Here is a 56,138-nt window from a genome sequence, read left to right as displayed (position 1 = left end):
AGGCGCGGTCGCCGGCCTGGTCAATCTGCGCACCGCCATGCCGTTCGATTACAAGGGCTTCAAGGGCACGGTGGGCGTGTCGGAATCCTATTCCACGCTGCGCAAGGGTAAGCCGTCGCCGACCGGCACCATCCTGCTGTCGAACCGCTGGAACACCGACTTCGGCGAGTTCGGCGCGCTGGTCGACTTCGCCCACGCGAAGAGCCCGAGCCGCTCGGACGGCGTCAGCGTCGATCCGTATTTCCCGCATGTGAATTCCACCAACCCGGCCCAGTACGACCCGGCCAAGACGCAATGGATTCCGCTGGGCGTCGGTTATCGCTCGCAAGAATTCGACCGCACCCGCCGCGGCGACTACGCCGCCCTGCAGTGGCGCCCGAACAAGGACCTGACCGCCGCGCTGACCTACTTCAAGACCAAGTACAAGGAAGACCTGGACGAGCACGTGGTGGCCTCGTCCGAGGACAAGTGGTATCAGCAGGTCGCCAGCGCCAACTCGGTGTTCGACAGCAAGGGCGCGTTCCAGAGCGGCACCATCTCGAACCCGACCTATGGCGGTTCGCCGTTCAACAGCTCGCAGCGGATCAACACGCGCGAATCGGGCACCCGCGACATCTCGCTGAACGTTCAGTGGCGCGTCTCGCCGGACTGGACCTGGACCAATGACTTCCAGCATGTGCGCTCGACCACCGAGGGCTTCGACGCCGACGTCTCGACCGGCTTCATCCTGCCGAACCAGACCATGGACATGACCGGCAAAGTGCCGCAGATTGGCCTGGGCTCGGCGGCCTACATGGCCGATCCGAAAAACTACTACTGGGCCTATACCCAGGAAGCGCTGGACCGCGCCAAGGCCACCCAGAAAGCCTGGAAATCCGACGTCAAGTATTCGTTCGACGATCCGGTGCTGCGCGACATCCGCTTCGGCGTCCGCATGGCCGACCGCGAAGGCGTCAACCACAAGGCGCAGAAGTTCTACAACTGGCAGGCGATCACCTTCCCGTGGATGGAAGGCTGGCAGATCAACGGCGTCGCCCGCCTGAGCGACCCGCGCTTCGCCGGCGGCGCGTCGCTGCAGCAGATCGACAACTTCTTCGGTGGCAAGTACAGCCTGCCGCCGATGCTGTTCGCCGACGAGGCCACCGTGCGCGGCTTCCCCGACCAATGGAGCAAGATCCACGCTTACCACGACGTCCTGTGCGCCGAAAAAGGCTCGACCTGCGATCCGTGGAAGGCCGCCACCTTCAACGACCCGGCCGCCAACAACACGCAGACCGAGAAGACCCGCTCCGCCTACACGCAGCTGCGCTTCGGCTGGGATGACCTGAAGTACCCGATCGACGGCAACATCGGTGTGCGCTACGTGCGCACCAAAGGCGCCGGCAGCGGTTACGTCGCGTTCGTGCCGCCGTCCTTGCCGACCGTCGGCTCCGGCGTCGTCGCCACGGGCCAGGACAAGCTGATCAACATCGGCCAGTTCGCGCAATCGCAGTCGTTTGAGAATTCCTACAACAACTGGTTGCCGAGCCTGAACCTGCGCCTGAAGGCCAGCCAGGAACTGCAGTTCCGCTTCGCCGTGGCCAAGGCCATGTCGCGGCCGGACTTCAATCAGCTGCAGGTGCAGACCACGCTCAACGCGCAGCACATGCAGACCGTCACCCGCGACGCGGCCGGCAACACCACCGCCGTGCGCTTCGACGGCACCAGCCTGACCGGCACCAGCGACGGCAATCCTTTGCTCAAGCCGACCACGTCGACCAACGTCGACCTGACCGCCGAGTGGTACTTCGCCAAGGCTGGTTCGCTGACATTCTCGCTGTTCAACAAGGACCTCAAGGACATCATCGTCACCAAGAACTATGGCTACACGGCGCAGGACGTGACCGGCAAGCCGCAGACCTTCGTGGTGACCGGCCCGGTCAACGGCGCCAAGGGTTTCGCCCGCGGTTTCGAGATCGCCCACCAGCAGTACTACGATTTCGTGCCGGACTGGCTGCGCGGCATCGGCACCCAGGCCAGCTGGACTTACGTGGAAAGCGAACGCACGCTGAAGGACCCGGTGTTCAACGCCTGGTGCTCGGGTAACGATGCGTCGTCGAACTTCAACCTGAACATCAACGGCTGCGACACCGACGCCCGCGCGTTCGGCAAGACGCCGTTGCAGGGCCTGTCGCGTCACACGATCAATCTGGCGGTGATGTATGAACAGAACGGCCTGTCGATGCGTCTGGCGTACAACTGGCGCTCGCGTTACCTGCTGGGTGTGAATCAATGGGGCAGCCGCGGAAACAACGGTCTGAACACCAATCCTGCCTCCGGCGCGGACCGCTTCCTGATTCCGACGACGAACAACGACCAGGCCTATGGTCTGCCGCTGTACCAGGCGCCGTATGGCCAGGTGGACGCGTCGATCTTCTATGACTTCACGGACAAGTTCCGTGTCGGCCTGGAGGGGACCAACCTGACCAACTCGTACACGCGTCAGATCATGGAACAGCACTCGGGTAACTTCACCCGTCAGGTGTTCATGAGCGGACCGCGCTACACGCTGTTGGCGCAGTACTCGTTCTGAGCTTAATCGTGACTGCGGATGTGCAGGTCGAACTTCCAGGTCACGAGTCGTAAGATCGCGATGAACGCGGCGCTGATCCACAGCGCCGCGTCATCGGAAATGGTATCGATGTATTGCAGGCCGATGAACAGCCAGGTGCCGAAGAAGGCGCAGATGGCGTAAGGTTTGCCGTCGCGCAGCACCATCGGCACTTCGTTGCAGACGATGTCGCGCAGCACGCCGCCGAAGATGCCGGTGATCACCCCCATCATCGAGGCGATGAAGATCGGCATGTGCGCCGCCTGTGCCTGCGCCACGCCGGCCACGGCGAACAGCCCGAGGCCGATGGCGTCGGCCACCACAATCACCCGTTCGGAAATAATCTGTCGCACCGTTTTCATCAGCGGCGTGGCGACCAGCGTCAGCACGAAGATCAGGATCACGTATTCCTGGTGCATGACCCAGAACAGCGGCCGCTTGTCGAGCAGGATGTCGCGCAAGGTGCCGCCGCCGAACGCGGCGATGAAGGCGACCGTGAACACGCCGACGATGTCCATGCGCTTGCGCCGCGCCTCGACGAACCCCGATAACGCCCCGACCAGGATTGCCATGATTTCGATGATGGTAATCAGGGAGACGTGAACCGGGACGTGCTTCATCTACGCGTATGGACAGGGTGGCAATGTGCGTAGGTTAACATGGCCGTCCGGTATCCGGTAGAGTTGTTGCATCATATTAAGGTTGCGCCTGTGTTAAACAACAACGACAACAACGACAACCACGCGCCGACCGGCCTGGGATTAGTAGCGCTGCGGTTGCAGGGCGGCGCGCAGCAGCACGATTAACGCGCCTTCGCCGCCTTCATGGTTGCGCGCCTGGCAGAAGGCGACCACGCCTTTTTGCACCAGCCAGCTGTGCACCATCGATTTCAGCACCGGCTCCTGGCCGCGCGAGCCGAAGCCGCGGCCGTGGATCACGCACACGCAGCGGTGATTGCGCTGCTGCGCCTTGGTCAGGAAGGCGCCCAGCGCATCGCGCGCCTGGTCGCGGTTCATGCCGTGCAGGTCCAGTTCGTCCTGTACCGGCCAGTGGCCCTTGCGCATCTTTTTCATCACATCCGGCCCTACGCCCGGCGCCGAGTAATTCAGCGCCGGATCGTCTTCCAGATAATGGTCGACTTCAAACAGGTCCGACAGCGACTCGCGCAGCACCGCCGCGTCATCCTCGGCCTGGGTCAGCTTGCGGGCCGGCGCGGCGGCCGGGGCCACCGACTTCGGCACCGCCGGCGGCACGTAGCGGTTCTGCTCCGGCAGGCGCTTGACGCTGCCCAGCGCACTCTGGAACAGATTGGCTTCCACCGCCTGCTTTTTGACCTGTTTGGCGCGCTCCGCCTCGGCGGCGGCGCGTGCCTCAGCCTGCTCCCTGAGCTGCTTGCTCAACGATTTCAGGTCGGCGAAGTCTTTCATCGCCTTTACTCCTGCGCTTCCAGGTAGCGCTGGGCGTCCAGCGCGGCCATGCAGCCGGTGCCGGCGCTGGTGATGGCCTGGCGATAGATGTGGTCCTGCACGTCGCCGGCGGCAAACACGCCCGGCACGCTGGTGGCGGTGGCCATGCCCTCGGTGCCGGTTTTGGTCTTGATGTAGCCGTTGTGCATGTCCAGCTGGCCTTCGAAGATGCTGGTGTTCGGCTTGTGGCCGATCGCCACGAACAGGCCATGCACGGCCACGTCGGTGACGGCGCCGGTTTCGGTCGACTGCAGCTTGACGCCGGTCACGCCGCCGTCGTCGCCCACCACTTCGTGCAGCGTGTGATTGTATTTGATCTCGATCTTGCCTTCGGCAATCTTGGCGTTCAGACGGTCGATCAGGATCGCTTCGGCGCGGAACTTGTCGCGGCGGTGGATCAGCGTCACTTTGGTGGCGATGTTGGACAGGTACAGCGCTTCCTCGACGGCGGTGTTGCCGCCGCCGACCACGGCCACCTGCTGGCCGCGATAGAAGAAGCCGTCGCAGGTGGCGCAAGCCGACACGCCCTTGCCCATGAACGCTTGTTCCGAAGGCAGGCCCAGGTACTGCGCCGAGGCGCCGGTGGCGATGATCAGCGTGTCGCAGGTGTATTCGTGGCTGTCGCCGATCAGGCGGATCGGTTTTTCCTGCAACTTGACGGTATGGATGTGGTCAAACACGATGTCGGTGTTGAAGCGTTCGGCGTGTTGCAGGAAGCGCTGCATCAGGTCCGGACCTTGCACGCCCATCGGGTCGGCCGGCCAGTTTTCCACGTCGGTGGTGGTCATCAGCTGGCCGCCTTGCTCGACGCCGGTCACCAGCATCGGCTTGAGGTTGGCGCGGGCGGCGTAGATGGCGGCGCTGTAGCCGGCTGGGCCGGAGCCGAGAATCAATACGCGGGCGTGTTTGGCAGTGGTCATGGTGGGCTTCTTCAAATAATGTTGGATTAATCCGAATGTGGGGGCGCGGGCAAGGGCGGCAAGGGGATGCCGCTATTGCAATTGCGCAAGCAATACAAGATTATAGAGCAAGCAGGGAATCCGGACGAATCGTGGGGGCGGTTGTTGCCCTTATGCCTTAGAATACCGGCATGGGAATATTTCCTGACCGCCAACATTGCACCGCCAAGATTATTTATGAGTAGTAAAAAAGTACAGGAACGTACGCCGCGAGCCGCCGCCAGCAGCGCCGCTTCGTCCGGCTACACCCGCACGCCGACCGAGCGTCAGCCCCTGCCGAACCGGCTGGTGCGGCTGCTGTCCGAGGCGCGCTGGCTGGCGCTGGCCGTCTTGGGCCTGTATTTCGTGCTGATCCTGGCCAGTTATCACAAAATGGACCCCGGCTGGTCGCATGGCACGCTGGTGCCGGCGGTGCACAACCTCGGCGGCCGCGCGGGCGCCTGGCTGTCCGACCTGCTGTTGTATATTTTCGGCGTCTCCGCCTGGTGGTGGGCGTTCTGTCTGCTGCGCGTGGTGTGGAAGGGGTATCGCGGCCTCACGCACAAATACGTGCTGGCCAGGGAGCCGGAGCCGGAACACGCGCAGGAGCCGCTGATTCGCGGTATCGGTTTCGTGCTGTTGTTCATCGGCAGCGTCGGCCTGGAATTCCTGCGCCTGCGCACGCTGACCAGCCATGCCGAGCTGCCGCGCACGTCCGGTGGCGTGTTGGGCGAGCTGATCGGCCATTCGGCCCATGTGGCGTTCGGCTTCACCGGCGCCACCTTGCTGTTGCTGCTGCTGTTCGGCCTGGGCTTCAGCCTGTTCTTCCAGGTGTCGTGGATGGCGGTGGCCGAGCGCATCGGCGGCGCCGTCGATGGCATGATCGACTGGTTCATCCAGCGCTACCAGTACCGCGAAGACCGTCGCCAGGGCGAGGTGGCGGCCGTCAAGCGCGAGGAAGTGGTGGTGCACGAGCGCGCCAAGCATGTCGAGAAACACCCGGTGGCGGCGCCGACCATCAAGGTCGAGCCGCAGATCACCACGGTGGTCAAGTCCGAGCGCGTCGAGAAGGAACGCCAGGCCAGCCTGTTCACCGATCTGCCGCGCGCGGCGGGCGACGAGGCGCTGCCGGCGCTGTCGCTGCTGGACGATGCGCCCGAAGTGCAGGAAACGCTGTCGATCGAGACGCTGGAATTCACCAGCCGCCTGATCGAGAAGAAGCTGTCGGACTTTGGCGTCGAGGCCAAGGTGGTGGCGGCTTATCCTGGTCCAGTGGTCACGCGTTATGAAATCGAGCCGGCCACCGGCGTCAAGGGCAGCCAGATCGTCAATCTGGCGCGCGACCTGGCGCGCTCACTGTCGCTGACTTCGATCCGCGTGGTGGAGACCATTCCGGGCAAGAATTTCATGGCGCTGGAACTGCCGAATCCGAAGCGCCAGATCGTGCGCCTGACCGAGATTCTCGGCTCCAAGGTCTACAACGACAGCGCCTCGCCGCTGACGGTGGCGCTGGGCAAGGACATCGCCGGCAAGCCGGTGGTGGCCGACCTGGCCAAGATGCCGCACTTGCTGGTGGCCGGTACCACCGGTTCCGGCAAGTCGGTGGGGATCAACGCCACCATCCTGTCGCTGCTGTACAAGGCCGATCCGCGCGATGTGCGCATGATCCTGATCGATCCGAAGATGCTGGAGATGTCGGTGTACGAGGGCATTCCGCACCTGCTGGCGCCGGTGGTGACCGACATGCGCCAGGCTGGCCACGCGCTGAACTGGGCGGTCAACGAGATGGAGCGCCGCTACAAGCTGATGTCCAAGCTGGGCGTGCGTAACCTGGCCGGCTACAACACCAAGATCGCCGAGGCCAAGAAGCGGGAAGAGCACATTCCGAATCCGTTCAGCCTGACGCCGGACTCGCCGGAACCGCTGGAGAAACTGCCGACCATCGTCATCATCATCGACGAGCTGGCCGACTTGATGATGGTGGTCGGCAAGAAGGTCGAGGAGCTGATCGCCCGTATCGCGCAGAAAGCCCGCGCCGCCGGCCTGCACTTGATTCTGGCGACCCAGCGCCCATCTGTGGATGTGATTACCGGTCTGATCAAGGCGAACATTCCGACCCGGATCGCGTTCCAGGTATCGTCCAAGATCGACTCGCGGACCATTCTGGACCAGATGGGTGCGGAGGCGCTGCTGGGCATGGGCGATATGTTGTACATGCCGCCGGGCACTGGCCTGCCGGTGCGTGTGCACGGCGCGTTTGTGTCGGACGACGAGGTGCACCGTGTGGTCAAACACCTGAAGACCACCGGCGAGCCGGACTATATCGAGGGCATCCTTGAAGGCGGCACGCTGGAAGGCGAGGGCGGCGGCGCCGATGGCGCGCCGGCGGGCGAGGGCGGCGGCGAGGCCGATCCGATGTACGATCAGGCGGTGCAGGTGGTGCTGAAGAATCGCCGCGCGTCGATCTCGCTGGTGCAGCGTCATTTGCGCATCGGCTACAACCGCGCGGCGCGCCTGCTGGAACAAATGGAAAACAGTGGCGTGGTCTCCGCCATGCAATCGAACGGCAACCGCGACATTCTCGTGCCGGCTGCCAGTGCAGAATAAAGGAAAACATATGATGTCGATGCCGTCCTTCCCGCGCATGCGGGAATCCATGCTGCGTAAAGATGTGCTGCGGCACATTGCGGCGCTGACCACCGGCCTGCTGCTGGCCGGGGGCGCCCATGCCAGCGCGCTGGAGCAGTTCAAATCCTTCGTCTCGTCGACCAAGGCGGCCAAAGGCGAGTTCGTGCAGACGCAGGTGAAAAACACCAACGGCGATACGCCAAAGGCCGCCAAGAGTTCCAGCGGCACCTTTGTGTTCGCCCGTCCCGGCAAGTTCATCTGGACTTACGTCAAGCCCTATGATCAGGTGCTGCAGGCCGATGGCGACCAGCTGTTCATCTACGACAAGGACCTGAACCAGGTCACGGTGAAGAAGCTGGGCGACGCGCTGGGTTCGTCGCCGGCCGCCATCCTGTTCGGCAGCAACGATCTGGAAAAGAATTTCACCTTGTCCGAAGGCGGCGCCCGCGACGGTCTGGAATGGCTGAAAGCCGTGCCGAAGACCAAGGACACCAGTTTCGAGCAGATCACCATCGGCCTGAAGGATGGCTTGCCGGCGGCCATGGAGCTGAAGGATTCCTTCGGCCAGACCTCGGTGCTGAAGTTCAGCAAGATCGAAAAAAATCCGGCGCTGAGTGCCACGAGTTTTAAATTCGTCATGCCGAAGGGCGCGGACGTATTCAATAATTAAGCGTTAGCGACACCGTTCCAACGCCGCAGCTGCGACGCTGCGGCGTTTTTCCATTTCAGACCATGGCAGATTTATTTTCCACCGAACCCCGGCAGCCTCTGGCCGAAGCCCTGCGGCCCAAGACGCTCGATGAAGTCATCGGCCAGCGCCACCTGCTGGGGCCGGGCAAGCCGTTGCGCCTGGCGTTCGAGTCGGGCCAGCCGCATTCGATGATCCTGTGGGGGCCGCCGGGCGTGGGCAAGACCACGCTGGCGCGCCTGACCGCCAAGGCCTACGACTGCGCGTTCATCGCGCTGTCGGCGGTGTTTTCCGGCGTCAAGGACATCCGCGCCGCGATGGAGCAGGCGCAGCACAATCTGGATCAGGGCAAGCACACCATCCTGTTTGTCGACGAGATTCACCGTTTCAACAAATCGCAGCAGGACGCCTTGCTGCCGTATGCCGAATCCGGCCTGGTGACGCTGATTGGCGCCACCACCGAGAATCCGTCGTTCGAGGTCAATTCGGCGCTGCTGTCACGCTCGCAGGTCTATGTGCTGAAGTCGTTCGACGACAGCGAGCTGCGGCAGATGGTGGACCGCGCCCGCGAAAAAGTGCTGACGCAGCTGGAATTCGCCGACGCCGCCATCGACACGCTGATTGGCTACGCCGACGGCGACGGCCGCCGCCTGCTGAATTTGCTGGAGGTGACCGGCACCGCCGCCAACGCCGCCAAGACCAACCAGATCACCGCCGAGTTCATCCAGAACGCGCTGACGCTGAACGCGCGCCGCTTCGACAAGGGTGGCGACAATTTCTACGACCAGATCTCGGCGCTGCACAAATCGGTGCGCGGCTCGAATCCGGACGCCGCGCTGTACTGGCTGTGCCGCATGCTGGACGGCGGCGCCGACGCGCGCTATCTGTCGCGCCGCATCGTGCGCATGGCGTGGGAGGACATCGGCCTGGCCGACCCGCGCGCCATGCAGATCGCCAACGACGCCGCCGCCACCTTCGAGCGCCTCGGCTCGCCGGAAGGCGAACTGGCGCTGGGGCAGGCGGTGATTTATCTGGCGATCGCCGCCAAGAGCAATGCCGGCTACAACGCCTTCAACGAAGCGATGGCGTTCGTGCGCAAGGACAAGTCGCGCGAAGTGCCGGTGCACTTGCGCAACGCGCCGACCAAGCTGATGAAGGAGTTGGGTTACGGTCACGAATACCGCTACGCCCACGACGAGCCGCACGCCTACGCCGCCGGCGAAACCTACTTCCCCGACGATATGCGCGAGCCGGGCTGGTATCAGCCGGTCCCGCGCGGCCTGGAAACCAAGATCGCCGACAAGCTGGCCTTCCTGCGCAAGCTGGACGAGGATGCCGGCAAACGCTGAGCCGGCATCAGAGGGGGCTCTCAATTGCCCATGATAGCCGGCAGCCGGGCCGATAGCTGGGTCTTGTTGTCCACGTCCAGCTTGGCGTACACGCTGTGCAGCTGGTTGCGCACGGTCGCCGGCGAATTGCCCAGCTGGCGGGCGATTTCCTTGTAGCTCATGCCGTTGGCCGCCAGCCGCGCGACATTCCACTCGGCGCCGGTCAGGCGCACCCGAGGGCGGGGGGCGATCTGCAGGTGCAGCGTCTCCCCCAGCAGCACCGCCGTGACCACGATGTGGGTGCCGGTGTACTGCCGCTGCTCGGCGACCAGCTGCCGTAGCAATTCCGGCGGCAGGAACGGCGGTAGCCACTTGGGCCATTCGCGCTGCAGCAGGGCGATGGCGTCGGGCGGCGCGAAGTGCATGCACCCAGGCAGGCTGGACAGCGCAGAGACGCGCTGCGCCGGCCGCGACGCCTTGTCGGCGAACAGGCGCAGGCTGATCTGGTTGGCCTGGAGCAGATGTGGCAGCAGCAACTGGCTCAGCGCCTGGTCATTCGCCGAGTAATCCCGGCTGGCTGGCGCGCGCCACAGGGACACCACCTCAACGCTGTTGGGATCGCTTTCGCGCACCGGCGGAATGTGAATCAGCGTGTGGGCGATGTCGTAGCGCTCGCAATAGTCGAGGAAATCCGGCTGCGCGCTGAAGGTGTCGCGGCTGTTGTAGGCCGCCGAGGCGCCACGCCGCCGCATGGCGGCGGCCAGCACGTGGTCCGGCGTGGTCAGCTCGCTCCAGCTCATCAACTGCTCCGGCGGCTGATGGTGCAGGTGCATGCTGTGCACCACGATCTGATTGCCGTCCTTGATCTCCGTCTTCAGCAGAACCGCCGAGTCGAAATGCACGACGGCCTTCATCAGCCGCAGCGCGTGCTCGCCGAATTCGGCCGGCGTGCATTCCTGGGCGGCGCCGTACAGGTTCAGGATCAGATGGTTGTAATTTTCCAAGATGTAACTAGTTGCTATTTTGGTAGCTATGCTACGGAGTGGCATCACATTTGTCCAGAGGCAAGCGCGCAAAATCGCGCCGTTGATGGCATGATGTCGTTGTGCCCAAAAAATGCATACAGGAGAAGCAATGAACAAGCAGTTGGTGGTGGACGGTATCGATATCCATATCGAAGGCGAGGGCGCGGAAACCATCGTGATGATCCATGGCTGGCCGGACACCTACCGGTTGTGGGATGCCCAGGTGGCGGAATTGCGCCACCGCTATCGCTGCGTGCGATTCACCTTGCCGGGGTTTGACATCAGCAAGCCGCGCCGCGCGTATTCGCTGGACGCGACCATGCGCGTGCTGCTACACATCGTCAACAGCGTCAGCGCGAAGCAAAAGGTGATTCTGATGCTGCATGACTGGGGCTGCGTGTTCGGCTATGAGTTTTACATGCGGAATAAAGCGCTGGTGTCGGCCATCATCGGCGTTGATATCGGCGACGCCCAGTCGCGCGCCACCAACCGCTCGCGCTCGTTGACGCAGAAGATGATGGTCAGCGGCTACCAGAGCATGCTGGCGCTGGGCTGGGCCATGGGCGGTACGCCCGGTGATCTGTTGACCAGGACCATGGCGCGCCTGCTGGGCACGCCATCGCCGCGCGAATACATCAGCGCGAAGATGAACTTTCCCTACTATATATTGACTGGCGGCGCGGCCGGTTCCTACAGCTCGCTGGTGCCGTTCGCGCCGGCCGTGCCGATGCTGTTCATCTACGGCATGCGCAAGCCATTCATGTTCCATTCGCCGCAGTGGACCGAAACGCTGGCCGCCAAGCCGGGCTGCAAGGTGGTGGCGATGGAGACCGATCACTGGCCGATGGTGCGCCAGCCGGAGCGCTTCAACGACATCGTCATCGGCTGGCTGGAGCGGCCGGCCGAGACGGGAGCGGCGGCCGAAGAGGACGCCGCTTAGCTGCCTGGCTTAGCGCAGGCGGATCGGCTTCTGGTACGGGGCGAACGGCGGCGGCGGCAATTGAACATCGGCGTAGGCCTGGCGGAAGCACTCGGCTTTTTTGCCCTCGACGTCGGTGGTGGTGCGGGTGACTTTGCCGCTGGCGTCCAGCGTCAGGATGATGACGACCGGATACTTGTTGATGTCGTGGCAGTTGCCGCGATCATCGAGCTTTTTGGCATTGTTGTAGTTCAGCGAGACTTCCTCGTACTTGCTCGCCTTGTCGTTCGGGAACTGGGCGTTGAACTTGTTCATCTCGCTGGCGAAGTTCGGGTTGGCCGCCGGTGGCGGTTCGTTGTTCCAGGCGCCGCCGCCGGTTGAGGCGCAGCCCGCTGCGATCATTGCCACCGCGCTGGCCGCTGCAATTTTCAGGATGTTGGTCTTCATTTGTTCTCCTTTGAACTTTGTACTATTGGATACATAGTACAAAGTTCAAACACGGTGTGGCGCACGATTAGTTGCGTAGGAGAAATCCTACAATAAATGCGCAGACGGCTTGGCTGTGGGCTGGCAGGCGTGCGCGTACCCGCCATTTTTGCATTTCAGGCGCCGTTTCCGGCGCTTCGTCGCATCCCCGTCGCACGCCGTAGCGCCTTTAGGTACAGTACAACCATACCACAGCACTGACTGACACCACTACCTGAAGGAAGCTATCATGAACATCGCTAAACACATGGAAATCATCTTCGCCGCCGCCGCCGTTGTTGCCGCCGCCACCAGCTTTGCCACCGCCGCCGATGGCCGTGTCGATATCTACCTGCCAGCCGACCAAGCCGTGGTGGCGGCCAAGGCCGATACCGCCATGCCGACCGTCACCGTGACCGCCAAGCGCCTGACCGCCGCCGAAAAAGCCGTGCTGTAATCGCGGCGGCCGGCGGGCCGCGCAAAACCCGCTGGGAGTGGCGTCGTCTTGGTACAATGGTCGTTTTCGATACAACAACGGCTTCATTCCCATGATTGACATCCAACTGCTCCGTAAAGATATAGCCAACGTCGCCGCGCGCCTGGCGACCCGCAAGTTTCAGCTCGATGTGGAGGCGTTCAATGCGCTCGAATCGGAACGCAAAGCGATCCAGATGCGCACCGAAGAACTGCAGGGCAAGCGTAACTCGCAGTCCAAGCTGATCGGCATGATGAAGGGCAAGGGCGAAGACACCACCGCGCTGATGGCGGAAGTGGCCGGTCTGGGTGACGAGCTCAAGGCCAACGAAGTCAAACTGGCCGAGTTGCAGGCCCAATTGTCGGATTTCCTGCAAACCATCCCCAACCTGCCGCACGAGTCGGTCCCGGTCGGCAACGACGAGAGCGGCAATGTCGAAGTGCGCAAGGTCGGCACGCCGCGCGGCTTCGACTTCGAGGTCAAGGACCATGTCGATATCGGCGCGCCGCTGGGCCTGGACTTCGACACCGCGACCAAGCTGACCGGCTCGCGCTTCTCGGTGATGAAGGGCGGCATCGCCCGCCTGCACCGCGCGCTGGCGCAGTTCATGCTGAACACCCACACCGACGAGCACGGCTACACCGAGTGCTACACCCCCTACCTGGTCAACGCCGATTCGCTGCGTGGCACCGGCCAGTTGCCGAAATTCGAGGCCGACCTGTTCTCGGTGAAGAAGGGCGGCGTCGAGGGCGAGGGCGAGAACTTCTACCTGATCCCGACGTCGGAAGTATCGCTGACCAACATCGTCCGCGACGACATCCTGGCGGCCGACGACCTGCCGCTGAAGATGACCGCCCACACCCCGTGCTTCCGCTCGGAGGCGGGCAGCTACGGCCGCGACACGCGCGGCATGATCCGCCAGCACCAGTTCGACAAGGTCGAGATGGTGCAGGTGGTGCATCCGGAGCAGTCGTATGCGGCGCTGGACGAGATGGTCGGCCATGCCGAAACCATTCTGCAGCGCCTGGGCCTGCCCTACCGCGTGCTGTCGCTGTGCACCGGCGACATGGGCTTCGGCGCCACCAAGACCTACGATCTGGAAGTGTGGCTGCCGGCGCAGAACACCTACCGCGAGATTTCGTCGCTGTCGAACTGCGAAGCGTTCCAGGCGCGCCGCATGCAGGCGCGCTTCCGCAACGGCCAGGGCAAGCCGGAACTGGTGCATACGCTGAACGGTTCGGGCCTGGCGGTGGGGCGCACGCTGGTGGCGGTGCTGGAGAACTATCAGCAGGCGGACGGCTCGGTGGAGATCCCGGCGGTGCTGCGTCCGTACATGGGTGGCCTGACGCATTTGACGGCATAAAAATCGCGGCGAAATTGTCCTTCCATTTTTGCTGACACCTGCTATAATCTTGCCTTCTCGCAGCAGCAGGTGGGAAAACGGAGAGGTGGCAGAGTGGTCGAATGTACTTGACTCGAAATCAAGCGTAGGGGCGACCCTACCGTGGGTTCGAATCCCACCCTCTCCGCCAACTGTTTGGATGTGAGAAAAAAGTAGTAAAAAGCGTCACCAGGAGAGGTGGCAGAGTGGTCGAATGTACTTGACTCGAAATCAAGCGTACGTTAAATCGTACCGTGGGTTCGAATCCCACCCTCTCCGCCATAATTAAATAAAAAAGCTCCCGCAAGGGAGCTTTTTTATTTGGGCCGCGGGAGGAGAGCGCAGCTCGCGCGTGGGATTCGCCGGACTAAGTGGCTGGCCGGCATGTCTACCTCAGCGTCGACTCATACAGGACGCGGTCCTGCAAGGTTTTCGACGAACCGTCCGCCAGCAGATATTCGCCCTCCGTATAGCCCGCCGCATTGATGAAGGTCGGCACCGCCCGCTCCCGGCCTTCGATCGCAGCCTGCAGCGCCAACAGGGCGTAGGGCTCTATGGTGTCGACGTTGACATACACATGGTCCTTGCTGGGAATAAAATAGCCGGCCGGCCGTCCATCGATGTGGCGGAAAAAATACCGTTCGCACAGGTTGTTGCCGATTACACGAGCCAAGTCCAGATAGGCCGCGGCGCTGGTTTTCCAATAAATGTCGAGCACCGCAAAAATGGCCAGTGGATCGGCCAGCGTCGTCGCGAGATTGACGGAAGGTGCGCCGTGGCTCGCCCCCCAATCGCCCATCCCGTTGCTCAACGCCAGGTCCCGCACCGCCTGCCATATGGCGCCGTTGCCGGTGACGCGGTAGGCGCGCGTGTAAGACAGCAAGTACAGGCAATTGGCCGGGTAGGGCGGGAGCCGGCCGCCGGCACTGCCGTAGTAGCCGTTGCGCAGCAGGACAAAATCGGTCAGGTCGGTGCCATCCGTGAGCATGGCACGAAAAGTATTGGTCTCGGCGACATGGGCGTGCCGCTTGAACGCCAGGAGTCCGTCGATCGTCGACGCCAGTAGTCCGCCGCTTCTGGCCGGCAAACGCGCCGCCACCTCCAGCTGCATCAACGCGTTGCATGAATAAATGCTCCGCGCCTGAGACTCCAGCAACATGGTCGCTTCAAGTACTCGGCGTTGGTGCGGAGCGGGCCGCGGCGAAGTCTCCAGCTCGGGCCCCAACTGCCGCTGGGCGCGGTCGCCGAAATGCGAGCGGGTCTCATCGTGGCTGCGCGCTTCCTCCACCTGGCGTGGCTGCGAGAACTGATAGGCCCCGAGGCCGGTGTCGGGGTTTCTGGCGCTGGCGAACTGCGCGGCCAGACGACGGGCCGACGTCCAGGCCGCGTCGTTGCCCGCGTAACGCGCCAGCAGCGCGCCGGCGTAGATCAGATCGTTGCCGGCGCTGAGAAAAGACAAGCCCTTGGTTTCGCAATACGGCTCCGGCCTGACGTACTGCGCCGTGTTCCATAAGGTGCGCGGATCGATGGCCTTGTCGAATTTGCCGTGCCGACTGATTTCAAGTGTCGGCCCGCTGACGTGCGCGTTCCAGAAACCGCAGATAAATCTCCGGGTCGCCATCGGATCGACTTCGAACATCAGCTCGTAGTAGGGGAAGGCGTTTTTCAATTCATGCACATGGTTTTTTTCACTGGGCCCGACCGCCCGCAAGGTGCGCAGGTCGACGAACTGGTGGCCGCCCCAGCGTAACAGGCCATGCTCGCTTTGCAGGTGGCGGAAGTAAAACTCGACATTGCCGGCTGCGACGTTCCGGTAATGCCGGTCGCCGGTGAGGGCGCTGAGCGAGTGCAGGATCCGCATCAGATTTTGCTGACAGGAGAAATTCGAGATGATGCTGCGGCCGCCGTCGGGAAAACGCCAGTCCAGATGAGCGCCGCCGCGGACCTCGAAGCCATTGGCCAGCAGCGGCGCCGCCTGGTCACGATAAACATCGCGCGCATGGTGCAGGATATTCCGTACATGGGTAGTCACGGCGTGCAGCCTCATGGTATCGTCGCCGCGGCGTCCATCGGCCTGTTCTCCTTGTTAAAACAGGGGCGGCAGCCCATACACGAGCCGGACCAATTCCGCTTGCCTGCCGAGGCCGACTTTCTGGTAAATGTGCTGGGTATGGGTTTTGACGGTGGCCAGCGAGATGAACAGACTTTCGGCAAGTTCGTCCGGACTCTTGCCGCTGGCCAGGCCGACGGCGACCTTGGTCTCGGCCTGCGTCAGCCCGTAAGTCTGCTGCAGCAAATGGGGCGCCATGGTGCGTTGCTGGTTGATGTCCGTGATGATCAGGGTCACTTGGGCCTGATTGTCGTCAAGGTGGCGACGTTCTTCGTGCTCGATCGGCAACACCAGAATTCTGGCCTGCATACCGTCACGGACGCCCACGGTATCGATGGCGCCGACTCTGAAATCGCGGTGGTCGCTGGCGCCGGCCGCGCGGATGAGTTGAATGAGCGCGGCGTTATCGTCCGGCACGGCGAGACGGATGCGGCCTAAGTGGGACGAAATAAGCGATCCGGATTCCAGCCACAACTCGGCACGGTGGTTGCTCATGCGGATCTGCCCGCTTGGGCTGACGATGACGATGCCGTAATCCATGCGGTCCAGCACCGTCATCGCCAGGCGACGGGCGTCGCTGATGACGCCGACCTTGGCCGCGACCTGGTCGGCCATGGCGAAATGAGGGATCAAACGCTGCATGAAGTCGGTCTCTGCGCGGGAAAAAGGCGCCTGGCTGAGCAAGCGCTGGAAGCCGAACAGGCTGATCATGCTGCCTTGCATGCTGACCACGCCGCTGAGCACATAGCGCATGCCATTGGGAATCAGGAATTCGGAGTGAAAACGGCTGCCCGCGATGTCGGATTCGGACAGGTACTCACTGCACGCGAAGGCCTTGCCCGGGGTTTTAACGATATGCGTCAGCGTCGGATCCAGGCTCAGGTAATGCTCGTTGTAGAGCTGGGCCATCTGATGGTCATGCCCCACGGTATACCAGAAAGCGCCGCGGCCCTGTCTGACTTCCAGCCCGGCATAAAAGCCGGCCACGGCGCCGATCGCCGTGTTGATGGCGGTCAGCAACGCGGACCATTCGTCGGCCCCCACGGCCGCCGCGTAGATCAGTTGAATAATTCGTTCCAGCTGTTCTTCCATCTGAACCTTCCCCATCAGCCAAAAATCATCTGTTGAGATGATTCGGCGAATTGAACGGCAACCTATTATCAGCACCTCGGCTCTGGTTGCGATCGAGTGTACATGATGGCAATCGGCCCTTGGTGCGATTTTTTGTATCGTAATTTTTCAAGGACAGAGATATGAATTTTCTTTTGCGTACAGTATTTTCGGGATCCGGCGTTATGCTTGCCGGCGCATTGTTCTTCTGCGTCCCACAGGTGTCGGCAATCGCGCAAGAACAGTTATCTCAAAAGAAAGCGGGTTCGATTATGGAAAATAACAGCGTTAGCGTTAGCGTTAGCGTCAGCGACAAAGACCAGCAGTTGGTGCTGGAGATGGAAAAGATATTTGAAAAATATCCAGAAAAGTTTACGCCGGAAATTCAGCAAAAATTTCGCGCCAGACAAATAGCCGTGGGGATGGATCCCTACCTGGCGCATCTGGCCGGCGGCGCCTTCTCCTTCAAAGTGGATGCCGATCCGTTGAAATGGCCGATCCATGCCGATCCACAGCAAGTGATGTGGGCGCAAGCCATGCACCCGGACAACAGCCATATCTGGATGACCTTTGAAAACAATACCCAGTTTCCCGCCGAAGGGAAAACCGGCTTTGTCGTCTATGTCGAAAGCGGAAAAGTGAAGACCATCGAGAAACTTTAAATGGTCGGCGCCACCGCCGGACGCGCATCTTGAAACATCCACCCTGAAGTTACAAAGCCATTCCGCCATCGCCTGAACCGAATATAGCCGGCCGGCAAAAATATGCTCTTTTATATCCGCCGTATATAGGGCGTCACGGGATCAGGACGGTGCGGCAACGCCATGACGGCGTCATGCCTAACGTCTTGATGGCGAACCATATTTACTGAAATAAATATGGTTATTTGAATGTCTTTACTACGAGGATTAAAATATGCCAGTTTTAACCATTGTTACTGCTACCAAAGGTACCGAGGCCGATGGTAGTCAATCTTTTGCGGGACATATGTACTATGTGCTGACCGATGATTCGGGCCAGGATCATAGCTTCGGTTGGGCGTCGGATGAAAGCCATCAGGGCAACCCTATCGCCCCGGGGGCGGTCTACACCAACGACGACAGCAATTATCAGCCGCTGACCTACAGCGCCTCATCCGTGTCGATCTCCCAGGCCCAGTACGATACCCTGATGGGCTTCGGCACGCCGGGCAGCGCCAACTACCTGGAAGGGATGAGCAGCACCTATGAGGTAACCTGAGTTTTTCGGACACTTCCATTTGATAAACTTGTCAAAGGGAGTGAGATCATGAAATCAACAACATACACGCCGGAGTTTCGGGCCGAGGCGGTAAAACTGGTACTGGCGCAAGGCCTGACACTTGAGGAGGCGGCGAAGCGCATCGCGATACCGAAAGGGACACTGGCGAATTGGGTGAGTACTGCCAAGCGCCATTCCGATCCCGCTGCGCCGCCTGGTAGCCGCAGCGTCGCCGAACTGGAGGCGGAAGTGGCCAAGTTGCGCAAGGAGCTTGCCGTGGAACGGATGGAAAAGGAAGTGCTAAAAAAGGCCACCGCGTACTTTGCGAGGGAGTCGCTGCCCGGTACGCGTTCATGAAATCGGTGCGGCTCGAATATCCTCTTGGCTTGTTGTGCAGGGCCTTTTCGGTGTCGCGCAGCGGCTTTTATGCGGCGGCGGATCGGCCGCCGTCCCAGCGACGGCAGGATGATGAGCGATTGAAGGTTGCCATTAAGGCCGCCCATGCACAGACGCGCGAGACCTACGGGCCGTTGCGCTTGCAGCCAGAGCTGGCCGCACAAGGTTTTGACGCGGGTCGTGATCGCATCATACGACTGCGGCGGGAACTGGGCCTGCGCTGCAAGCAAAAGCGGAAGTTCAAGGCCACGACCAATTCGAAGCACGCCTTCCCGGTGGCGCCGAACCTGTTGGAGCAAACCTTCGCGCCGACACGGCCGAACGAGGCCTGGGTCAGCGACATTACCTACGTCGCCACCGAGGAAGGATGGCTCTACCTGGCAGGCATCAATGATGTCTTCACTTGCGAGATGGTGGGTTATGCGATGGGGGCGCGAATGACGCAGGATCTGACGGCGAAAGCACTGTGGCGGGCGGCTCAAAGTAAGCGCCCGGCACCGGGGCTGATTCTGCACTCCGACAGGGGAGTCAATACTGTGCTGACGACTACCGCAAGCTGGTCGCGCAGTTCGGTATGCAGGCCTCCATGTCGCGCAAGGGGAACTGCTTTGACAACGCGCCGATGGAGAGCTTCTGGGGCAGCTTGAAGAACGAATTGGTTCATCATCAGAAGTACGCTACACGCGCCAACGCGGAGGCGGCAATCAGGGAGTACATCGAGATTTTCTACAACCGCCAGCGGCGTCATTCGCGCCTTGGCTACGAATCGCCAGCGAGGTTCGCTGAGAACTTCAGCAAACAAGCGCTGGCTGCTTGAAACGGAAGTGTCCACTATTGACAGTACACCTCACGTCTCGCCGATCTGGGTATCAAGGTCATTGCGTGCGATAACTTCAATGACTATTACTCGCAGCAGCTCAAGCAGGACCGGGTCGGCGCCATGCTGGCGCCGCGCGACATCGTCTGCCACGCGGTCGAATTATCCGATGCCGAGCAAGTGAGCGCGCTGTTTGACGAACACCAGCCCGGCATGGTGGTGCATCTGGCGGCGCAGGCCGGAGTGCGGCACTCGCTGAAAAATCCCGCGCTGTACGTCAAGGCCAACATGGTAGCCTTCGGCAACGTGCTGGATGAATGCAGAAAGTGCGCGGTCCGGCATCTGCTGTATGCGAGCAGCAGCAGTGTCTACGGCGCCAACGCCAAGGTGCCGTTTCACGAGGATGACCGGACGGACGAGCCGATTTCGTTGTACGCGGCCACCAAGAAGTCCGACGAGCTGATGGCCTATTCTTATAGTCACTTATACGGTCTGCCCGCCACCGGCATGCGCTTCTTCAGGGTGTACGGCCCGTGGGGGCGGCCTGACATGGCTTATTTCAGCTTCACCCAGAAGATATTGAAAGGCGAACCCATCCCGGTGTATGCCAACGGCGAACTGCTGCGCGACTTCACCTACATCGACGATGTGGTGGAGGGCGTGGTGCGGCTGTTGTTCAAACCCCAAGTGGCGAGTTCCGGTCACTATCCGCATTCAGTCTTCAATATCGGCAATCAAACACCGGTACAGGTCCGCGAGTTTATCGGTATCCTGGAAAGGGTGCTGGGAACGAAGGCCAACCTGGAGTTTTTTCCCATGCAACCCGGCGATGTGCCCGCGACCTTCGCGGACATCAGCAGGCTGCGCGACTGGATCGACTTCACGCCGCATACGCCGCTCGAGCAAGGCTTGAACAAATTCCGCGACTGGTATCAAACATGGCTGGAGCAAGCATGAACACACAACGATTTTTTATCGGCAGGTCTCTGCTGGCGGCGTGCTTGCTGGTGATGACCGCCCAGGCGTGGGCGCAATCGCCGTTGTTCGAGTTTGAGCCGGTGTCGCTTGCCGCTCCCGGGCTGGTTTTGACCAAATCGGTTGACGCGCGCCAGGCCTGGAATTATTCACTGAATCTCGACTTCGAGTTTGCTTCGAACGACGCGATCTTTCGCGATCAGGTGGTGGGCTCGCGATATGACCGCAACTTCGGCCAGCCATATGACAAAATTCCCCTGTCGTCGCGACCGGGATTGGGGCGGCCGATGCCATTTCATGTGATCGTGCGGCGACTGGATAATCAACAGACGGTGCTGGACCGGAACTATGAATCGTTATGCCTGATGGGTACGCGCACCAGCGCGCCGATCAAATCGCGCATCATCGCCCGAATCGCCTTGCAGCAGGGGCGCTATGTGATTGAAGTTCATAATCTGGCCGCCCAGACCGGGCTGGAACATATCAAGACCTCTATCTCGCTGACCGCCGGGCACGGAAAATGGTAGAGGGCCTGCGGTTTAACTTGCGCCCGCGCCGCGCGGGCCGAGTTCGGGTGCGCGGGTCATGAGGGGAGGCGACGCGGGCAAGCCACATGTGCTGGTGGTGGGCGGCGCCGGCTATATCGGCTCGCACATGGTCAAGCGTTTGCGGCAGGCGGGCTATGCGCCGGTGGTGCTGGACAATCTGTCGCAGGGACGGCGGGCGGCGGTGGGCGACGCGCCGCTGATCGTCGGCGAACTGGGCGACGACAGCGTGCTGAACGTGATTTTCCAGGCCTGGCCGATCGCCGCCGTGATGCATTTCGCCAGCTTCATCCAGGTGGGCGAATCGGTGGCCAGGCCGGCCGCCTATTACTACAACAACGTCAACAATACGCTGGCGCTGCTGCAGGCCATGGTGCGCCACCAGGTGCCGCGCTTTATCTTCTCGTCGACTGCGGCGATTTTCGGCGATCCGGATTACCTGCCCATCGACGAACGGCATCCCAAGGCGCCGCTCAACCCATATGGCCGTTCAAAGTGGATGGTGGAGCAGATGCTCGGCGATTTCGACGTGGCCTACGGCTTGCGCTCGTGCTGCCTGCGCTATTTCAACGCCGCCGGCGCCGATCCCGAAGGTGAACTGGGCGAGTGCCACGAACCGGAAACGCACCTGATACCGGTGGTGTTGCAGGCCGCGGCGGGGCGCCGGCGGTCGGTCACGGTCTTCGGCCGCGACTACGCCACGCCGGACGGCACCTGCATCCGCGACTACATCCACGTCAGCGACCTGTGCGACGCCCATTTGCTGGCGCTCGAATCGCTGCTGGACGGCGGCGCCAGTTCGCGTTTCAACCTGGGCAACGGCGTGGGATATTCGATCAACGAAGTGATCGAGGCGGCGCGGCGCGTAACCGGTGCTCCGATCATGGTCATCGATGGCCCGCGGCGACCGGGCGATCCGGCGCGGCTGGTGGCCGATCCCGCGTTGGCGCACGAAACGCTGGGCTGGACGCCCAGGTTCAGCGATATTGACGCGATGATTGGCCACGCGTGGGCGTGGGAGCGGCGGACTGGTTAATGTCGTGGACAGGTTGCGGCCTTTGACCATAAAATCCGGGCATTATTAAAGGAGCAAACATGAAATCATTCGTCGCGGTTCTTCTTGCCGGCCTGCTGGCCGGTTCCGTCCACGCCGCCACCGCCGCCAATCCAGACGCCGCGCAAGTCAAGGCCGCGCACGACCTGATGGCCGCGATGCAGGCCGAGAAGATGATGCGCATGACCGCCGGCATGAGCCGTTACGCCTCGCCGGCGCAGCGCAAGGAAGTCATGGACAAGGTCATCAACCTGCAGCCGGAGCTGGTCTACAACCGTCTGGCGCTGCCGGTGGCCAGGCTGCTGAGCACCGAGACATCCACCGAGATGACCAGCTTCTACCAATCCAGCTATGGCAAGAAAGTCCTGCAGCAAACCTATAACAGCGCCGCCTCGCTCGGCCCGAGCGTGCCGACGCCGACCGCCGCCGAAAAGGCCGCGCTGAAAAAACCGGCCTACCTCAAGGCCGAGAAAGAATTCAAAGCCAACGAACAAGCCATCAACCACGAAACCTTCGTGCTGCTGAAGCAGATCATCAACGGCAAATAATAAACTCCGGGGTCAGGTCCAAAACCCGGAGTTACGGTCACTCGGCGCCGCAGCACTTCTTGAATTTTTTGCCGCTGCCGCAGGGGCAGGGGTCGTTGCGGCCGGGCTTGGCTGCTTTGACTTGCGGCGCGTGGAAGAAGGTGTTGATCTGGATGACGGCCGGCGTCACCCTGCCGGCGTTCACCGGCTCGAACGGCGCCAGCAGCGCCGGCTGGTTGGCGCGCAGCGGCGCCCAGGCGTCATGGTTTAACTGCACGCCGGCGAGGAAGCCGGCGCACCACGCCTCGGCGGTCCAGCTGCCGCCGCATTCGTAGATCGGCTCGAAGCTGGCGGGGTCTTTGCGCAACCATTCACGCATGTAGGTGTGGTGGCGCAGCACCAGTGCCTCGGCCTCGGCGTTGCCGGACTCGCCGCCCCACACCAGCGGCAGCCAGGCCGCTGGCGTGGTGTCGACCGGACCGGCCACCAGCGCGGTCAGCAGACCTTCCAGCCCCGCAACATCCATCGCGTCCGCGCCGAGCGTGGCCAGCAGGTCGTCCAGTTGTTCGTATTCGTCGTCGTTCAGTGGTGTCGTCATACCGTCATTGTAGGGTTTTATAAGTAGACACTGTTGTCTACTTCGTGGAATACTGTGGCTTCCTTCATTCCGGAGTCACGTTCATGTTCAAGAAGCTGTTGCTTGCCGTCGCTGTGTTGCCCTTCGCGGTCCAGGCGGCCGACCTGCCGTCCTATCCCTTCATCCACACCGCCGGCGAGGGTTTCGTCATGCTGGCGCCCGACCTGGGCGAAATCGATTTCGACCTCAGCGCCTACGATCCCGATCCGGCGGTGGCGACCGCGCTGGTGGCCGAACGGGCGGGGCAGGTGCGCGCGCTGCTCGAAGGCGTCGAGGCCAGCGCCGACATCCACAATATGCGCAAGGAGCTGCGCAAGGGCGAACCAGCGGCGGAGGCCTACGATATCCGCAGCGCGGTGCACATCGTCGTCAACGATCTGGGCAAGTGGCGCGACATCATGCAGGCGCTGCTGGCCATGCCCAACGTCGATCACTTGTCGACCTCCTTCGGCCGCAAGGACCGGCTGCAGGCCGAGCGCGAACTGACCGCCGCCGCCGTCCAGGACGCCCAGCGCCGTGCCGACGCCATGGCGGCCGGCATCGGCAAGAAGGTGGGGGCGGTCAGCGCCATGTCGTCCGGCCAGTTGCGCAACCTGACCCACGCGGTGGGGTTGATGCCGGGCGACCTGTACCCGCGCAACCGCAGCGTCAATGTGCCGCCGGCCGACAAGGACTGGCTGGCGATCGACACCTTGCGCTGGTCGCAGACGGTGGATGTGATCTTCCGCATTAAGTAATCACTGCCGGCGTGCGTTGTCGCACGTCCGTGCGGTGCGCCGTCTTGTTTCTCGCGGCGTCTGCGCCACACTGAAGATCAGTTCATTCAGGAGGACCTCGCATGACCCGCATACACGCCCACACCACGCCCGATCCGGACGTGCCGCCACCACCGCCGGAAAGAGATCCGCCGCCGGATCACGCGCCGTTCCCCGACCAGGCGCCGATCGAGGAGCCGACGCCGCCCAAGGTGCCGATCAAAACCTGAGGTTTACGGGCGCTTATGTGCGCCAACGCACCGTCCGTTGCGTGGAACGGACGGTATGCTTGTTCCACGCTCTCTAGCAACGTGACAGCCGTTGCTTGGCGGACACATTTCTTCATATTTGTGTTGGGCGTCACACAGCGGTAATGGAAGAGTTTCTATAATCGAGTCATGTCGTCACCTTTCTGCACACGGAGAGCATCATGGGCAATTCCTTACACAATAAAATCTACCTCGGCCGCCGTAGCGTAGCGCTCAGCGCCAAGCGTGTTCAAGCCATGATCTGCCTCGCGGCGTTTGCCAGTATCGGCCTGGTTTGGCTGGCGATCCGCGCTTTCCAGTAAGGTTTTTTCCAGCCGGCGGCGGGGCGTTGTCTTGCCGCCGGGACTGCTAGCGCGTACCATGAGGGTCGCAGCAGTCTTTTATGGAAAAAAATGAAGAATGAAAAATTCACGCAGGACGAGTACAACGCCCTGTACGAAGTCCAGCGCGGCATCAAAGGTGACCGCGTCAGCGCGTGTGTCGGCCGCAACAGCAAACGCCTGTCCGGCCTGAAACTGATCAGTATCGCCCACAACGGCCGCATCTCGCTGACCGACAAGGGCGCGCAAACCATCTTCCTGCACCGTTGCGTGCAAGCGCTGCGGGCGCTCGACGCCCAACCAGGCGGCGCCCTGGAGGAGGATATCGCCCTGTTTCTCGGCAAAAAATCGCATGTGGTGCCACGCGCCGACGGCGGTTTCGAGCTCAGCGAGAAAGGCCGCGAGTCGCTGGCCGACATCACCCTGCAAGGTTTTTGATGAAAACGCTCCTACGGAGCGTTTTTTTTGCCGCACGGCATGGTCAAGACGATAACAACACGCATACCCCCTTGGCGATGAGATTCGACACGCTGCAGAAGATCCGCAAATTATTCCGCTTGCTGGTAACGGCCGTGGCGGTGGTATTGCTGATCGTCTGTATTTTTGTCGTGCATGTGCTGAACCAGAGCCGGCTGCGCTACTACGCGGCGGCAGCGGAGACCTCGCACAATCTGGCCATTTCGCTGGAAAACTTCATGCAGTCGCATTTTCAGGAGGTGGACCTGGCGCTGCGCCGCGCCGACCAGGAATTCCGCGCCATGCACACGCAGCAGCGGTTCTCCGACGACAAGTTCAGCGCCTACCTGCGCGGGCTGAAGGAGCGCATGCCGCATGCGCAGGCGGTGCGCGGCGCCGACGCGGCCGGGCGCGTCATCTATGGCGAACACAGCGACCTGCAGCTGCCGGCCGAGCTGGTGGTGCGCGAGTTTCAGGCACGCGCGCCGGCGGCGCGTGAGTTGCTGTTCGGCTTGCCGCTGGCCTCGGGCGCGCGCGGCGAGTGGGTGTTGCCGCTGGCTTACCCGTTGACCCTGCCCGATGGCGGCCTGGGGGGCGTCGCCTATGCGCTGATCAACAGCGCGCAAATCACCGCGGCGTTTTCCAGGCTCAATATCGGCGAGCATGGCGCGGTTTTGCTGGTCGACGAGAAAAAGCGCGTGCTGCACCGTTTTCCTGTGGTCGAGGGCATGCCGTTCGGCAGTACCATCACGGCCAGTCCGGCCACCCAGGCCGTGTTTGACAGCCAGCGGCGCAGTGCCAGCTACAAGGTGATCAGCGCTCTCGACGGCCGCGAGCGCATGCTCAGCCTGGAGAAGGTCGGCGCCTATCCGGTGTATGTGGTGGTGGGCCTGGCCAGCGAGGATTTTCTGCAGCCATGGTACAAGGAAATCCGCAACGCCTCGATTTTCCTGGTGCTGCTGATCGGCTTGTCGCTGGTGTTGCTGAAGGGCGTGCGCTTCAATCTCAAGCAACAGTACCAGACGCTGACCGCGCTGGGCGAGACCGACCAGGCGTTGCAGGCGTCGCTGGCGCGGCTGACCGCGTCGGAATCGCGCTGGCGCTCGCTGACCGAGGGTCTGCCGCAGATGGTCTGGACCGCCACGCCCGACCTGCGCATCGATTTCATGAGCCATCACTGGGCCAGCTTCAGCGGCCTGCCGGCGTCCCAATTGCTGGCTGGCGGCGACTGGACGCAGGTGATCCATCCGGATGACCAGGCGGTGATCGCCGCCGCGCGCGCGCAGGCGCTGGCCGGCGGCGACGAGTTCCGCTGCGACTGCCGGCTGCGCCGCCACGACGGCGCCTGGCGGATTTTCGATAACCACGCGCTGCCGCAGAAGGACGCCGCCGGGGCCATCGTCAGCTGGGTGGGCAGCAGCACCGACAGCACCGAGCTGCGCACCGCGCACGACGCCCTGCTGCAGGCCAAGGAGGCGGCCGACCAGGCCGGACGCGCCAAGTCGGACTTCGTCGCCAACATGAGCCACGAGATCCGCTCGCCGATGAACGCGGTGCTGGGCATGCTGCAACTGCTGCGCCAGACCAGCATGACCGGGCGCCAGCAGGACTATGTCGACAAGGCGCACGCGGCGGCCAGCGCCTTGCTCGGCCTGCTGAACGATGTGCTGGACTTTTCCAAGGTGGAGGCCGGCAAGCTGGCGCTCGATCCGCATCCGTTCCGCATGGACAAGCTGTGGCGTGACCTCGCCGTGATCCTGTCGGCCAACATCGGCGACAAGCAGATCGAGGTGCTGTTCCGCATCGACCCGGCGCTGCCGGCGCTGGTGGTGGGCGACGCGCTGCGGCTACAACAGATTTTGCTGAACCTGGCCGGCAACGCCATCAAGTTCACCGAGCGTGGCGAGGTGGTGGTGTCGGCCCAGTTGGTGGCGCAGAGCGCCACCAGCCTGTCGGTGGCGTTCGCCATCCGCGACACCGGCATCGGCATCGCGCCGGCGCAGTGCGCGCATATTTTCGACGGCTTTTCGCAGGCCGAGGCATCGACCGCGCGCCGTTTCGGCGGCACCGGGCTGGGACTGGCGATCAGCCAGCGGCTGGTGCGCATGATGGGCGGCACGCTGCGCGTGGTCAGCGAGCAGGGGCAGGGCAGCGTATTCGATTTCGCGGTCGATTTCGGCGTCGCCGGCGCCCAGCCGGACTTGCTGCCGGCAGCGTTGCCGGCCGATGTCGCGCCGCTGCAGGACGCGCTGATGCGCGACTTGTCCTGCCTGGTGGTGGACGATCACCCGGTGGCGCGCACGGTGCTGCGCGAGATGGCCGCCTCGTTCGGCTGGCGGGTGGACCTGGCGGCCGACGGCCACGCCGCGCTGGACGCGATCGCCGCCCAGATCGGCCGCGGCACCGCCTATGACGTGGTGTTCATCGACTGGCGCATGCCGGCGCTGGACGGCTGGGAGACCAGCCGCCGCATTCGCCAACTGACGCCGCAGGCCAAGATGCCGTTGATCGTCATGGTCACCGCGCACGACCGCGAGATGCTGGCGCAGCGGCAACAGGACATCACGCCGATGCTGGACGGCTTCGTGGTCAAGCCGGTGACGGCATCGATGCTGTTCGACGCGGTGGCCGACGCGCGGCTGGGACGGCGCAAGCCGCTGGCGCCGCCGCCAGCGTTGCGCCGGCTGGCCGGCATGCGTTTGCTGCTGGTGGACGACAATCCGGCCAATCAACAGGTGGCCAGCGAGTTGCTGAGCAACGAAGGCGCGCAGGTGGCGGTGGCCAGTTCGGGGCCGATGGCGCTGGCGGCGGTGTCGCGCGGCGGACCGCTGGCCGACCTGGTGCTGATGGACATCCAGATGCCGGAGATGGACGGCTACCAGACAACGCGCGCCATCCAGGCCCGGCTGGGCGAGGCGACGCCGCCGATCGTGGCGATGACCGCCAACGCCATGGCCTCGGACCGCGCCGCCGCGCTGGCGGCCGGCATGGTCGACCACATCGGCAAGCCGTTCGACCTTGAGCAACTGATCGCCGTCATCCTGCAGCACGCGCGCCGCGCTGGCGCCGCCTCCGCCGCGCCGGAGTCGGCACCAGCGCCAACACCGGCCAGTGCCGCGAGCAGCGTCACCGTCGGGCCGGCCACGCTGCGGGCGCCTTCCAGCATCAACAGCGCCGCCGCGTTGAAGCGGCTGGGCGGGCTGGAATCGGTCTATCTGATCGCGCTGCGCAGCTTCATTGCCGAAGCCGAAAAACTGGCGACGCAGCTAATCGCCGCCCGTGGCGAACAGAACCTTGCCGCCGCCTTGCCTGCGCTGCACACGCTGAAAGGCCTGGCCGGCACGGTGGGTGCCGACCAACTGGCCGAGCTCAGCCAGCAAGCCGAGCGCGCGCTGAAAGACGACAGCGGCGCCTGGGGCGCGCTCGCCCCGGTGCTGGACGCCTGTCCCACCGTCATCGCCGACATCGAACAACTACTGTCCGAATGTCAGACCTGACACCGGACTTTTACAACAGGAGCATACCAATGGAAAAACCAATGAACTGGGTCGCGCACGAGTTGAGCATGACCGTGCTGATGACGCCGGATATGGCGAATTTCTCCGGCAACGTCCACGGCGGCACGATTCTGAAGTATCTCGACAGCGTGGCCTATGCCTGCGCCAGCCGCTATTCCGGCAGCTATGTCGTCACGCTGTCGGTCGATCAGGTGATGTTTCTGCAACCGATACATGTGGGCGAGCTGGTGACTTTTCTGGCGTCGATCAACTACACCGGCAATACGTCGATGGAGGTCGGCATCCGCGTGGTGACCGAGAATATCCAGCAGCGCCTGGTGCGCCACGCCAACAGCTGCTATTTCACGATGGTGGCGGTCGATAGCGACCGCAAGCCGGTCAAGGTGCCGGCGCTGACGCCGGAAACCGAGGAGCAAAAGCAGCGCTGGGAACAGGCGCTGCTGCGCAAGCAGGCGCGCCAGATGGTGCACGGCAACCGCAAGCAGTAACGGCGCGGCCGGCGCCGTCTAGGTCAGACGAAACACGCTGACCACGGCCGCCAGCTTGGCCGCCTGTTCCTGCAGCGCGGCGGCGGCAGCGGCCGCTTCTTCCACCAGCGCGGCGTTTTGCTGGGTCACGCCATCCATCTGGATGATGGCGCGGTTGACCTCCTCGATGCCAACGCTCTGTTCCTCGCCGGCCGCCGTGATCTCGGACACCACGTCGCTGACGCGGCGCACGCTGTCCACCACTTCGGCCATCGTCTTGCCGGCCTGTTGCACCTGCACCGTGCCGGCGCCGACCTGCACCACCGAGTCGTCGATCAGCGCCTTGATTTCCTTGGCCGCCGAGGCGCTGCGCTGCGCCAGGCTGCGCACCTCGGACGCCACCACCGCGAAGCCGCGTCCCTGCTCGCCGGCGCGCGCCGCCTCGACCGCCGCGTTCAGCGCCAGAATATTGGTCTGGAAGGCGATGCCGTCGATGACGCTGATGATGTCGACGATCTTGTGCGAAGCCGTGCTGATCGATTCCATGGTCGCGATCACCTCGTCCACCACCTTGCCGCAATCGCCGGCCACGCTGGAGGCCGACATCGACAGTTGTTTGGCCTGGCGCGCGTTGTCGGCGTTCTGCTTGACGGTCGAGGTCAGCTGTTCCATCGCCGAGGCGGTTTCCTCCAGCGAGCTGGCCTGCTCCTCGGTGCGACTCGACAGGTCGAGATTGCCGCTGGCAATTTCCGCCGAGGCGATGGCGATCGTGTCGGTGCCGCCGCGCACTTCGCCGACCACCCGCCCCAGGCTGGCGTTCATCGCCGCCAGCGCCGTCATCAGCTGACCGGTCTCGTCGGCGCCGCCCTGCGTGATGGCCGCCGTCAGGTCGCCGGCGGCCACGCGCTGCGCCACATCGACGGCATCCTGCAGCGGCCGCGCCACGGTGCGCGCGACGAACATCGCCAGCGTCAGACCGAGTGCGATCAGTACCGCCAGCATGACGAAAATCAGGCTGCGCGCCTGGTGGAAGGTGGCGCCGGCCTGCTGGTCGGAGGCCAGGCTGCCGTCGTCGTTGATCTTGACCAGCGTCTCCAGCTGCTCATTGACCTGGCGGAACTGCTTGTTCGACGCGCCGCGGAACAGCGCCCGCGCCTCATCCTTCTTGCCGGCGTGGGACAAGCTCTTCAATTGCTCGCTCAGGCGCTTGTATTCGTCCAGCGAGGTTTGCAGGTTGGCATAGATGCGCTTTTCCTCGGGCTCGGAGACCAGCGCCGCGTAGGCGGCCTGTTGCTTGCCGAGCGTTTCGAGCCGGCTGGCCATCGACTTGTCGGTGGCCTTCATCTCCTCCTCGTCGCTGAGCAGGATGTGGGTCGATTCGGAAATCCGGTAGCGTGACAGGGAGTTCTGCATCTGCCCCAGGTAGCGCACGGCGGGCAGCCAGTTGGTGGCGATGTCGCTGGAGGCCTGGCTGACCTTGACCAACTGGTTGATCGAGAACAGTCCGAGCGCGCAGGTCAGCACCAGCAGAATTGCAAACGAAAAAATTAATTTCTTGGCAATCTTAAGATTGTAAAACCATTGCATACTGTCCCCTGAGCTTTTGCTATTCTGAAATACATCATAGCGAATAGGGCAGGGGATGTCGAACGATGCGCCGCCCTTGGCCACGGCGGGCGGCGCATCTGTGGTTTTTACAGCGGATCACTGCAGCTCGCCTGCTACGTGGCCTTGCCGCGGCGGGTAAGGAACACCAGGCCGGCCGCCACCACCGACGCCGCCGCCAGCGCGTACAAGCCGCCCTGGATGGAGCCGGTTTTCTGTTCCAGATAGCCAAAGGTGGCCGGCGCGACGAAGCCGCCCAGGTTGCCCAGCGAGTTGATCAGCGCGATCACCGCCGCCGCGATGCGGCTATCCAGATAACCCTGCGGAATCGGCCAGAACAGCGACGAGGCCGCCTTGAAGCCGATGCCGGCGAAGCAGATCGCCACGAACGCGAACACCGGGCCGCCGGTGGTGGAGGCGAACATGCCGCAGGCCGCCACCAGCAGCGCCACCGCCACCCACGCCTGCTGGTGGCGGTACTTCTGCGCCAGCGCGGCGAACATATACATGGCGGCGATCGAGATCATCCACGGAGTCGAGTTGAACAGCCCGACCTCGAATTCCGTGAAGTGCCCCATCTTCTTGATGATCGACGGCAGCCAGAAGGTAGCGCCGTAGATGGTCAGCTGGATCGCGAAGTAGATGAAGCAGAACAGCGCGATGCGCGCGTCCTTGAGCAGCGAGAACATGCTGGCGTGGGCCGGCTTGCTGGCGTCGCGTTCCTTCTTCTCGGCGGCGATGACGGCCGACAGCGCGGCGCGTTCCTCATTGCTCAGCCATTTGGCGTCCTCCACCCGCGAGTCGAGGAAGAACCAGACGACGAAGCACAGCGCCACCGACGCCAGGCCTTCGATGATGAACATCCACTGCCAGCCGTGGAAGCCGCCGCCCTGGATCGACAGCAGCGCGCCCGACAGCGGACCGGACATCACCGACGCCAGTGCCGAGCCGCTGAGGAAGATCGCCATCGCCTTGCCGCGCTCGCGGTTCGGCAGCCACTGCGTGAAGTAGTACACCACGCCCGGGAAGAAGCCGGCCTCGGCCACGCCGAGCAGGAAGCGCATCACGTAGAACGACATCTCGCCCTGCACAAAGGCCATGCCGGTGGCCACCAGGCCCCAACTGGCCATGATGCGGGTCAGCCAGGCTTTGGCGCCGAAACGCTGTTGCAGCATGTTGGACGGCACCTCGAACAGCGCGTAGGCGAGGAAGAACACACCGGCGCCGAAGCCGAAGGCGGCGGCGCCGATGCCGAGGTCCTGCTCCAGGTGCGAGCGCACGAAGCCGATGTTGACGCGGTCGATGTAGTTGGCGATGAACATGACGACGAACAGCGGCAGAATGCGCCATTTGACCTTGCTGACGGCCGTGTCGAGGAGGCTTGGGGCGGCGATCGCGTCGCCGCCCGCAGCGGTGGTGGTGGTGGTGGTGGTGGTCATTGTGTGGTCTCCGGCTATTTTTTGTCGTTGTTAGCGCACCATGCAAGGCATCTTGTTATTGAACTTCCAGCCCGGGATCAGGTACTGCATCGCCACCGCGTCGTCGCGCGCGCCCAGGCCCATGTTGTTGTACAGCTGATGCGCCGCCGCGACGGCATCCATGTCCAGCTCCACGCCCAGGCCCGGCGTGGTCGGCACCTGCACCATGCCGCCCTGGATTTGCAACGGATTCCTGGTCAGATACTGGCCGTCCTGCCAGATCCAGTGGGTGTCGATGGCGGTGATGTTGCCCGGCGCCGCCGCCGCCACATGGGTGAACATGGCCAGCGAGACGTCGAAGTGGTTGTTCGAGTGCGAGCCCCAGGTCAGGCCCCATTCGTGGCACATCTGCGCCACCCGCACCGAACCCTGCATGGTCCAGAAGTGCGGGTCGGCCAGCGGAATGTCGACCGATTGCAGCTGGATCGCGTGGCGCATCTCGCGCCAGTCGGTGGCGATCATGTTGGTGGCGGTCTGCAGGCCGGTGGCGCGGCGGAACTCTGCCATCACCTCGCGCCCCGAGTAGCCGTTCTCGGCGCCGCACGGGTCCTCGGCGTAGGCCAGCACGTGGCCCTGGTCGCGGCACAGGCGGATCGCGTCCTTCAGCAGCCAGCCGCCGTTCGGGTCGAGCGTCACGCGCGCCTGCGGGAAGCGTTCGTGCAGGGCGGTGACCGCCGCGATTTCCTCTTCGCCGCGGAACACGCCGCCCTTGAGCTTGAAGTCGTTGAAGCCGTAACGCTCATAGGCCGCCTCGGCCAGGCGCACCACCGCCTCCGGCGTCAGCGCCGGTTCGGTGCGGATGCGGGTCCATTCGTCGGTGGCGTCGGCCGGCACGCCGGCGTAGGGCAGGTCGGTGGCGTTGCGGTCGCCGATGTAGAACAGATAGCCCAGCATTTCCACGGCGCTGCGCTGCTGGCCTTCGCCGAGCAGGGCGGCGACCGGCACTTGCATGAACTTGCCGACCAGGTCCAGCAGCGCCGCTTCCAGCGCGGTGATGGCGTGGATGGCGATGCGCAGGTCGAACGTCTGCAGGCCGCGGCCACCGGAATCCCGGTCGGCGAAGGCGGTGCGGGCGGCGTTGAGCAGGGCGTTGTAGTTGCCGATCGGCTGGTTCAGCAGCAGCGGGCGGGCGTCTTCCAGCGTCTGGCGGATCCGCTCGCCGCCCGGCACCTCGCCGACGCCGGTGTTGCCCGAACTGTCGGTCAGAATCACCAGATTGCGGGTGAAGTAGGGGCCATGGGCGCCGCTGAGGTTGAGCAACATGCTGTCGCGGCCGGCGACGGGAACGACGCGGACGTCAACAATGCGAGGGGTGGTCATCAAACTCTCCTGATAAATGATTGCGCTGTCATTTCATGTTAGCGCTGAAAAGCAGCAATATCAAGCAAAATCCTGTTTTAGAAATGATAGAAAATGATGTACGATGGTCGCAATACCCTGTCAGCGCGCATCAAAGCCCCACCATCATGACCCAGGATCCGATCCTCAGCCTGCGCACCGCCGCCGGCGAACTGCCCGTCAGCGGCGCCACGCTGGCCGATGTCGCCCGCGTGGCCGGCGTGTCGCCGATCACCGTATCGCGCGCGCTGAACCAGCCGCAACTGGTGCGGCCGCACACCGTGGCCAGGGTGCAGGCGGCGGTGGCGCGGACCGGCTACGTTAAAAACATGACGGCCGGCGCGCTGGCCTCGGCGCGCAGCAAGCTGGTGTCGCTGGTGCTGCCGACCATCTCGACGCCGATCTTCGCCGACATGGTGCAGGCCGCCAGCGACTGCCTGACCGAGGCCGGCTACCAGGTCATGCTCGGCCTGTCGAGCTACGAGGCGTGGCGCGAGGAATTGCTGGTCGAAACCATTCTCAGCCGGCGTCCGGACGGCGTCATCCTGACCGGCTCGCTGCACACCGACAGCACCCGGCGCCGGCTGCAGGCGGCGCGGCTGCCGGTGGTGGAAACCTGGGATTTGACACCGTCGCCGGTCGACATGATGGTTGGCTTTTCGCACGAGGAGGTTGGTCACGCCATCGCCCAGCATCTGTTGCAACATGGTTACCGCCGCATCGCCATCCTGGCGGTGCAGGACCCGCGCGCCGCGCGCCGCAACCAAGGCCTGCAGGCCGGGCTGGCCAAGCATGGTGTGGAGGTGGCGGCGGTGCAGGCGATGCCGCTGCCGGCGACCTTCGCGCTGGGGCGCGAGGGCCTGGCCGCGCTGCTGGCGCGGTGCCCCGGCATCGACGCGGTGGTGTGCAGCTCCGACACGCTGGCGCACGGCGTGCTGACCGAGGCCATCGGACGTGGCCTGGCGGTGCCAGCGCAACTGGCGGTGGTCGGCTTCGGCGACCTGAATTTCGCCGCCCATACCCATCCGCCGCTCTCGACGGTGCGCGTGGATGGGGCTAATATCGGACGTATGGCCGCGCAAGCGATCCTGGACCGGCTGGACGGCAAGCGCGTTGCCGCGCTGACCGACACCGGCTTCGAGTTTGTCCAGCGCGGCAGTACTTGAGATAGAAGAGGAGGCCAGCATGGAAATGAAACGCATCAACGCCGGCAAGCTGCGCGCCATCGGCTACGACACCCGCGACAAGCTGCTGCGGGTCGAATTCGACGACGGCACGGCGATCGACTATTCCGGCGTCGGCAACGAAGTGTGGCGCAAGCTGTCGGGCTCGGGCGCGGCGTGGAGCTACTACCGCGACAATATCGAAGACGAATACACCGGCCGCCGCGGCGTGGTGCGCAAGCCGACCACTCGCGCCGATCTCGAAAGTCTGTTCAAGTCGCCGGGCGACAGCTGAACGGCGGCCGGCGACGCCGGCTTTTCTACCGTGCGGCGTTTCTGCGCGCGGCAAAATGTGGTTTAATCGAACGGTCTTTGACCACCGTGATGACCATGTCCGCCGATAGCCTTCCCCCCATCGCCGATCCCTCCCCCGCCTGCCGCGTCGAACTCTCATCCGTGCACGGCAACGGCGTGTTCGCCAGCCGCGACATCGACGCCGGCGAACGCGTCATCGAATACGCCGGTCGCGAAATCACCTGGGACGAGGCGCAGTTGCGCGCCGCGCGCCAGGGCGGTCCGCACAACCATACCTTCTTCTTCAGTCTGGCCAACGGCAACGTCATCGATGGCGGCGATCAGGGCAACGCTGCGCGCTTCATCAACCACTCGTGCGCGCCTAATTGTGAAGCGGTCGAGGAGGACGGCGGCCGCATCGTCATCTACGCGCTACAGCCGATCCGGCGCGACGAAGAACTCAGCTACTCCTATCCGTTGATCTACGACGGGCGCCACACACCGGCCATCAAGCGCGCCTTCGCCTGCCGCTGTGGCGCACCCAATTGCAGCGGCACCATGCTGGCGCCCAAGCCGCGCCGGCGCAAGGCTAAGCCGGTGGCGCCGCACGTGCCGTCCGCAGCTTCCACACAATCCAGCGCGCCAGCAGCTTGTTGAGCAGCGGCAGCGCCAGACCGCCGGTGCGCGCCACCTTGCGCTGCATCGCCAGCGCCGGCGTGTCGCCGCCATCGCGGACGGCGAACAGGATGCGGTTGTTGCCGGCAATGCCGTTGAACCAGCAGACGCGCGCCTCGAACGCCTGATTCAGCCGGCGCAACATCGCCCGGTAGTGCGGATCGTAGCTGAAGATGTTGGCCACCATCACCCCGCCAGGGCGCAGCGCGCGCCGGCAGTCGGCGTAAAAGCTGGCGCTGCCGAGCGGCGGCGGCAGGCCGTCGGCATCGAAGCCATCGACCAGCAGCACGTCGGCGCTGTCGGCCAGTTGCGCCATGTAGGTCACCGCGTCGGTCTGGATCACGCGGAAGCGGGCATTGTCGCGCGGGATGGCGAACTGCTCGCGCAGCGCGATCACCTGCGGATCGAGCTCCAGTACCGTGATGCGCGCCCGCGGCAGATAGCGGTAGCAGAACTTGGCCAGCGAGCCGCCGCCCAGCCCGACCATGACGATGTGCTCCGGCCGCGGCTGGAACAGCACAAAGCACATCATCGCCCGCACATAGCTGAGCACCAGCGCGTCCGGCCGCGACAGCCGCATCTCGCTTTGCACCATGCCGGGCTGAAATTCCAGCAGGCGCTTGTCGCCGATGGTGCGCACCTGCGGCGGCGGACGGTGGTGGGGTGTGGTCAAGTTGCTTGGTAATGTGGATTTACATAGGGAATCATAGTAGCATGGCGTCAGCACGGGCCCGCCCCTCGGCAGCCGACTTGGAGAACGATACGATGTTTTTAGACCACCCTACGCTTACCGCCACCAACAGCTTCACCGAGCCGGACCGCCTGGAGCGCCTGACCCGCGTCTACGGCTACGTGGCGGCGCTGGCCGACCTGGCCGGCAAGCAGACCTTTATTGAAAAAGTCAGCCAGATGCACGACCACAAGGGCACGCTGATCGTGTTCTGGCACGACGCCCCGACCGAGGACGAAAAAATCTTCTTCACGCAAGCCTGGGCCAGCAAGGTGGGCGACGGCAGCAACAACGTTGAGCACGAGGTCTGACGCCCGGCGTTCATGGACATCAAAACCTTGTTGTTGGCGCTGGCGCTGGGCAATCTGAGCCTGTGCGCGGCGCTGTTCTTTTTTGAGGCGGGCGCGCGCCAGGCTGGCAGCGGCCAGCCGGCGCGCGTCCACGCCACCTGGGCGCGCGCCAAGCAATTGCAGGCGCTGGCGTGGCTGCTGTTGTATCTGCGCGGCGTGCTGCCCGATGTGATCACCATCCCGTTCGCCAACGCCGTGCTGTTTGCCGGCTTCGCGCTGGACGCCGCCGCGCTGTGGCAACAGGCCGGCCGGCGCGTCTGGCGCAGCCATCTGGCGCCGGCGCTGGGCGTGGCGGTCTGCCTCTACGGCGGCGCCTGGCTGTTGCAGGCGCCGGCCGGCGGCCGCATCGCCATCGCCGCGCTGGCGACCGGCTTCTTCTTCGTGGCCGGCGCCGCCGCGCTGGGACGCGGCTGGCGTCATGGCACGCCGCTGCGCCGCTACCTGGTGGTGCTGATGCTGGCGCTGACCATCGCCGTGCTCGGACGCGGCCTGCTGTCGCTGCTGCCGGCCAGCCCGGCGCCGCTGCTGGTGCAGGCCATTGGTGTGGGCGCGCTGTATCTGATGATGCTGAGCAACGCCTTCGGCTATTTGCTGCTGGCGCGCGAGCATGAGCAGGGCGAGCTGGCGCGGCTGGAAGTGGTGGACCCGCTGACCGACGTGCCGAACCGGCGCGGCTTCTACGCCGCGCTGACGCCGTGGCTGGCGCTGGCGCGCCGTCCCGGTCAGCCGACCGCGCTGGTCATCCTCAACCTCGACCAGTTCAAGCGCATCAACGACAACTATGGTCATTCGGCCGGCGACCAGGTGCTCAAGGCCATGGTCGATGTGTGTAAAAAACAACTGCGCGACTCCGACCAGATGGGCCGCTTGGGTGGCGCCGAGTTCGCCATCCTGTTGCCGCGCACCGGGCTGGAGGACGCCACCCTGGTGGCCGAGCGCATCCGCAACGCCGTCGCCGCCCAGCCGGTCAAGGCGGAGAAGGCCGTCATCAACCTCACCGCCAGTCTTGGCGTGACCACCATCCGCGCCGACGACAGCACCGTCAGCCTGTTCAAGCGCGCCGACGAGGCGCTGCAAGCCGCCAAACAGGCCGGCCGCAACCGCGTCATGGAAGCCGAAGTCATCAAGCCGTAACAAATCAGGCTTATCGTGCTTATAATGGTGTAAATCGTTTAGTTCAAATTTCTATTATATGTACGCAGCCGTCGACCTGGGTTCCAACAGTTTTCGCCTTCACATCGGCAAGCACGATGGGGAGGCCATCCGCGTACTGAAAAGCGTGCGCGAGCCGATCCGCCTGGCCGCCGGCATCGACAAGGACGGCAACCTGACGCCGGCCGCGCAGCAGGCGGCGCTCAATTGCCTGAAAAATTTCCGCGCCGTGCTGGCCGCCTACAAGCTCGATGCGGTGCGCGTGGTGGCCACGTCGGCGATGCGGGTGGCGCGTAATGTCACCGCCTTCCTGCCGGAGGCCGAGCAGGCCATCGGCCACCCGATCGAAATCATCTCCGGCGAGGAGGAGGGGCGGCTGATCTACATGGGCGTGGCGTACGCGGTGGCGCTGCCCGGCGAGCGCCGGCTGGTGATCGATATCGGCGGCGGCTCGACCGAATTGATACTGGGGCGCGGCGCGGAAATCGACAAGGTCGAATCGTTCAGCGTCGGCACCGTCAAGCAAAGCCTGTCTTTCTTCATCGGCGGCCATGTCGATGCGCCGTCGTTCGAGGCGGCCATCCTGTCGGCGCGCAGCCATTTCGAGGACGCCGCGCCGCCATATCACCCGCAGTTCTGGAAGCAGTGCTACGGCTCCTCCGGCACCGCGCGCACCATCGCCGACATCATCGTCAAGAACGACATCGGCCGTGAAATCAACGCGCAGACGCTGGACGCGCTGAAGCAGCGTTTCATTGAATTCGGCCACGTCAGCAAGATCGACATGCCGGGCCTCAAGCCGGACCGCGCCGCCACCATCATCGGCGGCCTGGCGATCCTGATTGGCCTGGTGCGCGAGCTGGATATTCCGCTGGTGCAGCCGATCGAGGCCGGCCTGCGCATGGGCGTGATGTGGGACCTGCACTTGCGCTCCACCAGGCGTGACCGCCGCGAGCAGTCGGTGCAGGCCTGCGTCGAGCGCTTCCACGTCGACGAGCGCCGCGCCAACCGCGTGGCGGTGGACGCGCTGGCGCTGTACGCCCAGACCAAGCCGGCATCCGAGCAGTACCACCGCCTGCTGTACTGGAGCGCGCTGCTGCACGAAATGGGCATGGTGGTGTCGCACACCGGCTACCACAAGCACGCCGCCTACATCATCGAGAACGCCGACCTGCCGGGCTTCACCGCGCGCGACCAGCGCACCATGAGCCGCCTGATCGTCGCCCACAAGGGCAATCTGCGCAAGGTGGTCGACGTGCTGGCCGACGCGGACTTCGCCAAGGCCGTGGTGGCGCTTCGCCTGTCGGTGCTGTTCATGCACTCGCGCATCGATATCGATTTCACACAGATCAAGCTGCGCTTCAAGAGCCGCATTGAACTGGAAATCAGCCGCGCTTGGGTGGCCGAGCATCCAACGCTGTCTTACTGGCTGGAGAAGGAGCAGGAACAGTGGGATGACGTGGGTGTGGACTTTGCCATTCGCACTAGCTAATCAATTAAAATGATATATACTGTTTATATTGATGACTAATTTGGAGTGAATATGGCGACCAAACCAGCCCCCCGCGCCACTGCGGCCAAGACCACCGTAGCCGCCAAGCCGGCCGTAAAAGCCGCGCCTCGCGCAGCGGCCAAACCGGTAGTTAAGCCGGTGGCCAAGCCGGCCGTTCGGAAGGCGGCAGCCCCTAAAGTAGCCCCTAAAGTAGCCCCTAAAGTAGCACCAAAGGCCGCCGTCAAGCCGGTCGTAAAAGCCGCGCCGAAGCCAAAAGCCGTCGCCAAGCCGGCGGCAGCCCCGGAAGTGAAGAAAGCGCCGAAAGAAAAGCTGGTACGTGACAGCTTCACCATGCCGGAAGCCGAATACGCGGTGCTGGGCCAGGTAAAGAAAACCGCGCTGAAAGCCGGCTTTGAAGTGAAAAAGAGCGAATTGCTGCGCGTGGGCGTGGCGCTGATCTCGCAAATCGACCTGGCGACGCTGAAAAACGTGCTGGCCGGCCTGCCGCAGCTGAAAACCGGCCGTCCAAAGAAAGCCTGATTCAAAAACAACAGGTCACGAAACTGACATTTTCTTGTCATTTTCCTGAAGTATTCGCTGGTTACGCTTGCTTCGTCTTCTACACAAAAGGGATGAAGCATGCAAACCGCGATTATTCAAGCCGACGCCCGAGCAACGTCCGGCAAGCTGGTACTCAGTATGGCAAGCACGCCGGAAGAACTGCGTGAAGTGCAGCGCTTGCGCTACAAGGTATTCATCGAAACCATGGGCCTGACCTCGCTGCAACGCGCCGACGGCCTGGATAGCGACGAATTCGACGAGCACTGCGATCACCTGATCGTGCGCGATTCCGACACTCTGAAAGTGGTCGGCACCTACCGCCTGCTGAGCGCCAACCGCGCCCGCAAGCTCGGTCGGCTGTACTCCGAAGGCGAGTTCGATCTGGGCCGGCTGAACAACATCCGTGGCCGCATCGTCGAAGCAGGCCGCGCCTGCATTCACCCTGACTATCGTGGCGGCAGCGTCATCATGCTGTTGTGGTCTGGCCTGGCCGAATACATGCGCCGCCAGAACGCCGAATTCCTGGTCGGCTGTGCCAGCATCTCGCTGGCCGATGGTGGTCACAATGCGGTCGCCGTCTACCAGCAACTGATCACCAAAAATCTGGCGCCGATCGAATATCGCGTTACCCCGCACCTGCCGTTCCCGTTCTCCAAGCTGGAAGCCGCGCACAAGCCGCAAGTGCCGGCGCTGTTGAAGGGCTATATGCGCTCGGGTGCGTGGATCTGCGGTGATCCGGCCTGGGACCCTGATTTCGAAAGCGCCGACCTGTTCCTGCTGATGCCACTGGCGAACCTGGATGCGCGTTATGCCCGTCACTATGGCGTGGGCGAGGCGCAGGCGGCTTGAACGCGCCATTCCCGCCCCGTGTAGAATAAGCGCCGTTGTGCTTATTCTGCGGGGCTGTGATGAAGTTGGATTTAGAGTCGGATAAAACCGGGTTTCAGGAGCGTGCGGTGCGGCGTCATCGCGGCTCCCGCGCCACCTCGGCCACCGACAGCGTCATCGAAGAAGTGCCGGTGGCGCTGGTCGTCAACGGCATCTCGCACGCCGTCATGATGGTCACGCCGCGTGACCTGCAGCCGTTCGCGGTCGGCTTTCTGCTGACCGAGGGACTGGTGTCCAAGCGCTCCGACGTCTTCGATATCGAAGTGCGCGAACATGCGCGCAGCTTTGAAATCGACATCACCATCGCCGCTGAAAATTTTGTGCAGCTCAAGCAGCAGCGCCGCTCAATGGCGGGACGCAGCGGCTGCGGCGTGTGCGGCGTCGAAAGCCTGGAGTTGCTGGACCTGCGGCCGCAACGCATACAGGCCGCGCCGCTGCACGCGGAAGGCGCGTTGCAGCCGGCGATCGCCATCGCCGCCTCCGAACTGGGACAACATCAGGAACTGATGCGCGCCACCGGCGGCGTGCACGCGGCGGCGTGGTGCGACGCCTATGGCAACGTGCTGCGCGTCTGCGAGGACGTGGGCCGTCACAACGCGCTCGATAAGCTGATCGGCCACCTGGCGCTGGAAGGCGCGGACATGGGGCGCGGCTTCGTCTTCATGTCCAGCCGCGCCAGTTATGAACTGGTGCGCAAGGCGGCACGCATGCACATCCCGATGCTGGCCACCATTTCCGCCCCGAGTACGCTGGCGATCGACATCGCCGTCGAAGCAGGCATCAAGCTGGTGAGCTTCTGCCGCCAGGACGGCTGCGTGGAGTACACCTGATATGCAAACCATCGTTAAATTGATCGTCCTGTTCTCGCTGTTTCTGGGCCAGGCGCCGTTCGCGATGGCCGGTCCCACGGAGTCGGCTGCCACTGAATTCGTCAACAGCCGCCAGCTTGGCCGTAATATGAAAACGCTGGCCTTCGCAGCCGCAATGAGAACACATACCTTCGGGATGATGTTGTCTAAACTCAGTGTGACGCAAGCGCAGTCGCTGCTATCCCAAGAGCTGGACGCTTATGCCCATCAATTCCAGGGGCAGTGGAACGCCAATCTCGCACAAGTATATGCGCGCCACTTTACGGTTGAGGAACTCAGATCGCTGGCCTCTGAGGGCAGAAATTCCCGTTTTATCGGCAAGTTTGCCTCGCAACAGGGCAGCATAGGCGCAGAGATGCAAAGCCTATCCACGCCCATATTGATCAGCTATGTCAGCGCGGCGCTGAACAGCGCCATCGACAAGCTACAGCTACCGCGCTAGCGATATCGGTTCGCCTGTCACATGAACCCACCGATGGTGGCGGACAGCACCACCACCAGCCACGGCGGCCATTTCCAGAAAACCAGTAACAGGAAGGCCGCGGCGGCGAGGCAGAAGTCGGCGCCGCTCAGGATGGCGCTGGTCCAGACCGGGTGGTGGAAGGCGGCCAGCAGCAGGCCGACCACGGCGGCGTTGATGCCTGGCATGGCGCGGCGGATGCCGTCGTGGCGACGCAGGCTTTCCCAGAAGGGCAGGGCGCCCATCACCAGCAGAAACGCCGGCAGGAAGATCGCGCTCAAGGCAATCGCCGCGCCGAGCCAGCCGGCGGGCGATTGCGTCGACACCGCGCCCAGATAGGCGGCGAAGGTGGACAGCGGTCCCGGCACCGCCTGGGCGGCGCCGTAGCCGGCCAGGAAGGCGTCGTTGGAAACCCAGCCGGGCGGCACAACCTGTGCTTGCAGCAGCGGCAGGATGACGTGGCCGCCGCCAAACACCAGCGCGCCGGCGTGGTAAAACCCGGCGAACAGCTTGACGGCGTAGCTATCGCTGCCGGCCGCCAGCGCCGGCAAGACCAGCAACAGTACAAGATAGGCGATCAGCAGACCGGCGCCGGTGCGGCGGCTGGTCCGCACTGGCAGCGTGGCATGCGGCAACTGCGTGTCTACGCGCAGGAAGGCCCAGCCAATCACGCCGCCGATCAGGATGGCGCCGATCTGGCCCGCCGTCGACGGCAGCAGCGTGGCCGCCGTGGCGGCGGCGATGGCCAGTGTGGCGCGTGGCCTGTCCGGCGTCAGCGTCTTGCCCATGCCCCATAGCGCTTGGGCGACCACGGCCACCGCAACCACTTTCAGGCCGTGCAGCCAGCCGCCGTCCAGCGGCAAGGTGGCGAGGCCGAGCCCGAACACCACCAGCAGGATGGCCGAGGGCAGGGTGAAGCCGAGAAACGCCGCCATCGCCCCGGCATAGCCGCCGCGTAGCAGGCCGAGCGCGATGCCGACCTGGCTGCTCGCCGGACCGGGCAGGAACTGGCACAGCGCCACCAGGTCGGCGTAAGCCGGCTCGCCGAGCCAGCGGCGGCGGTGGACGAATTCCTCGCGAAAATAGCCGAGGTGCGCGACCGGGCCGCCAAACGAGGTCAGCCCGAGGCGCAGGAACGCCAGAAAGATGTCGACGCTACTCTTCAGCCGAGCGCTCCAGCAGGACCGGAATCGATTTGGAGGTCGGCGTGCCGGCGCCGTCGGCGGTGCTGTGCAGCGGCACCAGTCCGTTGGTCTCCGGGAAGTAGGCGCCCAGGCAGCCGCGCGGAATGTCGTACTGCACCAGTCGGAAACGGTCGGCGCGGCGCGTGACATCGTCCTCCCACACGCTGATCAGGTCGACATATTCGCCGTCCTTCAGCCCCAGCAGCGCCAGGTCATCCTGGTTGATGAACACCACGCGGCGCAGGCCGAACACGCCGCGATAGCGGTCGTCCAGGCCGTAGATGGTGGTGTTGTACTGATCATGCGAGCGGGCCGTCATCAGCACCATCAGGCGTTCGCCGTGGCGCGCGCGGGCGCGGTGGATCGGCGTGTCCCGGTCCACCACGTGCGGCACGAACTGTGCGCGGCCGCTCGGCGTGCGCCATTCGCGTTCGCGCGCCGCCACCCGCAGGTGGAAGCCACCCGGACGCGCGACGCGCGCATTGAAATCGTGGAAATCGTCGAACACTTTTTCGATCAGCTCGCGGATTTCGGCGTAGTTGGCGCCCAGGCCCAGCCAGTCGACCTTGTCGCTGCCCAGCGTGGCGTGCGCCAGCCTGGCGACGATCATGGTTTCCGACAGCAGGTTGGCCGACGCCGGCTGGTTGATGCCGTAGGACAGGTGCACCATGCTCATCGAGTCTTCCACCGTCACACCTTGCGGCACGCCGTTCTGCAGATCGATTTCGGTGCGGCCCAGCGTCGGCAGGATCAGCGCTTGCTTGCCCATGATCAGGTGGCTGCGATTGAGCTTGGTGGCCACATGCACCGTCAGATCGCAGTTTTGCAGCGCCCGGAAGGTCAGTGGCGTGTCCGGCGTGGCCATGGCGAAGTTGCCGCCCATGGCGAAGAATACCTTGACGCGCCCGTCCAGCATGGCCTGGATGCTGTCGACGGTGTCCAGGCCGTGCGCGCGCGGCGGCTCGAAATCGAACACGCGCTGCAGGCGGTCGAGGAAGGCCTTGGTCGGCTTTTCCTCGATGCCCATGGTGCGGTCGCCCTGCACGTTGGAGTGGCCGCGCACCGGACACAGGCCGGCGCCCTGGCGGCCGATCTGGCCGCGCATCATCATCAGGTTGGACAGCATCTGGATCGTCTTCAGCGCGTTCTTGTGCTGGGTCAGGCCCATGCCCCAGGTGCTGATGACGTTCTGGCCGCGAATAAAGATGCCGGTCAGCTGATCGATTTGCAGCTTCGGCACGCCGGACTCTTCCAGCAGCACGTCCCAGCTTTCGGCGCGCAGGTCGGCCTCGAAAGCCTCGAAGCCGCTGGTGTGGCGGGCGATGAATTCCCGGTCCAGCACGCTCGGCTGGCCGCTGGCCAGCGCCTCGTCGTCGCGCTCGACCAGGCGCTTGGCCACCGCCTTGATCAGCGCGAAGTCGCCGGCCAGCTTGGGCTGCACGAACATGGTGCCGATGGTGGTGGTGGCGCCGGTCAGCATTTCCAGCGCGTGCGCCGGGCTGGTGAAGCGTTCCAGGCCGCGCTCGCGCAGCGGGTTGATCGAGACGATGGTGGCGCCGCGCCGGGCGCAGTCGCGCAGTTCGTTCATCATGCGCGGGTGGTTGGTGGCCGGGTTCTGGCCGAAGATCAGCAGCGTATCGGTGTGCTCGAAATCGTCCAGCGTCACCGTGCCCTTGCCGATGCCGACCGTGCCCGGCAGGCCGCGGCTGGTCGGCTCGTGGCACATATTGGAGCAGTCGGGGAAGTTGTTGGTGCCGACCATGCGCGCGAACAACTGGAACAGGAACGCCGCCTCGTTGCTGGTGCGGCCGGACGTGTAGAAGGCGGCCTGGTCCGGATCGGGCAGCGCCTTCAAGTGGCGCGCGATCAGCGCGAAGGCGTCGTCCCAGGTGATCGGCTGGTAGCGGTCGCTGGCGGCGTCGTAGACCATCGGATCGGTCAGGCGGCCATGCTGTTCCAGTTCATAGTCCGATTGCGTCAGCAGGCTGGTGACGGTGTGGGCGGCGAAGAACGCGGGCCGCACGCGCTTGCTGGTGGCCTCGGCCGCCACCGCCTTGACGCCGTTCTCGCAGAATTCAAAGGTGGACGCGTGTTCGCGGTCCGGCCAGGCGCAGCCGGGACAATCGAAACCGTCCGGCTGGTTTTGCTTGAGCAGGGTCTTGTAGTTGCCGCCGGCGACTTTTTCGTGGACCAGGTTGACCACCACCTGCTTGAGCGCGCCCCAACCGCCGCTTGGATGGGCGTAGGGGGCGATACGACCTTCGGGCTTTTTACTCATAATTGGTGCAAAATGTTAATTTGTGTAGAGCATACCACGATGGATGATGAGGCATTGGCCGCCCTCGGCGGCATTCTGGCGGTGCTGTGGCGCGGCGAAACCGCGCGGCCGGACAAGCCGTGCTCGCTGGCCTGGCTGAGCAAGCAGAGCCAGCGCCCGATGAGCACTTTGCGCCGCCAGCTGAGCACGCTGGAGCAGGCCGGACTGGTGATGGTCGCCCGCGACGAGGAGGGCATTGGCGGCACTGTGGCCTTGAGCGCCGCCGGGCGCCAGCTCGCCGCCACGCTGGACGCTTAAGCCGTCCGCCGTGCGCCGTGCGCCGGGCTCTTCTTACAGCAGGGTGAACTCAGCGGCGTTGGGGCGGTCTGACCAGTCTGGACCAAACCGGGCTCCGCCATGACACCTCCATTGACCAATCTGATCGCCCCCGGCCTGGCGCCGGAGTTGCTGCTACGGCAAATTCACGTCAACGTGCGCGACTTCGCCATTGCGGCATCAGCCGCGAGAGCGACTACATCGCGCGTCTCGGCGGCGACGTCATCGAGCAGTTGCGCCAGCGACACCCGGCGCAGGCGAGCTTCCTCGGCGCCGCCACTCGCTGGCTGCAAACGCAGCAGGTCGGCCCGCTGCTCAGCTAGCGCGGGTCACACCAGGCCGAGGTCGCTGCCGCGGGTGCCGAAGATCTTCTCGACCTGGCCGGCGTTCAGGCCGTACATGCGCGCCAGCAAGCCGCCGAACATCGCGCGGTACTCGTTGAGCACCGGGTAGTCGCGGTTCTGGAACAGCGTTTTTGGTGCCAGCCGCAGCTGCTCGCCATGCACGCCGCCGTGGACGCCGCCGCCCAGCACCCAGTAGACGCTGCCGTGGCCATGGTCGGTGCCGCGGTTGCCGTTCTCGCGGAAGGTGCGGCCGAATTCGCTGACCACCACCACCACGGTGTCGCGCCAGTCCGGCCCCATCTCCTGCGCGTAGCCGGCCAGGCCGCGTCCCAGTTCCTCCAGCCGGTTGGCCAGGTAGCCGCTGCGGTTGCCCTGGCCGACGTGGGTGTCCCAGCCGCCGACGTCGACAAAGCCGATGTTGTACTTGTCCTTCATCAGCCGGGCGATGCGGCGCGCCTCGACCTCGAAGCCCTTGGATGTGATGGCGTTGCGGTTGGCGGCGTTCATCTCGCCGATCATCTCCTTCATCACGTCCTCGCGCACGGTGAAGCCTTCGCGCACCGGCTGGGCCAGCGTGGTGCCCTGGTACATGGCGGCGATCATGCTCGCCTGCTTGGCGTCGACCGCCGGCTTGGCCAGGCTGGCCAGCGCCGTGTTGGGCACCTGCAGACTGCCCTGCATGATCAGGGGCAGCTGGTCGGTGAAGGAGATGGCGTTGGCGCGGTTGGCGTTAAGCGTGGCGGCCAGGCGGTTGAGGAAGCCGGAGCGGTAGTCGCGGCGGCCGGTCAGCGACTGCCCCAGCTCGATGCTGTCCTGCGTTTCGAAGTGGCTGCGCGACAGGTCCTCGGTGCCGGCGAACGGCACAAAGGCCGCCTGACCGGCGCTGAACAGCGGGTAGATGGTGTCGGTCAGCGCCGGATGCAGGCCCCAGTCGGCATCGACCGCCAGCACCTCGTCGCGGGCGATGGCGATATTCGGCCGCACCTCGTAGTAGTAGGGGCTGGAGATCGGCACCAGCAGGCTGGCGGCGTCGTAGCCGCCGCGCATGAAGACCACCAGCAGGCGCGTCTTGGTGGCCGGCGCGGCCCACAGTTGGCCCGGCAGCGCGGCCGCCGTGAAAGTGGCCGATGCAGTGGCCGATGCAGTGGCCGATGCGGCGGCCAGCGTTTTGAGCAGGGTGCGGCGTTTCATCATGGGTCTCCTAACGGTGCATCAGTTCCGGCGACGACAGCAGCAGCGTGTTCCAGTCCTGCGGCGAGGCCGCCTGTTCCAGCGCCTGGCGGGTGGCCGGCGCCAGCGATTGCTGCAATGCCTGGTAGTACAGCGCGTTGGCCAGTTGCGGGAAGGCCGGCTTTTCCTGCGGCTGCGCGCCTTCGGTCTTGAACAGACCGGCCGCGCCGCTGCCGATCGCCTTGGCGATCTCGAAGCGGGTGGTCATCTGGCCGGGGCTGGCCCAGCCGGGCTGCGTCAGCGGATAGCCGTCCGGCGTCTGGCGGCCGTAGAGCGGCTCGGCCATGCGATTGAGCCAGCTGTGCATCGGGTTGGCGTTGAGGATCACCTTGTCGTCATAGGCCAGCCGCACCGCCGACACCACGTAGTGCACCGGGTCCTTGAACTTGGTGCCGAGCGAGCGGGTGAATTCGGGCGAGTCGAACAGCACGCGCAGCACCGCCGCGATGTCGCCGTCGCTGGACTGGAAGCGCTCGGCCATGCGCTGCACCAGCTGCGGCGGCGGTTCATCGGCGACGAAGTAGATGGCCAGCTTGCGGCTGACATAGCGCGCGGTGGCAGGGCTGCGGCTCAAGCGGTCCAGTGCCTCGTCGACTTCGGCCAGGCCGCGTCCCTTGACCGGCTGGCCGAGGAACACCTTGTCGCCGTAATCATGGCGGTTGGGATTGAACTCAAACAGGCCGGCGCGCACATACTGGTCCTGCTTGTCCTTGCGCACATTGGGCGTCTTGTCGGTCAGGTTGACGCCGACCCCGGTCAGAATGCGCGCCAGCTGCTGCACGTCGTTCTGCGTATAGCCGCCGTCCACGCCCAGCGTGTGCAGCTCCATGATCTCGCGCGCATAGTTCTCGTTGATGCGGTTGACGGCGTTTTGCTCGTTATCCAGGTAGCGGATCATGGCCGGGTGGCGCAGCGTGGCGGCCAGCAGGTCGCGGAACTTGCCCAGCGCGTGCGGCCGGATCGCCTGTTCCTCATAGTCGCCGACCAGCACCCGCAGATTGCTCTTGCCCTGGTGGACGTTGAAGTGGTTCATCCAGAACCACGTCATCTGCTCCTGCAACTGGTTGGGCGAGTACAGATCGCGCAGCAGCGAGCGGGTGGCCGCTTCCTTCGCCAGCCGGCTCAGTTCCTGCTGGTAGGCGCGCTGCGCCGCCTTCTTCGCCTCGTCGTCGGCCATCGCCTTGTCATAGTCGCGGCGCTGGTCTTCCAGTTGTTGCACTAGTTGCGGCAGCGGCTTTTGCGAGATGGTCATGGCGTCGATCTGGGCCTGCGCGGCGGCGGGCAGCACGGCGGGACCGGGATGCAGCTGCTGTTCCAGCCAGGCGTCGTAGCCGATCTTGCTCGCCTGCTGATAGCTGCTGGTGCTGACGCCCCAGGTGATGCGATTAAGCGCACCACTCAGCGCGGCCGGATTGGCCGGCGCGGGCTGCGGTGCGGTGGTCTGGTTCGCGCAACCTGCCAACAGCAGCAGGACGGCGAGCGGGCGGGTGATGGTTGAGGTATTCATGAACTCAAGCATAGGCGATTTTTTCGGCGGTTCCATATGACGTATGTGTAACGTGCTACGAAATGTTACAGCCGAGGCGGCAGGCAAGCGGATGGAACGCGGTGAGCGGACGAGAAGTCGGGAATAGAAGAAATGCTAGGGAAAGCAGCTTTCAGCGGGGTTTGGGCTGAACGCTATGGCGCTTAAGGGGCGCCGGATACCGCATGCCGGCGCCTGGCATGGCTTGAAGGCATACGCCGTTCAATGCATGGACGCGGTGGACAGATCCTTCAGCTCACGAATGCTGATATCTGACTTTTCATGCATACGCAGCAGGATCGTCGCACCAACAGCCAGCTTACGGTGTCGGATCTTGCTGATAATCGGGGGCTGAACTTCCAACACCCGGCACAACTCTGCATCGTTTTTCAAGTTCATCTTTTCGATCAGAGTATCAAGCAGCTTGTTCGGCACAAAACTGGATGGCTCCAGTGCCCGAGCACGATTCATAGCTTCGATCAACTCCAACTTCTTTTGACGGACGTTCATGGTTTGCTCCTCCTTTGCTCTAAACGTTTAACAGAACGACGTTTCCTGGCAAGGCTAGCGCCCACACTCTTCTGGTTCGAATGTGGTACGCGACTACATTCTTGATAACCATGCAAGTTGATGTCAATAATACTACGGATGAAGAAAAAGTGCAGGGTTTGCTAAATAAATTATGTTGGTGATTGCTCAAACGGGTTGACGATTGTTGTTTCTTTCAACCCTTGTTGCGACAAATGCAGGATTTTGTCGGTCTTTTTGGCAGCCTGTTGCGAATGGGTGACCATGATCGCGCACGCGCCGGTGGCTTTGATTTCATGCTGCAAGAGTGTGAGGATGGCGTCGGCGGTGTCCGGGTCGAGATTGCCGGTCGGCTCGTCGGCCAGTACCAGGGCCGGGCGGTGCACCAGCGCGCGGGCGATCGCCACGCGCTGCATTTGTCCGCCGGAGATTTGATGGGGGAAGTCGTGTTCGCGGCCGCCCAGGCCCACCGCTTCGAGCATTTCGGCGGCGCGCCGCGTCGGCAGGCCGTTCAACAGCAAGGGCAGGGCGACGTTCTGCAGCAAGGTCAGATGCGGCAGCACGTGGAAGGCTTGAAAGATGAACCCCATGCGCGCGCGGCGCAGCTTGGTCGCCGCGTCGTCATCGAGGCCGGACATGGCGATGCCGTCGACGATGATCGGCGAGGCGTCGCCGGCGTCCGGCGTATCGAGGCCGGCGATGAGATTGAGCAGCGTCGACTTGCCGACGCCGGAATCGCCCATGATGGAGACGAATTCGCCGGCCTTGAAGGTCCATGAAAGACGGTCCAGCACCGGACGGCCGTTGTAGGATTTGGAGAGCTGGCGAAGTTCGAGCATGCGAAGTTAAGTTGAATTATTTCGTGAGCGCGCGGCGCATGGCGAAGCTGACGCCATCGACCAGCGCCACCAGTAGCAGCATGGCGATGATGACGGTGGCGGCCAGCGGCATCTGGAACAGCGACAGGTGGTATTTAAGCATCTGGCCCAAACCGCCGGCGCCCACTACGCCCAGAATCGCGGCGGCGCGGATGTTGTTCTCCCAGCGATACAGCGTGTACGACATCATCTGCGGCAGCGTTTGCGGCAGCGTGGCGTAGAAGAAGGCCGCCGTGGCGCTGGCGCCGTTGGTGCGCAGGCTTTGCTCCGGCAGCGCCGCGGCGTTTTCCAGCGAGTCGGCGAACAGGCGTCCCAGCACGCCGGCGGTGTGCGCCGCCAGCGCCAGCGTGCCGCCCAGCGGACCCAGGCCGGCGGCGATCAGCATGATCGAGGCCCATACCAGTTCCGGAATCGAACGCAGCACATTGAGCACGCCGCGCATGGCGGCGCGCGGCGCGGCGCCGAAGCGGCCCGACGCCGGCAGCGAGAAGGCGAGGCCGAAGAGCACCGCCAGCAGCGTGCCCAGGCCGGACATGGCCAGCGTTTCAATCGCCGCCCAGAAGGTTTTGGTGAGGAAGGGCAGGCCGGTCTCCGGCGGCGTGAAGCCGGCCAGCAGTTCCATCGTGCTGTTGATGGCTTCAACGGTGAAGAACTCGCGCCACTTCAGCGGCAGCGTGGCGAAACTGGCGATGATCAGCAACAGCACCAGCAGCATCAGGATGCGCACGGTCCAATCGCTTGGCGGCGGTTTGGGCAGGTTCGGATTCATCCCAGCCTCCGGCGCAGCACTTTGGAGAACTGGTCGGCCAGCGCCACCAGCAGCACGAACACCAGCAGCATCGAGGAGACCTCGGCGCCGGCCAGCATCTTCATCGATTCGTCCATGCGCTGACCGAGGCCGCCGGCGCCGACAAAGCCCATCACCACCGAGCCGCGGATCGCGCATTCCCAACGGTAGACGGTGTAGGACATCAGTTCCGACGCCGCTTCCGGCAGCGCGCCGTATAGCAGCGCGTTGAGGCGTCCAGCGCCGTTGGCCAGCAGCGTGTCGCTGGCGTGGGCGTCGGACGATTCGAGGATTTCGGCGTAGACCTTGCCCAGCATGCCGCTGTAGGTAAGGGCGATGGCCAGCACGCCGGCGGTCGGCCCGAGGCCGATGATGCGCACGAACAGCAGCGCCCAGACCAGCTCCGGCACCGAACGCAAAATCACCAGCAGCCAGCGCACGGTCTGCCGAACGATGATGGCGACCGGGCGCATGCGGCCGGTGCCCAGCGCGGAGATCGACAAGCGCTCGTTGATGATCAGCGTGGCGGGAATGGCGCCCAGCAGCGCGAGCGCCAGGCCGGCGGTGGCGATGGCGATGGTGTTCCAGGTTTCGCGCAGCAGCATGTCCAGGAATTCGGCGCTGTGCGCGGGTACCAGGAAATCGGCCAGGAAGCGACCGGTGGCGCTCAGGCTTTGCGCGTCGAACAGTATCCACGGTTTGAATTCGGTGACCACCAGCGTCGGCCACAGCACCACCAGCGCGAGTACGACGGCGATGATGCGCCCGCGCAGCGCGGGGTCGCGATGGTGCGGCGTGGCGCTCATCACAGACAGGCGCCCACGCCGAGTTTAACCGCCATCGGATCGTCGCCGGGCGGCGCTGCGCTGTCGGCGGGCTGCTCGCCCTGATACAGCGTGGCGATCATCTGCGGCGTGACCTGCGCGCGCGGCAGGTCGAAGGCCACGCGGCCGTCGCGCAGCGCGACGATGCGCGGGAAGTGGTTCAGCGCCAGTTCCACCTGATGCAGGCTGCAGATCAGCGTGGCGTTGCGCGCCCTGGCTTCCTCGCGCAGCGTGTTCAGTGTGAGTTCGGACAGTGCCGGATCGAGCGCCGACAAGGGCTCGTCCACCAGTAGCGCCTTGGCCGGCGACAGCAGCAGGCGCGCCAGGCCGCAGCGCTGACGCTCGCCGCCGGACAGGCGGTCGACGCGCGAATACAGCTTGTCACCCAGATTGAAGCGCGACAAAGCTTGCCAAGCCGCTTCAGGATCTTCCGGCTTGAACAGCGAGGCGAGCGCGCGCCACACGCTCCATTGTGGCAGGCGTGCCGCCAGCACCGCCGTCACCACGCGCTGGCGCGGCGGCAGCGGTGGCGTTTGCGGCGCCAGGAACAGCTGCGCGCGCAGGCGGTGCCGCACCGCTTCGCTCAATGACCACGGGGCGACGCCGAAAGCGTTAAAGCTGCCGTTGGACGGCTTGTGGGACAGGGACAGCGTTGCCAGCAACGTGGTTTTGCCGGCGCCGGAAGGGCCGATCAGGGCCAGTTGTTCGCCCTGTTCGATGGTCAGATGAATGCCTTGCAGCGCGGGACTTGACTGTCCGCCGAGATGGCGGACGGTCAGGTCTTGCAGTTGATACGTCGGCATTGAATTACTTCAGCAGGCCGGCGTTCTTGGCCGCCGCTTCGATATTCTTGTAATTGTCCGCCCTGGTCGGGATGAATTTGGTGGTGCGTTGCAGGTCCATGATCACCTTGTCTTCAGGCTTGCTGGCGTCCAGCGACAGGAAGGCGTCGGTCAGCTTTTTCTTCAGGTCCGCGTTCATGTCGGTGCGCACCGACCAGTTGTAATCGTAGTAGCCCGGCGTGGTGTAGAACACGCGCACCACGTTGGGATCGACCTTCTTCGACTCGACCAGCTTTTCCCAGACCGAGATATTCAGCGCGCCGGCATCGACCTTGCCGCCAGCAACGGCGGCCACGGTGGCGTCATGCGCGCCGGAGAAGGCGATGCGTTTCAGATCGGTGTCCGGATTGATCTTCGCCGCCAGCAGGTAGTAGCGCGGCATCAGGTGGCCCGAGGTCGAGGACTCGGAACCGAAGCTCAGGGTCTTGCCCTTCAGGTCATTCAGGCTGTTGATGCTTTTGTTAGTGGTGACGAACACCGAGCGGAACTTCTCGTCTTCCGCGCGCTGCACCAGCGGCGTGATGGCGCCCTTGCTGCGGTCATTGGCCTGCACGAAGGTGAAACCGCCGAACCAGACCATGTCCACCTTCTTGTTAATCAGCGCTTCCACCGACGCGGCGTAGTCGGTCACCGGCGTGAACTCGACCTTCATGCCGATCTTCTTCTCCAGATACTCGCCCAGCGGCTTGAACTTGCGTTGCAGCTCGGTCGGCGCCTCGTCCGGAATGGCGGACACGCGGAACACGTGATCGGCCGATTGGGCGTGGGACCACGAAGCGGCCAGCAACATGCCAGCGGTCAGCAGCGATTTAAAGGAGAGTTTCATTGTTGATTGCCCTTTTTATGTGAGAAGTCGCACGGAACTTTTGGTACAGCGCTACAGAATGTCATGGATATTCGGCTATCATAACAAAAATCATCTCAGCAGATGACCACCCAAAAGTAAAGGCAACGCATTCATGCAAGTGACCCATGCCCCGGCGATTCGTGTTGCGTCGCCCCTCCCGAGCAACACGGTGTCGCGGCGGCCTGCGCATGGCAGCGCGGCGGTCATCGCGGAAATCAGCGAAGGCTTGCTGGCGGACGCCGCCCACACCTCGCCCAAATTCCTGTACGATAGCCTGGGCTCCAAATTGTTCGAGGCGATCTGCGAGCTGCCCGAATACTACCCAACCCGTACCGAGGCGGCGATCTTCGCCGCCTATGGCGCCGACATGGCGCATGCGATCGGCGAGGGCGCATCGCTGATCGATCTGGGCGCGGGCAACTGCGCCAAGGCCGCCGCGCTGTTCCCGTTGCTCAAGCCCGCGCAGTACGTGCCGGTCGATATCTCGCGCGACTTTTTGCTGGGCGCCGTGGCGCAACTGCGCCAGCGCTTCCCGCACATCGAGATGACCGCGCTGGGACTGGACTTCTCCAGCGGCTTTGCGCTGCCGGACAGCGTGCGCGCGGAGCGCCGCGTTTTCTTCTATCCCGGCTCGTCGATCGGCAACTTCTCGCCGGAGCAGGCGGTGAGCTTCCTGCGCGGGCTGCGCGCCAACGCCGGCGAGGACGGCGGTCTGCTGATCGGCGTGGACCTGATCAAGGACCACGCGGTGCTGAATGCCGCCTACGACGACGCGCTGGGCGTCACCGGCGCCTTCAACTTGAACATGCTGCGCCACTTGAATCACCTGATCGGCGCCGATTTCGACGTCGGGCAATGGCGGCACGTCGCCTTCTTCAACGCCGAGAAAAGCCGCATCGAAATGCATCTCGAAGCGCGCTGCCCGCTGACGGTGACGTGGCGCGGCGGCGAGCGCGATTTCGCGCGCGGAGAACGGATCCACACCGAAGACAGCTACAAATACACGCGCCAGTCCTTCGTCACGCTGCTGGAGAAGGCCGGTTTCGCCATCACGCGCATGTGGACCGACCCGGATCACTGGTTCGCCGTGATTCACGCGCGGGCTTGTTAAGATGACGCTCGCGCATCGCTACCAGGCCGTTCGCCGGCACTCGCTGGCGCTGGCCGAACCGCTCTCCGACGAAGACTGCGGCGCGCAATCGATGCCGGACGCCAGCCCGATCAAATGGCACTTGGCGCACACCACCTGGTTCTTCGAAACGTTTATTCTCGAACGCATGGAGCGCGGCTTCGCGCCGTTTCATCCTGCGTTCCGCATCCTGTTCAACTCCTACTACAACGGCATCGGCGAAAAGCACCCGCGTCCGCAGCGCGGCTTGCTGACGCGTCCCGCGATGGCGCAGGTGCGCGCCTACCGGGCCAACGTCGACACCCGCATCGCGCGCCTGCTGGAGGTCGCGCCGAGCGCCGAACTGGAAATGCTGCTGACGCTCGGCCTGCAGCACGAACAACAGCATCAGGAACTGATGCTCACCGACGTCAAGCACCTACTGGCGCAAAGCCTGCTGCGTCCCGCCTTCATGGAGCTGCCGCTGCTGGTGGCCGGTGCTGCGCCGCCATTGGAATGGCTCGTATTCGACGGCGGCCTGACCGAGGTCGGCCACGACGGCCAAGGCTTCAGCTTCGACAACGAAGTGCCGCGCCACAAGCAATACATCGCGCCCTTCGCCCTGGCATCACGTCTGGTTACGAATGGTGAGTACCTGAACTTCATCAACGCCGGCGGCTACGCCAACGCCGCACTGTGGCTGGCCGAAGGCTGGGACTGGGTGCGCACGCAAAATCTGCGAGCGCCGATCTACTGGTTCCAGGACGAGAAGGGCGCATGGCAGGAATTCACGCTGCACGGCCCGCAGCCGCTGGACCTGAACCGTCCCGCCACGCACATCTCGCTATTTGAAGCGGACGCCTACGCCCACTGGGCCGGCGCGCGCCTGCCGACCGAATTCGAATGGGAACACGCCGCCGCGCAAGCGCCGCTCGAAACCGGCGCGCTGCACCCTGCCGGCGCAAGCAAGGGCGGCTTGCAGCAGATGTACGGCCACTGCTGGCAGTGGACCAGCAGCAGCTACGCCCCCTATCCGGGCTTCGCCGCCGCGGAAGGCGCGCTGGGCGAATACAACGGCAAGTTCATGCTGAACCAATACGTGCTGCGCGGCGCCTCGTGCGCCACGCCCGAAGGCCACGCGCGGGCCAGCTACCGCAATTTCTTCCCCGCCGGCGCCCGCTGGCAATTCACCGGCATCCGCCTCGCCAAGTAAAAAAACGGTGTCAGGTCTGACATTCGCACACGGGCTCAACTGCGGAGCAGTTGAGCCCGTGTGCGAATGTCAGACCTGACAC

At 63.8% G+C, this 56,138-nt stretch carries 53 protein-coding genes, 2 tRNA genes and 2 pseudogenes (1 of these 57 running past the window's edge); 35 read left to right on the top strand and 22 right to left on the bottom strand.

The genetic code is table 11. From position 1 onward, the window contains the following. Window positions 1–2,572, top strand: partial view of a TonB-dependent receptor gene (locus tag GTP44_RS21380; protein WP_371867288.1) — the 3' portion only. It extends 437 nt beyond the left edge of the window; 2,572 of the gene's 3,009 nt are visible here — the last part of the coding sequence; its start codon lies off the left edge, out of view; its stop codon occupies window positions 2,570–2,572. 2 nt (window positions 2,573–2,574) lie between these two features. On the opposite strand, the gene GTP44_RS21375 is transcribed toward GTP44_RS21380, so the two are convergent. From GTP44_RS21375 to trxB, 3 genes are all read right to left on the bottom strand, one after another. Continuing rightward, a complete protein-coding gene (locus tag GTP44_RS21375) occupies window positions 2,575–3,210 on the bottom strand; it encodes a trimeric intracellular cation channel family protein (RefSeq protein ID WP_160992713.1) in 636 nt (211 codons plus the stop codon). A 141-nt stretch (window positions 3,211–3,351) separates the two neighbouring features. Continuing rightward, complete coding sequence (locus GTP44_RS21370) at window positions 3,352–4,017, bottom strand: Smr/MutS family protein (RefSeq protein WP_161020993.1); 666 nt, start codon at window positions 4,015–4,017, stop codon at window positions 3,352–3,354. A gap of 5 nt (window positions 4,018–4,022) precedes the next feature. Further along, entirely contained in the window at window positions 4,023–4,976 is a 954-nt protein-coding gene (gene trxB, locus GTP44_RS21365) for a thioredoxin-disulfide reductase (RefSeq protein WP_161020992.1), read from the bottom strand. Between the two features lie 216 nt (window positions 4,977–5,192). Here trxB and GTP44_RS21360 point away from each other — a divergent pair, with 216 nt between their 5' ends. From GTP44_RS21360 to GTP44_RS21350, 3 genes are all read left to right on the top strand, one after another. Beyond that, window positions 5,193–7,601, top strand: coding sequence for a DNA translocase FtsK (locus tag GTP44_RS21360; RefSeq protein WP_160992716.1), 2,409 nt, complete (start codon window positions 5,193–5,195; stop codon window positions 7,599–7,601). A 49-nt stretch (window positions 7,602–7,650) separates the two neighbouring features. After that, entirely contained in the window at window positions 7,651–8,292 is a 642-nt protein-coding gene (gene lolA, locus GTP44_RS21355; RefSeq protein WP_202424174.1) for an outer membrane lipoprotein chaperone LolA, read from the top strand. A 62-nt stretch (window positions 8,293–8,354) separates the two neighbouring features. Next, the gene (locus GTP44_RS21350) at window positions 8,355–9,659 is read left to right on the top strand and encodes a replication-associated recombination protein A (protein ID WP_160992717.1); all 1,305 of its coding nucleotides are present in this window, start codon (window positions 8,355–8,357) and stop codon (window positions 9,657–9,659) included. 20 nt (window positions 9,660–9,679) lie between these two features. Here GTP44_RS21350 and GTP44_RS21345 read toward each other — a convergent pair whose 3' ends face one another. Next, the gene (locus GTP44_RS21345; protein WP_161020991.1) at window positions 9,680–10,642 is read right to left on the bottom strand and encodes a helix-turn-helix transcriptional regulator; all 963 of its coding nucleotides are present in this window, start codon (window positions 10,640–10,642) and stop codon (window positions 9,680–9,682) included. A 130-nt stretch (window positions 10,643–10,772) separates the two neighbouring features. Here GTP44_RS21345 and GTP44_RS21340 point away from each other — a divergent pair, with 130 nt between their 5' ends. Next, on the top strand, window positions 10,773–11,603 hold the full coding sequence (locus tag GTP44_RS21340; RefSeq protein ID WP_161020990.1) for an alpha/beta fold hydrolase: 831 nt from the start codon (window positions 10,773–10,775) through the stop codon (window positions 11,601–11,603). A 9-nt stretch (window positions 11,604–11,612) separates the two neighbouring features. Here the strand turns inward: GTP44_RS21340 and GTP44_RS21335 are convergent, their stop codons facing one another. Next, window positions 11,613–12,029: a hypothetical protein gene (locus GTP44_RS21335; protein ID WP_161020989.1), complete on the bottom strand. Its 417-nt coding sequence runs from the start codon at window positions 12,027–12,029 to the stop codon at window positions 11,613–11,615. A gap of 268 nt (window positions 12,030–12,297) precedes the next feature. On the opposite strand from GTP44_RS21335, the gene GTP44_RS21330 reads away from it, so the two are divergent. The 4 genes from GTP44_RS21330 to GTP44_RS21315 all read left to right on the top strand — a co-directional run bounded on the left by GTP44_RS21330 (window position 12,298) and on the right by GTP44_RS21315 (window position 14,185). After that, window positions 12,298–12,504 carry a hypothetical protein gene (locus GTP44_RS21330; protein WP_161020988.1) on the top strand — a complete coding sequence of 69 codons (207 nt, stop codon included), beginning with the start codon at window positions 12,298–12,300 and terminating at the stop codon, window positions 12,502–12,504. A gap of 91 nt (window positions 12,505–12,595) precedes the next feature. Further along, window positions 12,596–13,885: a serine--tRNA ligase gene (gene serS, locus GTP44_RS21325; protein ID WP_161020987.1), complete on the top strand. Its 1,290-nt coding sequence runs from the start codon at window positions 12,596–12,598 to the stop codon at window positions 13,883–13,885. Window positions 13,886–13,964: 79 nt separating this feature from the next. Further along, window positions 13,965–14,054 (top strand) — tRNA-Ser (locus GTP44_RS21320). A 41-nt stretch (window positions 14,055–14,095) separates the two neighbouring features. Then, a tRNA-Ser gene (locus GTP44_RS21315) sits at window positions 14,096–14,185 on the top strand. A gap of 106 nt (window positions 14,186–14,291) precedes the next feature. On the opposite strand, the gene GTP44_RS21310 is transcribed toward GTP44_RS21315, so the two are convergent. After that, the gene (locus GTP44_RS21310) at window positions 14,292–15,950 is read right to left on the bottom strand and encodes a pectate lyase (RefSeq protein ID WP_161020986.1); all 1,659 of its coding nucleotides are present in this window, start codon (window positions 15,948–15,950) and stop codon (window positions 14,292–14,294) included. Between the two features lie 39 nt (window positions 15,951–15,989). Beyond that, window positions 15,990–17,105 (bottom strand): helix-turn-helix transcriptional regulator, encoded by a 1,116-nt coding sequence (locus tag GTP44_RS21305; protein WP_161020985.1) that lies wholly within the window; start codon window positions 17,103–17,105, stop codon window positions 15,990–15,992. Between the two features lie 161 nt (window positions 17,106–17,266). On the opposite strand from GTP44_RS21305, the gene GTP44_RS21300 reads away from it, so the two are divergent. The 7 genes and pseudogenes from GTP44_RS21300 to GTP44_RS21270 all read left to right on the top strand — a co-directional run bounded on the left by GTP44_RS21300 (window position 17,267) and on the right by GTP44_RS21270 (window position 22,697). Then, entirely contained in the window at window positions 17,267–17,785 is a 519-nt protein-coding gene (locus GTP44_RS21300) for a hypothetical protein (RefSeq protein ID WP_161020984.1), read from the top strand. Window positions 17,786–18,110: 325 nt separating this feature from the next. After that, window positions 18,111–18,362 carry a hypothetical protein gene (locus tag GTP44_RS21295; protein ID WP_161020983.1) on the top strand — a complete coding sequence of 84 codons (252 nt, stop codon included), beginning with the start codon at window positions 18,111–18,113 and terminating at the stop codon, window positions 18,360–18,362. A 48-nt stretch (window positions 18,363–18,410) separates the two neighbouring features. Then, window positions 18,411–19,575, top strand: a pseudogene (locus GTP44_RS21290) (IS3 family transposase). A gap of 39 nt (window positions 19,576–19,614) precedes the next feature. Beyond that, window positions 19,615–20,532: pseudogene (locus tag GTP44_RS21285) on the top strand (NAD-dependent epimerase/dehydratase family protein); the annotation flags it as partial. Next, complete coding sequence (locus GTP44_RS21280; RefSeq protein WP_161020982.1) at window positions 20,529–21,077, top strand: DUF5625 family protein; 549 nt, start codon at window positions 20,529–20,531, stop codon at window positions 21,075–21,077. The pseudogene GTP44_RS21285 and the gene GTP44_RS21280, both read left to right, overlap by 4 nt. Window positions 21,078–21,135: 58 nt before the next feature. Next, window positions 21,136–22,131: a UDP-glucose 4-epimerase GalE gene (galE, locus tag GTP44_RS21275; protein WP_161020981.1), complete on the top strand. Its 996-nt coding sequence runs from the start codon at window positions 21,136–21,138 to the stop codon at window positions 22,129–22,131. A 59-nt stretch (window positions 22,132–22,190) separates the two neighbouring features. Next, window positions 22,191–22,697, top strand: coding sequence for a DUF2059 domain-containing protein (locus GTP44_RS21270; RefSeq protein ID WP_161020980.1), 507 nt, complete (start codon window positions 22,191–22,193; stop codon window positions 22,695–22,697). A 37-nt stretch (window positions 22,698–22,734) separates the two neighbouring features. Here GTP44_RS21270 and GTP44_RS21265 read toward each other — a convergent pair whose 3' ends face one another. Further along, the gene (locus GTP44_RS21265; RefSeq protein ID WP_161020979.1) at window positions 22,735–23,274 is read right to left on the bottom strand and encodes a UPF0149 family protein; all 540 of its coding nucleotides are present in this window, start codon (window positions 23,272–23,274) and stop codon (window positions 22,735–22,737) included. An 83-nt stretch (window positions 23,275–23,357) separates the two neighbouring features. Here GTP44_RS21265 and GTP44_RS21260 point away from each other — a divergent pair, with 83 nt between their 5' ends. From GTP44_RS21260 to GTP44_RS21245, 6 genes are all read left to right on the top strand, one after another. After that, on the top strand, window positions 23,358–24,050 hold the full coding sequence (locus GTP44_RS21260; protein ID WP_161020978.1) for an SIMPL domain-containing protein: 693 nt from the start codon (window positions 23,358–23,360) through the stop codon (window positions 24,048–24,050). Window positions 24,051–24,151: 101 nt separating this feature from the next. Then, window positions 24,152–24,298: a hypothetical protein gene (locus tag GTP44_RS27255; protein WP_202424172.1), complete on the top strand. Its 147-nt coding sequence runs from the start codon at window positions 24,152–24,154 to the stop codon at window positions 24,296–24,298. Between the two features lie 200 nt (window positions 24,299–24,498). Further along, complete coding sequence (locus GTP44_RS27250; protein ID WP_202412949.1) at window positions 24,499–24,639, top strand: hypothetical protein; 141 nt, start codon at window positions 24,499–24,501, stop codon at window positions 24,637–24,639. Between the two features lie 90 nt (window positions 24,640–24,729). Further along, window positions 24,730–25,095 carry a hypothetical protein gene (locus tag GTP44_RS21255; RefSeq protein WP_160992824.1) on the top strand — a complete coding sequence of 122 codons (366 nt, stop codon included), beginning with the start codon at window positions 24,730–24,732 and terminating at the stop codon, window positions 25,093–25,095. 77 nt (window positions 25,096–25,172) lie between these two features. Then, window positions 25,173–28,610, top strand: a complete 3,438-nt coding sequence (locus GTP44_RS21250; RefSeq protein ID WP_161021002.1) for a response regulator — start codon at window positions 25,173–25,175, stop codon at window positions 28,608–28,610. Window positions 28,611–28,651: 41 nt separating this feature from the next. After that, a complete protein-coding gene (locus GTP44_RS21245; protein WP_160992753.1) occupies window positions 28,652–29,119 on the top strand; it encodes an acyl-CoA thioesterase in 468 nt (155 codons plus the stop codon). An 18-nt stretch (window positions 29,120–29,137) separates the two neighbouring features. On the opposite strand, the gene GTP44_RS21240 is transcribed toward GTP44_RS21245, so the two are convergent. The 3 genes from GTP44_RS21240 to gudD form a co-directional block, all read right to left on the bottom strand. Continuing rightward, complete coding sequence (locus GTP44_RS21240) at window positions 29,138–30,685, bottom strand: methyl-accepting chemotaxis protein (RefSeq protein ID WP_161020977.1); 1,548 nt, start codon at window positions 30,683–30,685, stop codon at window positions 29,138–29,140. 134 nt (window positions 30,686–30,819) lie between these two features. After that, window positions 30,820–32,142, bottom strand: coding sequence for an MFS transporter (locus GTP44_RS21235; protein ID WP_161020976.1), 1,323 nt, complete (start codon window positions 32,140–32,142; stop codon window positions 30,820–30,822). Window positions 32,143–32,172: 30 nt separating this feature from the next. Then, window positions 32,173–33,501 carry a glucarate dehydratase gene (gene gudD, locus GTP44_RS21230; protein WP_160992732.1) on the bottom strand — a complete coding sequence of 443 codons (1,329 nt, stop codon included), beginning with the start codon at window positions 33,499–33,501 and terminating at the stop codon, window positions 32,173–32,175. Window positions 33,502–33,647: 146 nt separating this feature from the next. Between gudD and GTP44_RS21225 the strand changes: the two genes are divergently transcribed. The 3 genes from GTP44_RS21225 (at window position 33,648) to GTP44_RS21215 (ending at window position 35,633) form a co-directional block, all read left to right on the top strand. Then, complete coding sequence (locus GTP44_RS21225; protein WP_161020975.1) at window positions 33,648–34,685, top strand: LacI family DNA-binding transcriptional regulator; 1,038 nt, start codon at window positions 33,648–33,650, stop codon at window positions 34,683–34,685. 19 nt (window positions 34,686–34,704) lie between these two features. After that, window positions 34,705–34,977 (top strand): KTSC domain-containing protein, encoded by a 273-nt coding sequence (locus GTP44_RS21220; RefSeq protein ID WP_161020974.1) that lies wholly within the window; start codon window positions 34,705–34,707, stop codon window positions 34,975–34,977. 95 nt (window positions 34,978–35,072) lie between these two features. Then, a complete protein-coding gene (locus GTP44_RS21215; protein WP_202424173.1) occupies window positions 35,073–35,633 on the top strand; it encodes an SET domain-containing protein in 561 nt (186 codons plus the stop codon). Here GTP44_RS21215 and GTP44_RS21210 read toward each other — a convergent pair. Beyond that, window positions 35,566–36,324, bottom strand: coding sequence for a fused MFS/spermidine synthase (locus GTP44_RS21210; RefSeq protein WP_503826642.1), 759 nt, complete (start codon window positions 36,322–36,324; stop codon window positions 35,566–35,568). The genes GTP44_RS21215 and GTP44_RS21210 overlap by 68 nt on opposite strands. A 92-nt stretch (window positions 36,325–36,416) precedes the next feature. Here GTP44_RS21210 and GTP44_RS21205 point away from each other — a divergent pair, with 92 nt between their 5' ends. The 7 genes from GTP44_RS21205 to GTP44_RS21175 all read left to right on the top strand — a co-directional run bounded on the left by GTP44_RS21205 (window position 36,417) and on the right by GTP44_RS21175 (window position 42,135). After that, the gene (locus GTP44_RS21205) at window positions 36,417–36,692 is read left to right on the top strand and encodes a hypothetical protein (protein WP_160992735.1); all 276 of its coding nucleotides are present in this window, start codon (window positions 36,417–36,419) and stop codon (window positions 36,690–36,692) included. A gap of 12 nt (window positions 36,693–36,704) precedes the next feature. Next, window positions 36,705–37,865, top strand: a complete 1,161-nt coding sequence (locus GTP44_RS21200) for a GGDEF domain-containing protein (protein ID WP_161020973.1) — start codon at window positions 36,705–36,707, stop codon at window positions 37,863–37,865. Window positions 37,866–37,923: 58 nt separating this feature from the next. Then, window positions 37,924–39,375 carry a Ppx/GppA phosphatase family protein gene (locus tag GTP44_RS21195; protein ID WP_161020972.1) on the top strand — a complete coding sequence of 484 codons (1,452 nt, stop codon included), beginning with the start codon at window positions 37,924–37,926 and terminating at the stop codon, window positions 39,373–39,375. A 51-nt stretch (window positions 39,376–39,426) separates the two neighbouring features. Beyond that, window positions 39,427–39,915: a hypothetical protein gene (locus tag GTP44_RS21190; RefSeq protein ID WP_202424171.1), complete on the top strand. Its 489-nt coding sequence runs from the start codon at window positions 39,427–39,429 to the stop codon at window positions 39,913–39,915. Window positions 39,916–40,014: 99 nt separating this feature from the next. Continuing rightward, window positions 40,015–40,785, top strand: coding sequence for a GNAT family N-acetyltransferase (locus GTP44_RS21185; RefSeq protein WP_160992739.1), 771 nt, complete (start codon window positions 40,015–40,017; stop codon window positions 40,783–40,785). A gap of 59 nt (window positions 40,786–40,844) precedes the next feature. After that, the gene (gene fdhD / locus GTP44_RS21180; RefSeq protein ID WP_161020971.1) at window positions 40,845–41,654 is read left to right on the top strand and encodes a formate dehydrogenase accessory sulfurtransferase FdhD; all 810 of its coding nucleotides are present in this window, start codon (window positions 40,845–40,847) and stop codon (window positions 41,652–41,654) included. A 1-nt stretch (window position 41,655) separates the two neighbouring features. Continuing rightward, window positions 41,656–42,135, top strand: coding sequence for a hypothetical protein (locus tag GTP44_RS21175; RefSeq protein ID WP_161020970.1), 480 nt, complete (start codon window positions 41,656–41,658; stop codon window positions 42,133–42,135). Window positions 42,136–42,152: 17 nt separating this feature from the next. On the opposite strand, the gene chrA is transcribed toward GTP44_RS21175, so the two are convergent. Together chrA and GTP44_RS27660 are read right to left on the bottom strand one after the other, a co-directional pair. Further along, complete coding sequence (gene chrA, locus GTP44_RS21170) at window positions 42,153–43,295, bottom strand: chromate efflux transporter (RefSeq protein WP_371867290.1); 1,143 nt, start codon at window positions 43,293–43,295, stop codon at window positions 42,153–42,155. 13 nt (window positions 43,296–43,308) lie between these two features. Next, window positions 43,309–45,615: an FdhF/YdeP family oxidoreductase gene (locus tag GTP44_RS27660; RefSeq protein ID WP_161020969.1), complete on the bottom strand. Its 2,307-nt coding sequence runs from the start codon at window positions 45,613–45,615 to the stop codon at window positions 43,309–43,311. 39 nt (window positions 45,616–45,654) lie between these two features. On the opposite strand from GTP44_RS27660, the gene GTP44_RS21160 reads away from it, so the two are divergent. Further along, window positions 45,655–45,912, top strand: a complete 258-nt coding sequence (locus GTP44_RS21160; protein ID WP_161020968.1) for an ArsR family transcriptional regulator — start codon at window positions 45,655–45,657, stop codon at window positions 45,910–45,912. A gap of 347 nt (window positions 45,913–46,259) precedes the next feature. On the opposite strand, the gene GTP44_RS21155 is transcribed toward GTP44_RS21160, so the two are convergent. The 8 genes from GTP44_RS21155 to GTP44_RS21120 all read right to left on the bottom strand — a co-directional run bounded on the left by GTP44_RS21155 (window position 46,260) and on the right by GTP44_RS21120 (window position 53,714). Further along, on the bottom strand, window positions 46,260–47,465 hold the full coding sequence (locus GTP44_RS21155; RefSeq protein WP_161020998.1) for a DUF1501 domain-containing protein: 1,206 nt from the start codon (window positions 47,463–47,465) through the stop codon (window positions 46,260–46,262). Window positions 47,466–47,475: 10 nt separating this feature from the next. Beyond that, entirely contained in the window at window positions 47,476–49,011 is a 1,536-nt protein-coding gene (locus GTP44_RS21150; protein WP_161020967.1) for a DUF1800 domain-containing protein, read from the bottom strand. A gap of 240 nt (window positions 49,012–49,251) precedes the next feature. Next, window positions 49,252–49,539 (bottom strand): hypothetical protein, encoded by a 288-nt coding sequence (locus GTP44_RS21145; RefSeq protein ID WP_008447145.1) that lies wholly within the window; start codon window positions 49,537–49,539, stop codon window positions 49,252–49,254. A 170-nt stretch (window positions 49,540–49,709) separates the two neighbouring features. Beyond that, entirely contained in the window at window positions 49,710–50,396 is a 687-nt protein-coding gene (locus GTP44_RS21140) for an ABC transporter ATP-binding protein (RefSeq protein WP_161020966.1), read from the bottom strand. 16 nt (window positions 50,397–50,412) lie between these two features. Then, window positions 50,413–51,204 (bottom strand): phosphonate ABC transporter, permease protein PhnE, encoded by a 792-nt coding sequence (phnE, locus tag GTP44_RS21135; RefSeq protein WP_161020965.1) that lies wholly within the window; start codon window positions 51,202–51,204, stop codon window positions 50,413–50,415. Next, window positions 51,201–52,028 carry a PhnE/PtxC family ABC transporter permease gene (locus GTP44_RS21130; RefSeq protein ID WP_161020964.1) on the bottom strand — a complete coding sequence of 276 codons (828 nt, stop codon included), beginning with the start codon at window positions 52,026–52,028 and terminating at the stop codon, window positions 51,201–51,203. Before GTP44_RS21130 ends, phnE begins: the two co-directional genes overlap by 4 nt. Next, on the bottom strand, window positions 52,028–52,849 hold the full coding sequence (locus tag GTP44_RS21125; protein WP_161020963.1) for a phosphonate ABC transporter ATP-binding protein: 822 nt from the start codon (window positions 52,847–52,849) through the stop codon (window positions 52,028–52,030). The genes GTP44_RS21130 and GTP44_RS21125 overlap by 1 nt, the downstream gene beginning before the upstream one ends. 4 nt (window positions 52,850–52,853) lie before the next feature. Beyond that, a complete protein-coding gene (locus tag GTP44_RS21120; protein ID WP_161020962.1) occupies window positions 52,854–53,714 on the bottom strand; it encodes a putative selenate ABC transporter substrate-binding protein in 861 nt (286 codons plus the stop codon). A 133-nt stretch (window positions 53,715–53,847) separates the two neighbouring features. Between GTP44_RS21120 and egtD the strand changes: the two genes are divergently transcribed. Then, window positions 53,848–54,846: an L-histidine N(alpha)-methyltransferase gene (gene egtD / locus GTP44_RS21115; protein WP_161020961.1), complete on the top strand. Its 999-nt coding sequence runs from the start codon at window positions 53,848–53,850 to the stop codon at window positions 54,844–54,846. 1 nt (window position 54,847) lies between these two features. Next, on the top strand, window positions 54,848–56,056 hold the full coding sequence (egtB, locus tag GTP44_RS21110) for an ergothioneine biosynthesis protein EgtB (RefSeq protein ID WP_161020960.1): 1,209 nt from the start codon (window positions 54,848–54,850) through the stop codon (window positions 56,054–56,056). Window positions 56,057–56,138 lie beyond the last annotated feature (82 nt).

It is taken from the genome of Duganella lactea (genome assembly GCF_009857505.1).
Lineage (GTDB): Bacteria > Pseudomonadota > Gammaproteobacteria > Burkholderiales > Burkholderiaceae_D > Rugamonas > Rugamonas lactea.
Note: the sequence above shows the minus strand (reverse complement) of the source record. Positions and strands in the feature narration are given on the sequence as shown.

Coding starts and splice junctions, on each gene's coding strand:
- GTP44_RS21375 (WP_160992713.1), bottom strand. CDS start 3,210: ATGAAGCACGTCCCGGTTCACGTCTCCCTGATTACCATCATCGAAATC.
- GTP44_RS21370 (WP_161020993.1), bottom strand. CDS start 4,017: ATGAAAGACTTCGCCGACCTGAAATCGTTGAGCAAGCAGCTCAGGGAG.
- trxB (WP_161020992.1), bottom strand. CDS start 4,976: ATGACCACTGCCAAACACGCCCGCGTATTGATTCTCGGCTCCGGCCCA.
- GTP44_RS21360 (WP_160992716.1), top strand. CDS start 5,193: ATGAGTAGTAAAAAAGTACAGGAACGTACGCCGCGAGCCGCCGCCAGC.
- lolA (WP_202424174.1), top strand. CDS start 7,651: ATGCTGCGTAAAGATGTGCTGCGGCACATTGCGGCGCTGACCACCGGC.
- GTP44_RS21350 (WP_160992717.1), top strand. CDS start 8,355: ATGGCAGATTTATTTTCCACCGAACCCCGGCAGCCTCTGGCCGAAGCC.
- GTP44_RS21340 (WP_161020990.1), top strand. CDS start 10,773: ATGAACAAGCAGTTGGTGGTGGACGGTATCGATATCCATATCGAAGGC.
- GTP44_RS21335 (WP_161020989.1), bottom strand. CDS start 12,029: ATGAAGACCAACATCCTGAAAATTGCAGCGGCCAGCGCGGTGGCAATG.
- GTP44_RS21330 (WP_161020988.1), top strand. CDS start 12,298: ATGAACATCGCTAAACACATGGAAATCATCTTCGCCGCCGCCGCCGTT.
- serS (WP_161020987.1), top strand. CDS start 12,596: ATGATTGACATCCAACTGCTCCGTAAAGATATAGCCAACGTCGCCGCG.
- GTP44_RS21310 (WP_161020986.1), bottom strand. CDS start 15,950: ATGAGGCTGCACGCCGTGACTACCCATGTACGGAATATCCTGCACCAT.
- GTP44_RS21305 (WP_161020985.1), bottom strand. CDS start 17,105: ATGGAAGAACAGCTGGAACGAATTATTCAACTGATCTACGCGGCGGCC.
- GTP44_RS21300 (WP_161020984.1), top strand. CDS start 17,267: ATGAATTTTCTTTTGCGTACAGTATTTTCGGGATCCGGCGTTATGCTT.
- GTP44_RS21295 (WP_161020983.1), top strand. CDS start 18,111: ATGTACTATGTGCTGACCGATGATTCGGGCCAGGATCATAGCTTCGGT.
- GTP44_RS21280 (WP_161020982.1), top strand. CDS start 20,529: ATGAACACACAACGATTTTTTATCGGCAGGTCTCTGCTGGCGGCGTGC.
- galE (WP_161020981.1), top strand. CDS start 21,136: ATGAGGGGAGGCGACGCGGGCAAGCCACATGTGCTGGTGGTGGGCGGC.
- GTP44_RS21270 (WP_161020980.1), top strand. CDS start 22,191: ATGAAATCATTCGTCGCGGTTCTTCTTGCCGGCCTGCTGGCCGGTTCC.
- GTP44_RS21265 (WP_161020979.1), bottom strand. CDS start 23,274: ATGACGACACCACTGAACGACGACGAATACGAACAACTGGACGACCTG.
- GTP44_RS21260 (WP_161020978.1), top strand. CDS start 23,358: ATGTTCAAGAAGCTGTTGCTTGCCGTCGCTGTGTTGCCCTTCGCGGTC.
- GTP44_RS27255 (WP_202424172.1), top strand. CDS start 24,152: ATGACCCGCATACACGCCCACACCACGCCCGATCCGGACGTGCCGCCA.
- GTP44_RS27250 (WP_202412949.1), top strand. CDS start 24,499: ATGGGCAATTCCTTACACAATAAAATCTACCTCGGCCGCCGTAGCGTA.
- GTP44_RS21255 (WP_160992824.1), top strand. CDS start 24,730: ATGAAGAATGAAAAATTCACGCAGGACGAGTACAACGCCCTGTACGAA.
- GTP44_RS21250 (WP_161021002.1), top strand. CDS start 25,173: ATGAGATTCGACACGCTGCAGAAGATCCGCAAATTATTCCGCTTGCTG.
- GTP44_RS21245 (WP_160992753.1), top strand. CDS start 28,652: ATGAACTGGGTCGCGCACGAGTTGAGCATGACCGTGCTGATGACGCCG.
- GTP44_RS21240 (WP_161020977.1), bottom strand. CDS start 30,685: ATGCAATGGTTTTACAATCTTAAGATTGCCAAGAAATTAATTTTTTCG.
- GTP44_RS21235 (WP_161020976.1), bottom strand. CDS start 32,142: ATGACCACCACCACCACCACCACCACCGCTGCGGGCGGCGACGCGATC.
- gudD (WP_160992732.1), bottom strand. CDS start 33,501: ATGACCACCCCTCGCATTGTTGACGTCCGCGTCGTTCCCGTCGCCGGC.
- GTP44_RS21225 (WP_161020975.1), top strand. CDS start 33,648: ATGACCCAGGATCCGATCCTCAGCCTGCGCACCGCCGCCGGCGAACTG.
- GTP44_RS21220 (WP_161020974.1), top strand. CDS start 34,705: ATGGAAATGAAACGCATCAACGCCGGCAAGCTGCGCGCCATCGGCTAC.
- GTP44_RS21215 (WP_202424173.1), top strand. CDS start 35,073: ATGTCCGCCGATAGCCTTCCCCCCATCGCCGATCCCTCCCCCGCCTGC.
- GTP44_RS21205 (WP_160992735.1), top strand. CDS start 36,417: ATGTTTTTAGACCACCCTACGCTTACCGCCACCAACAGCTTCACCGAG.
- GTP44_RS21200 (WP_161020973.1), top strand. CDS start 36,705: ATGGACATCAAAACCTTGTTGTTGGCGCTGGCGCTGGGCAATCTGAGC.
- GTP44_RS21195 (WP_161020972.1), top strand. CDS start 37,924: ATGTACGCAGCCGTCGACCTGGGTTCCAACAGTTTTCGCCTTCACATC.
- GTP44_RS21190 (WP_202424171.1), top strand. CDS start 39,427: ATGGCGACCAAACCAGCCCCCCGCGCCACTGCGGCCAAGACCACCGTA.
- GTP44_RS21185 (WP_160992739.1), top strand. CDS start 40,015: ATGCAAACCGCGATTATTCAAGCCGACGCCCGAGCAACGTCCGGCAAG.
- fdhD (WP_161020971.1), top strand. CDS start 40,845: ATGAAGTTGGATTTAGAGTCGGATAAAACCGGGTTTCAGGAGCGTGCG.
- GTP44_RS21175 (WP_161020970.1), top strand. CDS start 41,656: ATGCAAACCATCGTTAAATTGATCGTCCTGTTCTCGCTGTTTCTGGGC.
- GTP44_RS27660 (WP_161020969.1), bottom strand. CDS start 45,615: ATGAGTAAAAAGCCCGAAGGTCGTATCGCCCCCTACGCCCATCCAAGC.
- GTP44_RS21160 (WP_161020968.1), top strand. CDS start 45,655: ATGGATGATGAGGCATTGGCCGCCCTCGGCGGCATTCTGGCGGTGCTG.
- GTP44_RS21155 (WP_161020998.1), bottom strand. CDS start 47,465: ATGAAACGCCGCACCCTGCTCAAAACGCTGGCCGCCGCATCGGCCACT.
- GTP44_RS21150 (WP_161020967.1), bottom strand. CDS start 49,011: ATGAATACCTCAACCATCACCCGCCCGCTCGCCGTCCTGCTGCTGTTG.
- GTP44_RS21145 (WP_008447145.1), bottom strand. CDS start 49,539: ATGAACGTCCGTCAAAAGAAGTTGGAGTTGATCGAAGCTATGAATCGT.
- GTP44_RS21140 (WP_161020966.1), bottom strand. CDS start 50,396: ATGCTCGAACTTCGCCAGCTCTCCAAATCCTACAACGGCCGTCCGGTG.
- phnE (WP_161020965.1), bottom strand. CDS start 51,204: ATGAATCCGAACCTGCCCAAACCGCCGCCAAGCGATTGGACCGTGCGC.
- GTP44_RS21130 (WP_161020964.1), bottom strand. CDS start 52,028: ATGAGCGCCACGCCGCACCATCGCGACCCCGCGCTGCGCGGGCGCATC.
- GTP44_RS21125 (WP_161020963.1), bottom strand. CDS start 52,849: ATGCCGACGTATCAACTGCAAGACCTGACCGTCCGCCATCTCGGCGGA.
- GTP44_RS21120 (WP_161020962.1), bottom strand. CDS start 53,714: ATGAAACTCTCCTTTAAATCGCTGCTGACCGCTGGCATGTTGCTGGCC.
- egtD (WP_161020961.1), top strand. CDS start 53,848: ATGCAAGTGACCCATGCCCCGGCGATTCGTGTTGCGTCGCCCCTCCCG.
- egtB (WP_161020960.1), top strand. CDS start 54,848: ATGACGCTCGCGCATCGCTACCAGGCCGTTCGCCGGCACTCGCTGGCG.